The organism is Streptomyces sp. CB02959, assembly GCF_002803155.1.
Taxonomy (GTDB): Bacteria; Actinomycetota; Actinomycetes; order Streptomycetales; family Streptomycetaceae; genus Streptomyces.
Window position 1 is genome coordinate 84,618 of the sequence record NZ_NNBP01000014.1, and the last position, 56,069, is coordinate 140,686.

A 56,069-nucleotide genomic window follows, 5' to 3' on the forward strand; every position below is an offset into this window, starting at 1 on the left:
GGTGCGGGGAGGGCAGGGGCCGCGCCGCGCGGCCGCCGCCGGCGGGGATGGCGGCGCGGCCCCAACACAGGTGCGCGGACCGGGCGTCAGCGCACGGCGTCGATCGGGACGGGGTCGTGGTGGCGGCTGATGTTCCGCTCCAGCAGGGCCAGGCACTCGTTGACGCCCACGGCGTCCGGGGTGTGCTCAGGCAGGCGGCCGTCGGCCTGCTTCAGGTCGCCCAGCGCCCGGTCGATGGCGGTCTGGGCGGCGAAGAGGCAGGGCGTGCTGTAGATGGCGACGTCGACGCCGAGTTGCTGCAGTTCGGTCAGTGACAGCCGGGGTGACTTGCCGCCCGCGATCTGGTTGAAGAGCAGTGGCTTGCCGTCGATGACGCGGCGCACCTTGTGGATCCAGTCGACGCTGCGCACACCGTCCACCAGGATCACATCGGCGTCGGTCGCGGCCAGCGCCTTGGCGCGGCGCAGGATCTCCTCCTCCTCGGTGGCGTCGGTGCGGGCGACGACGACCAGGTCCCGGCGCGACCGGAGGACCAGGTCGAGTTTGGCGAGGTACTCCTCCAGTGGCAGGACCTGCTTGCCGTCGACGTGGCCGCAGCGCCGGGGGCGTTGCTGGTCCTCCAGGATGACGCCGGAGGCGCCGATGGACTCCAACTGCTGCACGACGTGGCACGCGGTCTCCGGGTCGACGTAGCCGTCGTCGATGTCGACCAGCAGGTGCTGCCGGGGGAAGGCCGTGCGGAGCCGCTGCACGAAGGCGACGATGTCGGGCCAGGCGATGAACCCGATGTCCGGGAGGCCGTAGTGGGACGCCGCGAAGCCGAAGCCGGAGACGAACATCCCGTCGTAGTGGCGCGCCGCCAGGGACGCGGAGAACATGTCGAAGACGCCGATCAGCGGGGTGGTGCCGGCCGCCTCTATCGCGGCTCTTAATCGGTCGGGGTGGTTCACGGTACCCTCCGATGCGTGGTCGCGTGGATCGCGCGTCGGGGCCGACCGGTTGCCCGCCAGAGCTGATGGTCGGCGCGACGCGTCACGGGCCAAGCAAACCGGGGGCACGCTTCAGTGGCGTGCCCCCGGTTTTGTCATGCGTGTGCTGACCCGTGCGGAGTGCGTTTGTCGCCCTCCGCAACAGCAGGTTAGGAAAAGGATTGGTCATGTGACAACCATGGGTTGGCAATGACAGCTGGTAGGCGTCGCTTTTGAGCCGTTCGCGGGCGATGGGTGCGGGCCTGTGAGGTGTGCGCGGCGAGTGCGTCGACGACCGCGCAACCAGTCCGGACACGCCCCGCCAACGCCTCGTCCAGGCACGGCCGGTGGACGACGAAGGTCACCGACCGCGCGTGAACTGGCTTGATGGGAAGGTGGCCCCACCCCTCAGCAGACCGACTCCGGATGCGGAAGGGCCGACGCGGGTCCGAGGTCGTGGCGGATGTACCACTCCGTCGACAGCAGCCGCTCGCGATCGGCCGGTGCCATGCGGGCGATCCGGCCCGGCAGGGCTCCCCGCTCCACCTCGCTGCGATGGGCCAGCACGGCGCGGATCTTCTGCGCGAGCCAGGGGCGGACGTCGACGGTTGCGCCGACCCACGAGTCCGGCACGCTGTACATGGGCCTGCCGTTCCGTACCAGGAGTGCGCCCAGCTCCCCGGCGGCGGAGTCGGGGTGGGTGGCCAGGTACAGGGCGCGCGGCCGCCAGGGGGCGCCGGCGTCCGGGTAGAGGTGCGCCAACCCGGCTGCCTGGACCGCGAGTGCGGTCACCCGGTGGGTGTGGAGGTGGTCCGGATGGCCGGTCAGCCCACCGTAGGCGTCATGGGTGACGACGACCTCCGGGCGAACCTCCCGGATGTGCCGGACCAGCCTCCGCACCGACTCGTCCAGCGGCGCGTCGCAGAGCCGGACGCCGCCGGGAGCCGACTGCGGGACCCGGGCATCGGCGTAGCCCAGCATCCGCGGCTCGCCGGCGCCGAGGATCCGCAGCGCCTCCGCCAACTCCGCGACCCGGTGCGTGCCCTCGGCCCAGGTCGCCGTGACGACCGCGGTCCGGGCTCCCGCGGCCGCGTGGCGGGCCAGTACGCCGCCCGCCGACAGGGACTCGTCGTCCGGGTGCGCGAAGACCGCCAGGAGGCTCGGAAGGGGCATCGCCGGGTCACACTCCAGTGCAGCACGGTCGGATCGTGGACCCCCGCAGGCTACTCGCCACCGCGGGCGCGGGCGGTCCCGTACCCGCGCCCGCGCCCGGTGGTGCCGGGCAGCACCGGCACCGTGCCCGCCCGCTCCAGGTCAGGGACGGGGCTGCTGCTGGGTGACGCAGTGGATGCCGCCGCCGCCCGCGCCGAGGCTGTCGATGTCGAGCTGTTCGACGACCCGGTCCGGGAACAGCTGCTGGAGGGTCGCCTTGGCCGCGGCGTCGGCGCGGGCGTCGCCGAACTGGGCGGAGATCACTGCGCCGTTGCATACGTAGTAGTTGGCGTACGCCGCGACGAAGCGGGGATCGGTGGAGCGGATGAGCCCGTAGTCGGGGCCCTGGAGGCGGGTGACCGCGAAGGGGTTGCCCCGGGAGTCGGTTGCCGTGGAGAGGATCTGGTACTGCCGGCGCGCGTCCTGCGCCCAGGCGTCGGTGTCCGTGGCGAGCGGCATCTGGACGAGACCGGCGGTGGCGGCGGTGAACCTGGAGGTGGCGTCGACGTGGTCGTCGGTGATGTCGCGGCCGGTCAGGCCGTCGAACCAGATCACCTGGGAGGCTCCGTAGACATCGCACATGGCGGTGCCGATCTGTGCCTGGGTCAGATCGGGGTTGCGGTTGGTGTTGACGAGGCTGCTCTTGGTGGCCATGAGCGTCCCGTTGCCGTCGGTCTCCACCGCACCGCCCTCGCCGACGAACCCGCCGGCGGTGAAGGGCACGCCGAGGTGGGCCGCGATCCGTTCGGCGACCAACGCGTCCCGGGCGTGCGGCTGTTTGTTGCCCCAGCCGTTGAAGTTCGTGCCGATGGTGTCGAGACCGCCGGCGCCGTCGGTGCGGAAGACGGGGCCGGTGTCCCGCATCCAGCAGTCGTCGACCGGGATCGAGTCGAGGACGGTCACGGAAGGGCCGCAGGCGCTCCGGGCCGCCGCGGCGCCGGCGGGGTTGGCGCACATCGTGACGGGTTCGTACGCCGCGATCGTGCGGGCTATGAGCGCGATGTTCGCCTGGACGCCCCGCAGTTTCGGGCCCCAGATGGCGGTGCTGTCGGGCCAGGCCATCCAGGTCCGGGTGTGGGCGACGGTGTCGATCGGTACGGCGAATCCCGATGCCGGCACAGGTGCCGCGTGGGCGGCCGACGCCTTGCCGAAGCCGGTCGCCGTCCAGGCGGCACCGGCCGCGGCGAGGCCCGTCGCGGCCAGGAAGCGCCTTCTGTCGAGGGGGTGGCGGGCGGGGACGTGGGGTGCGGTGTGGTCATTCATCTCTGATCTCCGAGCAGTCGTGTGTGCAGCGGACGTGTGCGGATCAGGGGCGGTCGGATCGGTGGCCCACGGGTCGGTGGAGCACGGCTCTCTCGCACGGGGCGGCGGAACTACCGGGAGCGCCGGGCCGTGGCGATGGCCTGCGGATCCCATCCCGGGCGGGGGACGGAGTCCAGCAGCAGCCGGGTGTAGGGGTGCCGGGGCGCGGTGAGGACCTCGGCGGTGCCGCCCGACTCGACGATCCGCCCCTGGCGCATGACGACGACGTCGTCCGTGACGCAGCGCACCACACCGAGGTCATGGGTGATGAACAGGTAGCCGATGCCGGTCTGCGCGCGGATGTCGGCGAGCAGGTTGAGGATCTGCGCCTGCACCGAGACGTCGAGTGCCGCGACGGCCTCGTCCAGGACGAGGACGGCAGGCTCCACCGCCAGGGCCCGGGCGATGGCGACCCGCTGGCGCTGGCCTCCCGAGAGCTGCCGGGGCAGTGCGCCCGCGGCACGGGTACCGAGACCGACCTGATCGAGGAGCTCGGCCAGCCGCCGGGACGGGTCGGCCCGCGGGAAGTGGAGCCGCAGGGTCTCCCGCAGCGCCGCGTCGACGCTGACTCTCGGGTCGAGCGAGACGTAGGGGTCCTGGAAGACCATCTGCACCTCGCGGGCGCGCGCCAGCCGGGCGGCCCGCCCCCGGGCCCGGCCGCCGCGCTCCCGGCCGCGCACCACGACCCGGCCGGCGTCCGCGTGTTCCAGTCCCACGACGATCCGGGCGGTGGTCGTCTTGCCCGAGCCGGACGCCCCGACAATGCCGAGCGATCCGCCGGTGGGAAGGGTGAACGACACGTCGTCCGCCGCGTGGACGGTGCCGTACGAGCGGCACAGGCCGGTGACCTCCAGCACGGGCTCAGCCATGGTCGGTGCTCCCTTCGAGCCGGTCGCTGTGGTGGCAGGCGGCGGAGTGGGCGGTTTCGCCCGGCACCGGGCGCTCGCCGGGTGCCTGCTCGGCGCAGATGCCGGTGGCAAACGCGCAGCGCGCCGCGAACGGACAGCCCGTCAATTCCATTTGCAGGTCCGGTGGTTGGCCTTCGATGGCGGCCAGTCGTCCGTTCGGTGCGTCGAGCCGAGGGGTGGCGGCGAGGAGCGCGCTCGTGTACGGGTGCCGCGGCCGGGCGAACAGGGCGTCGGCAGGCCCGGACTCGACGATCCGGCCGGCGTACATCACGCACACCCGGTCGCTGATGGCCGCCGCCAGGCCCAGGTCGTGGGTGACGAAGAGCAGCCCGGTGCCGAAGCGTGCGCGCAGCTCCGCCAGCAGGGCGACGACCTCGGCCTGGCTGATGACGTCGAGGGCGGTGGTGGCCTCGTCGGCCAGGAGCAGGGCGGGTTCGCCCATCAAAGCCGCCGCGATCATGACGCGTTGGAGCATGCCGCCGGAGACCTGGTTCGGGTAGCGGCGCAGCAGCGCGGGAGCGAGGCCGACGGCGTCGAGCATCTCGGCGGCGCGCCGGTCCGCCTCGGCTGCCGGCATTCCGGTGTTCAGGCGCAGGCTTTCGGTGAGGAAGTCGCCGATGCGGCGCAGGGGGTTGATGGCCGCCCGGGGGTCCTGGAAGATCATCGCCGCGGTGTAGGTGCGCAGCGCGCGAAGCTGCCGGGACGTCATGGTGAGGACGTCCGCGCCGGCGACCTCGACGCGGCCTTCGGCGGTGGCGCCGGTCGGCAGCAGCCGCAGGACGCTGCGCGAGGTGAGGGTCTTGCCGGAGCCGGACTCGCCGACCAGGGCCACGGTCTCGCCGGCCGCGACCGTGAGGTCCACACCGTCCAGCACCGGTCGGACGGTACGGGGCAGCCGCAGTCGCAGACCCCGGATGTCGAGGACGGGAGCGACGTCGGGGACGCCGGAGTCGTCGAGTACGGGAGCGACGTCGGGGGTGCTCATCAGCGGTCCCTCCTGGAAACCCGGTCGGCCCAGCGCTCACCGACGACGTTGAAGGCGACGACGGTCAGCACGATCGCGGCGCACGGCAGGATCGCCGACAGGGGGTAGCCCTGTTGGACGGCGGTCTGGCCGTCGAAGACCATCCGGCCCCAGTCGGGGGTGAGCGCCGGGACGCCCAGACCGAGGAAGGAGAGGCCGGCCAGGTCGATGAGGGCGTAGCCGAAGTTGATGGTGGACTGGGCGAGGACGACGGGCGCGATGTTCGGCAGGACGTGCCGCAGGCAGACCTGGATGCCCGAGTGCCCCTGCACCAAGTAGGCGTTGACGTACGGGCGTTCGCGTTCGGCGAGGACCAGGGACCGGGTGAGCCTGCTGACGTACGGGAGGTAGGCGACGGCGAGGGCGACGACCGGTGCCATGAGCCCTTCGCCGTACACGGAGACGATCAGGATCGCGAGCAGCATCCCGGGGAAGGCGAAGACCAGTTCCGTACTGCGGGAGAGGACCGAGTCCAGCCAGCCGCCCCGCCAGGCCGCGGTCGCGCCGCCGACGACTCCCGTCAGGGTCGAGAAGGCGACCACCCCGAGCGGGCCCAGCAGTGAGGTGCGGGCGCCGATCAGCAGGCGGGAGAGGGTGTCGCGGCCGGAGGCGTCGATGCCGAACGGGTGGGCGGCCGACGGTCCGGCGAGCGCGTTCCCGAGGTCGACCGCGTTGGGGTCGGCCGGGACGAGCCAGGGGGCGAGCAGCGCCGCCAGTACCAGCAGGGCGACGCATCCGAGGCAGAGCAGGTACAGCGGGGCGCCCGCGGTGCGGATCCGGGCGAAGCCGGGCCTGCGCAGGGGGAGTACGGCGGTCATCCGGCCGACCTCCCGGGGCCGAGGGCGACGCGGGGGTCGACCAGCGGATGGAGCAGGTCGACCACGAGGTTCACCGCCATGAACAGCCCGACCATGATCAGGGAGATGGCCTGCACCGTGGGGAAGTCCTTCGTGGTGATGGACAGTTCGAGGAGCTGCCCGATGCCGCCGACACCGAACGCCGACTCGACCAGGACGGTGCACACCAGCAGGGTGGAGACGATCAGGCCGCCGGTGGTGAGCACCGTGCCCAGCGCGTTGCGGAACACATGGCGGCCGATCACCTTGCGGTGCGGCACGCCGCGGCTGAGCGCCACCGTGACGTGTTCCTGGCCGAGGACGTCGAGCATGGCGCTGCGGCTGACGCGGGCCAGCATGCCGATCAGGTACAGCGCGAGGGCGACCGCGGGCAGCGTCAGGTGCCAGAGCATCTGCCCGAGGCCCTCTCCGGTGCCGCCGGCCGGGAACCAGTGCAGCCGCAGCGCGAACAGGCCCTGGAGCAGGACCGCCGCGACGAAGGACGGGGTGCCCACCGCGAGCGTGGTGGTGACCAGGATCGTGGAGTCCACGGCGCCGCCGCGGACCGCGCCGATCCGGCCCAGTGCGAGGCCCAGGACCAGCACCAGGAGCAGCGCCATGGTGACCAGGAGCAGGGTGGCGGGCAGACGGTCCGCGAGCAGCCGGGACACGTCGGTGCGGTAGGTGATCGAACGGCCGAAGTCGCCGTGCAGCAACTGGCCGAGCCAGCGGACGTACCGGACGGCGAAGGGCGCGTCGAGGTGGTACTGCGCGTTGATGGCCTGGAGGGCCGCCGGGGAGGCGGACCGTCCCGACAGGAGGAAGCTCGCCGGGTTGCCGGGCGCCAGATACATCGCGCCGAAGATCACGAACGAGGCGCCGAGCAGGGTGACGGCCATCTCCACCAGCCGCCGCAGGGCGAATCTCAGAAGGCTCATCGCGCGGCCCCGACGTCGGCGGCCCAGGGGTAGTACAGGTAGGAGATGGTGGTGGGCGCCCCGGTGATCCGCTTGTTGAGGAACACGGCGGTGGGCCACTCGGCGACGGGGATCCACAGGACCTGCGCGGCCGCCTTCTGCTGGAGCTTGGCCTCGATGCCCAGCCGCCGGGCCGCGTCGTCGGTGGCGCGGGCCTGGTCGACCAGGGTGTCGTAGGCGCGGTCGTGGTAGCCGGCGTAGTTCTGGTAGGCGCCGGTCCGGAAGTTGCTCAGCAGGTCCAGCGGATCGGTGATGGAGTCGTAGTACGTCTCGGGGAACATGTCGATCCCCTCGCGCGCCGTGGGGTCGGTGAACAGCGCGCTGAAGGCGTTGGGCGCGATGGTCTTCAGCCGGACGTGCAGTCCGATCTGGGTGCCGGCCGCCTGTACGGCGGTGGCCAGCAGCGATACGTCCTGGCCGATGGAGCTGGTGGCGATGGTGACCGTCTTGCCGGATGCCCCCGCCTCGTCGATGAGCTTCCTGGCCTCGTCCAGGTTCCGTGCGGTGGGCGGCAGTCCGGTGAAGGCGGCGCGGCGGACCGCTTCGGGGGCGGCGGACCAGGCGGCCTTGGTGGTGAGCGATCCGGTGGCGGCGCCCGCCCCGCTCAGCCCGGTCTTGACGAAGCCCCGACGGTCCAGGGCCACGGACAGCGCGCGGCGGACCCGGACGTCGCCGAGCGGACCGTGCATGTTCGTGATGTTGACGTTGACGGTGCTCAGCCCCTCGCCGAAGGAGAGGGTCCCGACGCCGCTGGAACGCAGCGCGGCGTAGCTCTCGGTGGGGATGAGGTACCCGCCGTCCACCTCGCCGCCGAGCATCGCCTTGGTACGCGCGGAGGAGTCGGGGAGGAAGCGGAACACCGCTTTCGCCGACTTGGCCCTGGTGCCCCAGTAGCCGTCGAAGCGGCGCAGTTCGAGGGACTGGCCCTTGCTCCAGGCCCCGAGCCGGAAGGGGCCGGTGCAGTCCAGGCTGCCCGAGGTCCCGTAGTCCCGCCCCGCCGCCTGTACGCCGGACCGGCTCGCCACCACCCCGGCCGCGGTCGCCATGTACTGGGGGAACTGCGAGTCGGGCCGCTTGAGCTTCACGGTCACCTGGAGCGGGCCGGTCTTGGTGAGGGCGGCGACGTTGTTGAAGACCGATGCCCATGCCGACCCGTTGGCCGGGTTCATCTGACGGCCCAGGCTGAACACCACGTCATCGGCGCTCAGCACGCCGCCGTCGTGGAAGCGCACACCCGGCCGCAGGTCGTAGACCCAGGTCAGCGGGTCGGGATGGGTGGCCTTCCGGGCCAGGCCCGGGGCCAGGGTCAGCCGGGGCGTCCACCGCATCAGGCTCTCGCAGACATTGGAGAGGATCATGTTCTGCGGGTAGTCGAAGGCGGCGAGGTAGTCGAGCGTGGACGGTTCCGCGTAGAGCGCCCAGCTGAACGAGTCGATCTCGCCTTTGGCGGCCGGGGTGCTCGCGGACAGGCGGAAGTCCGCTCGCGCGCCGGACGCCCCGGCAGCGGGCGGGCCCGCACAGGCGGACGTCACCAGAAGGGCGGACAGGCCGCCGGCCGCGAGGGCACGCCGACGGGCGCGGCGCCTCCTCGGCCGGGGTGGTGGTGTGGGCATCGCTGCGGTTCCTCTCCGTACACGGCAGGGCTGACAGGCGGGCGACCCGGGGCCGTCCATGCGACGGACGGCCCGGGGCCGGCGCGGGCGGAGAGGGCTCAGACCACCGGAACCACGGCGGGAACCTGCTGGGTGATGCAGTGGACCCCGCCCCCACCGTGGGCGATCACCGGGGTCGGCACGCCCACCACCTTGCGGTCGGGGCAGGCCGCGGCGATGACGGCCAGCACCTCCGCGTCCTGCGGCAGACCGGCGATCGGGACGACGACGCCCCCGTTGGCCAGATAGAAGTTGAGATACCCGACCTCGACCGGTGCACCGGCGACCTCGACGAACGCGCTCTGCGGCAGGTCGACGATCTCCAGCCGCCGCCCGCTGGCGTCCGTACTGGCCTCCAGCACCGCACGGTTGGCCCGCATCCGCGCGTAGTCGGGGTGCGTGGGGTCGTCGGGCAGCTGCACCACGACTTTGCCTGGGGCGACGAACGCGCAGACGCCGTCCACGTGCCCGTCGGTCTCGGTGTCCAGCAGGCCGCCGTACGGCAGCCAGATGACCTTGGTGACACCGAGTCGGGCCGTCAACTCGGCCTCGATCTCCACCCGGCTCATCCCCGGATTGCGGTTCGGATGGAGCAGGCACTGCTCGGTGGTGATGAGCGTGCCCTCGCCGTCCACGGTGATCGCACCACCCTCCAGAATCATTTCCGAGCGCACGGTCCGCTCGCCGAGCCGGTCGAGCAGCAGGCCGCTGATCCGGTCGTCGGAGTCGAACGGGTGGTGCTTGCCGCCCCAGGCGTTGAACCGGAAGTCCACTCCGGCCCGCCGGCCGTCGGGGCCGACCACGAAGACCGGCCCGGAGTCGCGGAACCACGAGTCGTCCAGGGGCAGTTCGATCACCTCGACGCCCTCGCCGCACCGTGCGCGGGCCTCGCCACCGTGGCCGGGCGGCGCGACCATGGTCACCGGCTCGAACTCCGCGACGGCACGCGCCACGTCCGCGTACTCCTGCTTGACCGCCTCCAGGACGGTGCCCCACAGGTCGTGCCGCGTGGGCCAGGCCATCAGGCAGCGCTCGTGCTCGGTCCATTCAGCGGGCATGCGGAAGCTCATGGGAACTCTCTTTTCCGGGGATTGGGGGAGGGGGAGGCCACGTGCGGGACGTGGCGGATGCCGAGAAGGCAGAGGCGAGGGGACGGCCGGAGACCGGCCGGTATGCGGAGGTCCAGCAGATGCCGGAGCGTCGATGTGCCGGAATCCTGCCCCGAACTGAAAATTCAGTCAAGAAGCTGGGCGAGAAGAATCCGGCGGGTTTCCACCAGTGGCGGAACCGGCGCGCGCACCGGCGCCCGGGGGGAATCCGGGCATGCCGGATCGGCCCCAGGGGGCGAGCGCGTCGCGGCCGCGGGACCTCTCCCGAGGCACCGCTGCACTGGGTCTCCGGCCTGGCCGCTTACAGGAAGTACAGGCGGCTGAGCGACACTTCCTGGAGCGGCTCGGAGCGGATCGGCTCCCCGTCCAGCGTCACCAGTCCGCTGTCCGCGTCGACCTGCACCTCACCCAGGCGCGCGTTGTTCACCAGATCGGCGGGGCCGATGCCCCGGGTGCCACGGACGGCCACCCTGCGGCGCCGGGTGGCCATCGCGTCGTACGGCCTGCCGAACGTACCGGACTCGGCGGCGGCCCGGCTGACGAACGCCACCGATAGATCGGCCGGGGTGGCGCCGTGCGCCCCGAACAGCGGGCCCAGCACCAGGGGTTCGCAGCGGTCATTGGCGGCGTTGGGGTCGCCGGTGACGCCGTAGGCGGGGAAGCCGGACTTGAGCACCAGTTGGGGTTTGGCGCCGAAGAACTGCGGCTTCCACAGCACGATGTCCGCCATCTTGCCGACCTCGATCGATCCGATCTCGTGCGAGAGGCCGTGGGCGATGGCGGGGTTGATGGTGAGTTTGGCGATGTAGCGCAGTACGCGGGCGTTGTCGTCGTGGGTGCCGTCGCCGTCCATCGGGCCGAGTTCGGCCTTCATCTTGCCGGCCATGGCGAAGGTGCGGCGGACGGTCTCGCCGGCCCGGCCCATGCCCTGGGCGTCGGAGGAGGTGATGCCGATCGCCCCGAGGTCGTGCAGTACGTCCTCGGCGCCCATCGTGCCGGCCCGGATGCGGTCGCGGGCCATCGCGGCGTCGCCGGGCAGGTCCGTCTTGAGGTCGTGGACCGAGACGATCATGCCGTAGTGCTCGGCGACCGCGTCCCGCCCGAACGGCAGGGTGGGGTTGGTCGAGGAGCCGATGACGTTGGGGACACCGGCCATCTTCAGCACGTTGGGGACGTGCCCGCCGCCGCAGCCCTCGATGTGGAAGGCGTGGATCGTCCGGCCGTCCAGGACCCGCAGGGTGTCCTCGACGGTGAGGCACTCGTTGAGGCCGTCGCTGTGCAGCGCGACCTGGACGTCGTACTCCTCGGCGACCCGCAGGGCGGTGTCCAGCGCGCGGGCGTGCGCGCCCATGTCCTCGTGCACCTTGAAGCCCAGGGCGCCGCCCTCGGCCAGCGCCTCGACCAGCGGCGCCTCGCCGGAGGACGAACCGCGGCCCAGGAAGCCGATGTTGACCGGCCAGGCGTCGAAGGCGTTGAACGCGTGGCGCAGCGCCCAGGGGGAGTTGACGCCGACGCCCCAGACCGGACCGAACTCCTGCCCGATGATCGTGGTCACCCCCGAAGCGAGCGACGCCTCCATGATGCGCGGCGACAGCAGGTGGACGTGGGTGTCGATGGCGCCGGCGGTGGCGATCATGCCCTCACCGGAGACGATGGAGGTGCCGGTGCCGACGACGACGTCGACGCCGTCGAGGGTGTCGGGGTTGCCGGCCCGCCCGATGGCGTGGATGCGCCCCTCGCGGAGGCCGATGGAGGTCTTGCGGATGCCCTGGACCGCGTCGATGACCAGGACGTTGCTGATCACCACGTCGCAGGTCTCGCGCAGCGACGCGGCCTTGAGGTGCATCCCGTCGCGGGCGGTCTTGCCGAAGCCGGCCAGGAACTCCTCGCCCGACTTCTGCGAGTCGGACTCCACCCGGACCACCAGGCCGGAGTCGCCGAGGACCACCCGGTCACCGGCCCGCGGGCCGTGCACGGCGGCGTACTCCTGCGGATCGATGGTGCTGCTCACGGCGAGTCCTCCTGGTCGTCATCGGTCCTGGCCCCGAGGTAGCCGCAGGCAGCCGCCCGGCGCAGGGCCTCGCGGCGTGCGCCCGGTGCGTCGAGCGGGCTGTCGACCAGCCCGGCGAAGCCGATCGCGATCCGGTCTCCGCCCATGGGCACGAGCCCGATGTCACGGACCGCCCCCGGGTCGAACCGGGTGGACGAACCGGTCGGTGCGGCGGGCCGCATCCCGTAGGCGGCGGCCCGATCGAAGTCCAGGCGCGGGTTGCTCTCGAAGAAGTGGAAGTGCGAGGTGACGCTGATCGGCACGGTCGCGGTGTTGCGCACCGCGATCACCACGGCGGGCTCGGGCTCGGGGTCGGCCGGGCCGGGCAGCACCGCACCCGGGGCGTGGGGGCCGAGGCCGCCTCCCTGGAACGGGTCGCTGACCACGGCCAGCCTGGTTCCGTCGTCGAAGACCGCCTCCACATGGATCTCGGTGACGACGTCGGGCACGCCGGGCAGTACGTCACCGGGCCCGAGCGCGGCGCGGGCGGCCGCGAGGGCTTCGGCGAGCCGGGCGCCGTCGCGGGCCGCCTCGCAGACCGTGTCGGCGATCAGGGCCGTCGCTTCGGGCACGTTCAGCCGGCAGCCGCGCGCACGTCGTGAGCGGGCCAGTTCGGCGGCGCTGAACAGCAGCAGCCGGTCGCGTTCCGTGGGGGTCAGTTGCATGGCCGTGGCTCCTGGGAGCGGGTCGGAGCGGGGATTCCGGCCGGAGTGTCATGGGGCATGAGCGGGTGGCTTTCTCTGACGGGTCGGCAGTGGGATCTTGTCCCGACCTTGCCACTGACTAAAAATTCAGTCAATACAGTGGACATGACTTCTGCCGGGACCGGCGCCCCTTGCCGACCAGCGGCGGAGCACCGGGCCGGAGGGGTCAGGAGTCCTTGCCGTAGCGACTGAGGGAGACCGTCACCGCGCCGCCGTCGGGCACGGCTTCGACCAGCCGCACGATCACGACGTCCCGGCCGTTCGCACTCCGGACGCAGAACGGGTGCTGGTCTTCGAGCTCGCTGAACTTCAGCGAGGTGACCGGGCTGCGATCGATCCCCTTGAGGCAGTCGTCGGGCGTGAGGCTGCCGCCGGGGGCGATGAAGGCGTCACTGTCGTCGGGGACCGCGAATTCGGTGGCCGAGCGCGACAGGTACCAGTCGGCGCTGGACTCCGGAACGACCTTGCCGTTCCGCAGGTCGAACTCGTAGCCCGCATCCGGGGAGGTCAGCTGCACGCCCGCGTACCCCGGCCGGAATCCGCCTCCGGACGCGTCCTGCGACTGCCCTTCCTCGGCAGGCGGCGCCGGATCCTCCGGGGGGTAGTCGAAGTAGTAGACCGCGCCGCCGCCCAGCAGCAGCGCGGCGACCGCCGTGGCCACGATCCAGCGAACGGGCCTTCCGGCGCGCCGGGCCGGGGCCGGCGGCGCGGCGGGGCCGGGCGCCTCGGCCCGCGGGAGGGGCACCGGTGTGGCGGTGACGGTGGGTTGCGCGTGCGGCGGTGCGGGCGGTGCGGGCAGGTCGCCGTGGCGGGAGAGCTCCGTACGGACGGCGGTCGGCAGCCAGCCGTCGGCGAACCGCACCTGCGGGCCCACGGCGGGGTGGCGGCGCACGGCCTCGATCACGGCGCCGGTGGTGGGTCGTTCGGCGGGGTCCTTCGCCAGGCACTGCCCCAACAGCGCGTGCAGTTCGGTCGGTACGCGGCCGAGGTCGGGCTGTTCGTGGACCGCCCGGTACAGGGCCACGGATTCCGGGCAGTCGCCGAAGGGGGGTGCCCCGCCGGCGGCGTACACGGCCAGCGCGCCGAGTGCGAAGACGTCGGTCGCCGATGTGGCGGGCTGCCCCAGGGCCTGCTCGGGCGCCATGAAGGCGGGCGTGCCGATCCGCAGGCCGGCACTGGTGAGCGCGACCGCGTCGGCGGCCCGCGCGATGCCGAAGTCGATCACCCTGGGGCCGTCGGTGGCGACCAGCACGTTGGCCGGCTTGAGGTCGCGGTGGACCACTCCGGCGCCGTGGATCGACTGGAGGGCCTCCGCGATGCCGGCCATGAGGAGGAGCACGGTCCCCACGGGCAGCGGACCGTGCCGACGCAGCACCTCGTGCAGCGAGGGGGCGGGCACGTAGGCCGTCGCGAGCCACGGCGTCACCGCGTCGGCACCGGCGTCGATGACCTGGGCGGTGTAAAGGCCGTGGATGCGCCGGGCGTTGGCCACCTCCTGCGCGAACCGGTGACGGAACTCGGGGTCCCCGGCGAGCTCCGGCCGTACCGTCTTGAGGGCCACCGGCCGACCGCCCGGCGTGTACGCCAGGTAGACGTGCCCCATTCCGCCCGAGCCGAGCCGGGCGTGCAGCCGGTACCCGCCGATCTCCGCCGGATCGTCAGCGGTCAGCGCCGCGAAGGAGGGTGACGCGCCGGGGTGCTCGGTGGTCATGCGGTGGCTCTTTCAGATGGGGGCGGCAAGCGCGGGCCGGCAGGGAGGCGGGGCGGCTGGCATGGCTCCGCGGCCCAGACTCTAACTGAAGTTTCAGTCATGCCCGCCCCGCGGGGAGAGGGCGCACGAGGGCTGGTTAAGCTGGGCAATCGTGAGCGACCGTAGAACAGCGATCATGGAGGCGGCGGCGCGGGTCATCGCCCGGCGCGGGGTCCGCGGGCTGCGGGTGGAGGAGCTGGCCGCCGAGGCCGGAGTCTCCACCGCGCTCATCTACTACCACTTCAAGGACCGGGCAGGCATCCTGCGCCGGACCCTGGAGTTCATCAACGACCGCGCCGGGAGCTACACCACGGAGCGCGGCCCGGACGCCGCCCCCCTCGAACCGCGGCAGGAGCTGGAACAGACCCTCCTGTTGGAGCTCCAGGACGACGACGCCGTCCGGGAGAACAGCACCGCATGGGGAGAACTGCGCGCCAGCGCCATCTTCGAGCCCCATCTGCGGGAGGACCTCGCACGGGCCACGCTCGTCTGGGTCCAGGAAATCGCCGATCTGCTCGGCCGGGTCCACCCCATGGCGACCGCCGCAAGCCTGGCCATCGCCGCCGAGCGGCTGACGGCACTGGTGGAAGGGCTCAGCATGCGCTGGCTCAGCGGCATCCTGCCGCTGGAGCACGCCCGTGAGTTGATGCGGGACGCCATCGACGCGGAACTGGAGCGGCTGGCGCGCCGATAGGGCCCGCCGCCCGGCGCCGGCTCGCGCGGCAACCCCGCCGCACGCAAGTGGCTACTGTACGAACGTGACTACCCGACGAGCCAAACTGCTGGAAGCGACCTGCCGAGTGATAGCCCTGCGGGGGGTCCGGGGGTTGCGCGTGGAGGACGTCGCCGCCGAGGCGGGCGTGTCCAAGACGCTGATCTACTACCACTTCCGTGATCGCGCGGGCCTGGTCACCAGCGCCCTGGAGTACGTCAACGACCGGGCCGAGGGCTACGTGGGCGGCGCGGACGAGGACGAGATCCTCGTCCGCGACCTGCTGCTCGCCCTCCTGGCGGCGGAGTTCCAGGACGACACCGCCGTGCGGGAGAACTCCGCGGTGTGGGGCGAGGTGCGGGCGGCCGCGACCTTCGACGAAGGTCTGCGGCCGACCCTCGCGTCACTGACCGAACGCTGGCTCGTCGACATCGCCGAGCTGATCGCGGACGGGCAGGACGAGGGGAGCATCCCCGAGTCGGTCGACTCGCGCGCCGCCGCGGTCCGGCTGACCTCCCTGGTGGAAGGGCTGAGCGGGCGCTGGCTGGCCGGCCTGCTCACCACTGCCGAGGCCAGGGCGCACGTGGCCGCCGCGCTGCAGCGTGAGCTGGCCGGGGGCCCGCGGGGCTGACCAGGTGGTGACGCGTGAAGGAACGGGGACGCGCCCGCCCATCGGCTTGACTGAAAATCCAGTCAGTGCCACAGTGTGAGACATGGCGGCGCCGTGCCCCTGACCCACACCGGGCTCACGCACAGCGCCCCGCCCCGACTGCGTGGCGGGGCGCAGGCGGCATGGCCGCCCCCGATCCCGCCGCACGCGTCGTCGGTGTGCACGCCGCTGGGTGACGGCGCGGGGCAGTGTCGCCCCTGGTTCCCCCCAGGCCCTGGCGGCCGACGACCGCCCGAAGCAACGGATTCGATGTGGAGCCCCCCATGAACGACCTCCCCGCGGGCAGGTGGCTGCTCGATGCGTTCCTCGGCCCGCGCCCGGCCCGAGCGCCTTCGTCCGACGGCGCGGGAGGTCTCGGGTGGCGCGTGCCGGCCGACGACGTTCCGCACACCCGGACCTGGATGTCCTGGCCGTCGCGGAGGTCCATCTGGGGCCGCGGGCTGGCAGGTGTCCAGCAGGACATCGCCCTCATCGCCCGCACGGTCGCGGCCTATGAGCCCGTCCTCATGTGCGCGCCGGACGAAACCGCCGCAGCCGCCGCCCGGGCTGCCTGCGGACCGGGGGTCACCGTCATCGGCTCGATCCCCACGGACGATCTCTGGATGCGCGATACCTGCGCCGTCTTCCGGCGCGACGGCCGGGGGAACCTCGACGCCGTGACCCTCAACTTCAACGGCTGGGGCGGCAAGCAGACGCACCGCGACGACGCCGAAGTGGCCTGGTGCGTCGCCGAATTCAACGGAATTCCCGTCAGCGAGGCGAATTTCGTCGGAGAAGGCGGATCGATCGAGACCGACGGCGACGGCACGGTGATGGCCACCGAGAGCAGTCTGGTCAACAAGAACCGCAATCGCGGCATGAGCCGGGACGAGATCGAAGAAGAAGTCCTGGCGGCGTACGGTGCCGAGAAGATGATCTGGGTTCCCGGCGTCCGCGGCCGGGACATCACCGACAACCACATCGACGTCACCTCCCGCTTCGTCGCTCCCGGCGTGGTCATGGTGCAGGTTCCCCCGGACGACCGGAACGACGTCTGGGCTCGGGACGCGCGTGAGCAGTACGCCGTCCTGTCGGCCGCGACCGACGCGAAGGGCCGGCGCCTCCGGGTGATCCGCGTGGACGGACCGGACACCGTGCGGTCGCGGAGCTCGGCGTTCGTGGATTCGTACCTCAACTTCCATCTCGTCAACGGCGCGCTCATCACGGCGCAGTTCGGTGACCACGAGAAGGACGCCGCGGCCCGCCGGACCCTGGCCGAGGCGTTTCCCGGGCGCGAGGTCGTCCAGCTCGACGTCGACCGCCTCATGGGCGGCGGCGGTGGAATCCACTGCTCCACCATGCACGAACCCGTCCCGTAATCCCCGGAACCCGCACACCGCGCCCGCTGCGCACCCTTCCTCACACGTCGTATCCGTCGGATGCTCTCACCCCCCTCAGGGCTCGATTTTCAGGACGCCCGACGTCCCCTGGAATCAGGCTCGTCAGCCGAATGCCGGAGTTCTCTGTGTCACCTCTCCCCATGTCCCGCCGCAACGTCCTGCGCTCCTTCGCCGGCATCGGTGCCCTCGCCCTCGGAGCCGCGGCCTGCGGTCCGGGCGACACCCCGGCCGCCCCCGCCCCCTCGTCGCCTTCCGAGAAGAAGGCGGGCCGCCGGTTCGGTGCCGAGTGGGAGAGCCACACCCGCACGTTCATGTCCTGGCCTGCCCTGGAGGAGGTCTGGGGTGACCAACTGCCGTCCGTGCGGGACGACATCGCGCGGGTGGCCCGTGCCGTCGCGGAGTACGAACCCGTGGTCCTGATGGCCCGCCCGGAGCAGCAGAACGAGGCCCAGCGGGCCTGCGGCTCCCAGGTCGAGGTGATCCCGCTGGCGGTGGACGACCTGTGGGCGCGCGACACCGTCCCCCTGTTCGTCGAGGACGCCGAGGGCCTCCTCGGCGTCGACCTCAACTTCAGCGGCTGGGGCAACAAGCAGACGCACCGCAACGACGCCCAGGTCGGCCGGCTCCTGCTGGAGAAGTACGACATCCGCCGCGCCAAGGCCCCGCTGGTCGCCGAGGGCGGCTCCTTCGAGACGGACGGCGAGGGCACCCTGTTGATCACCGAGAGCTCGGTGGTCAACAAGAACCGCAACCCGGGCAAGAGCCGCGACCGGATCGAGGGCGAGATCAAGAGCAGCCTGGGCATCGAGAAGGTGCTCTGGCTGGCCGGAGTGCGCGGCCAGGACATCACCGACGCGCACGTCGACAGCATCGCCCGGTTCACCGCGCCGGGTGTCGTCCTGGTGGACCGTGCCTTCCCCGACAGCCCCCCGGACGTCTGGTCCCGCGCGGCCGACCAGGCCCGCTCGGTGCTCAAGGACGCCACCGACGCTCGCGGCAAGTCCCTTGAGGTCATCGACCTGCCGCAGCCCGACCTGGACAAGATCACCGGCCGGGGTGACGCCTTCGTCTCCACCTACGCGAACTTCTACGTGGCCAACGGCGCGCTGTTCATGCCCCGCTTCGGCGACGCCAAGGCCGACGACCGGGCGAAGGGCATCCTGCAGGACCAGTTCCCGCGGCGCGACATCGTGCAGGTGAAGATCGACACCATCGCCTCGGGCGGCGGCGGCATCCACTGCTCGACCCACGACCAACCCGGCAAGCCGGCCAAGTAACGGCCGCGAGGACACCGCCGCACGCGGGCGCTCAGCCCACCGACAGTTCCTCGCGCGCCCAGCTCGCCAGGAGTCGCAACGCGGTCTCCGAGGGGGTGCCCTCCTCCACCGTGTGGGCGATCAGTGCCTGATCCGGATCGTCGGGCAGCCGCAGCGTCTCGAAACCCAGGTCGAGTTCCCCCACGACGGGATGGCGGTAGACGTAGCGCCCGTGTGTCTTGTCCTTGAGCCGGTGTTCCGCCCACGCCTCGCGGAACTCCGGGCTGGCGGTGGAGAGTTCGTCCAGCAGGGCCGTGGAGCGCGGGTCGTCCGGATGGCGCCCGATGTCCAGGCGGAGGTAGGCCGCCACGTCGGCGGCCTTGCCGCGCCAGTCGGCGTACAGGCCGCGCATCCCCTCGTCGAGGAACACCAGGCGGGCCAGGTTCCGCTGCCGGGGCGGCAGCGCCGCGAAGTCGGTGATCAGTGCGGCGGCGAGGTGGTTCCAGGCGAGGACCTCGGTGTTCCGGCCGACGATGTACGCCGGGACGTCGGGCGTCGAGTCCAGCAGCCGGCGCAACCCCGGCCGTACCCGCTGCGGCCGGGGTTGCGGCTCCGCACCGTCCGCACCCTCGGTCTCCGGCCAGGGGCGCGCCAGGCGGTAGAGATGCGCGCGCTCCACCGGGTCCAGGCGCAGGGCCCGGGCGACGGCGTCCAGCACCGCCTCCGAGAAGTGCAGGGTGCACCCGCACCGGGTTCGGCTCGTGGGCGGTGTCCGGCACCGGCTGGCACTTCGGCTGGGGCGCCACCGACGACGGCGAGTCGATCGCCGCCATCCGGCACGCCGTCGCCGCCGGCGTCAACTGGATCGACACTGCGGCCGTCTACGGCCTGGGGCACTCCGAGGAGCTGGTCGGCAGGGCCCTCGCCGGTCTGCCCGAGTCCGAGCGTCCGTACGTGTTCACCAAGGTCGGACTGGTCTGGGACCCGACCGATCCGCAGGCACCGCCCCGCCGCACCATGAAGCCCACCAGCGTGCGACGCGAGATCGAGGACTCGCTGCGGCGGTTGGGCGTGGAGCGCATCGACCTCTACCAGGTGCACTGGCCGGACACCGGTGAATCGCTGGAATACGCCGGCGACGGCTCCGGCGCCGTCTCGCCCGACGCCACCCCGCTGGAGGAGTACTGGCAGGTCATGGCCGACCTCAAGGCCGAGGGCAAGGTCCGCGCGATCGGCCTGTCCAACCATTCCCCCGAGCAGTTGGATGCCGCCGAGCGGATCGCCCATGTCGACGTCGTCCAGCCGCCGTTCTCCGCCATCAACAGGTCGGCCGCCCCCGAGATCGCCTGGGCCCGGGCCCACGGCACCGGCGTGATCGTCTACTCACCCCTCCAGTCGGGCCTGCTCACCGGCGCCTTCTCCGCCGAACGGGCAGCCGGTCTGCCCGCGGACGACTGGCGCTCCGCCCACCACGACTTCACCTCCGGACTCGCCGCCAACCTCCGCCTGGCCGACGCGCTGCGGCCCGTCGCCGAGCGCCACGGTGCCACCGTCGCCGAGACCGCCATTGCCTGGGCCCTGGCCTGGCCGGGCGTCACCGGCGCGATCGTCGGCGCCCGCAGGACCGCTCAGGTGGACGGCTGGATGGGTGCCGGTTCGGTGCGGCTGACGCCGGCGGACCTGGACGAGATCGCCGTGGCCATCACCACCTCCGGCGCCGGCACTGGCCCCGCCCGCCCCTGACCCCGACCCCGCTCCCGCTCCCGCGAAGGAGGACCCACCCGCCATGTCCCTCACCGTCATCGCCGAATGCCTGGCCGCCCCCGGCTACGAGGACCGGCTCCGCACCGCCCTTGAGGCCATGATCGAACCCTCGCTGGAAGAACCCGGCTGCCTGGCCTACCGTCCCTACGCCGACCCTAACGACCCGGCCCGCATGGTGGTCGTCGAGCAGTGGTCGGACGCCCAGGCACTCGCCGCGCACTTCGCCACCGCCCACTTCCACCACGTCCGCCAGGTCCTGGATCTCGTCCTCGCCGAACCGATGACGGTGCGGAAACTGGTGGCCGCGCCCGGTGCCTGAGGCCGGGCACCGGCCTCGGGAGCGCGACGGCGTTCCGCCGTGCGAACGAGGCGATGGGCGCCGCCCGTCGAAGCGCACCGGACCGGGGCGAGGCCCGGGCGTCCCGGACCGGGACGCCCGGCCGGACCGGTTCAACTCAGGACGGAGGCGCAGGTGGTGGGGGTGGCGTGTGCCGGGTCGAGCGCGTTGGCCGTCTCGTGGAAGGCGATCCGGTCGAGGAGGCCGAGGCTCGCGTGCATGGAGATATCCGCCGGGCACAGTTCCTGGATCAGCACGTTGTGGACATGGCGGCCGTGGAGGAACTCCGAGCCGAGGGGCGATACGACCTCGTCGTACTTGGTGGCGATGACGGTGTAGCGGATACCGGGGAGGGTGTCGCCGCCGGCATTGAGGCGCCGCAGCAGGGCGGAGCCGGTCTTCTGCTCGATCAGCCCCGGCGTGAGCGCGTGGAGCGTCTGCTTGATCGGGGCGATGTCCACCAGTTCGGCCAGGCCGTGCAGGTCGGTGCCGTGGTTGTCGGGGGCCAGCCCGACCAACGTGTGCACCTTGTGGCGGCCGCCGTGGAACTTCAGGTACACCCGCGGCATCATGCCGCCCTGCGAGTGTCCGACCATATCGACCTTCCTGGCGCCCGTTGCGGCCAGCACCCGGTCGACGTACCCGGCGAGTTCCCTGGCCGAGGTGTCGATCGGGCCGAGCCCTCCGACGAGGGGGAGGCCCAGGAACTGGCCGTAGGTCAGGGAGAAGACGCAGTAGCCGCGGGCCACCAAGTACGGCGCGAGGCCCAGCCAGTTGTCGACGGCGTTGCCGAAGGTGCCGTGGACGAGGACGACCGGACGGGGGTGCCGGGCGGAGGGCTCGCAGGAGAAGTTGTTCCAGCCACGGTCGACGGTGTCCGCCCAGGGGGCGTGATGCGCGGTGCCTGCGGCGGACGGCTTCAGGAGGGGCGGACCCAAGGGCCCCCGGGGAGTGATGGTGGGGGACGTGTGGAGGGGCGACCCGAGAGGCTTGCCGGGAAGCACGGTGGCCGACGGGCGGGCGGCAGCGGCGGGCGAAGTGGTGAGACCCGCGGCCAAGGCGACCGCCGGGAGGGCGGTCAACAGTCTCGACCAAGCAGGCTTCATACGGTGCTCCTTGCGGGGGAAGGGGACTCCGAAATGATCCGTGAGCCGTGCGCCTGAGCCCCGGATCGCAAGGGCCAACGGGGTGACTGGCAGGTAAGTTACGGTTGGTAATCATTCCGTACCAGTGAGATGACGGCGGCGGAAACCGTCCCCGAGCGGAGTGGCGCGTGATGCCCAGCGCCTGGGTGACGGCCGGTGCGGGTGGGTTTCCGGCGTCACGTCAGTTCGTCACGGCCGCAGGTCCGCCGGGGTGGCATCGGCGCGTGTCCGCCCCAGGAACAGGCTCGTGACCACCTTCACGTGGGCGCGTCCGCCGTGTTCGTCCATGAGGTGGGCCATCTCGGTGAAGGCCCGCTCGCGGGGCCCGGGCGGGAGCGCGCGGTAGCCGCCGTAGGAGGCGAACAGGCCGATGAGGGCGGAGGTGGACCGTTCGTGTACGGAGGCGTAGAGGCGGTGCTCCGGGTCGACGAAGCCGGCCGCCGTCATCTCGCGCCACTGGCGCGCCTCGGGTCCCCGGCGGGCGGGACGGGGGCGGGGGTCGAGAAGGGTGTCCGGCGGTATCGCGACGCCGTGCCGTGTGTGGGCGGCGGTCAGCCGGTCCGTCAGGTCGCCGCACTGGAGGAACCAGTGGTTCCAGAAGAGGGCAATCGCCCCGCCGGGCGCGAGCGCCGCCTGTGCTCTGGCCCAGCGTACGGCGGGGTCGACCCAGTGCCATGCCTGTGCGCAGTACAGCAGCCCGTAGCGTCGCGCGGGATGCCAGGTTTCGAAGTCGGCGACCTCGATGCCGACCTCGCCGCCGGACAGTTGCGCGCAGCGGTGGCGCAGCACCCGGGCCATGCGGACGTCCGGTTCGACGCACGTCATCGGTAGGCCGGACCGGGCGAAGGCGAGTGTGGCCTTGCCGGTTCCGGCGCCCACCTCCAGCGCCGGCTCGCCCGCTGCCAGGGCGGAGAAGTCCAGTACGTCCGCGACGAGTTGGCGGGGATAGCCGGGCCTGGCCGTGTCGTACTGCTCGGCGTCGTCGCCGAAGATGCGGCGACGTGACTCCACTGACACCGGGTCATTGCCGGGAATCCCGTATGACATGGCAGTCACGGTAGGCGCCCCGCGCCGTGCCGGGGAGGGCGCCCGCCGTGAGTCGGCCATTCTCCGATTTCCCCGTACCGGTCCTTGCGGGGACCCCGATCGGGGTTCCGGAGCGAGCGGCCCCGGAACCCCGAGTCCGGAGTCCGGGGCCGCTCTTGGTGGGGATCAGGGCGGCCCCGGCTCCGGGTCGGGAACTGCCGGTTATCCGAACTGCCCCGGCTGGTAGTCGCCGGCGGGCTGCCGGGTGATGACGTTCAGCCGGTTGAAGGTGCCCATGAGGGCGATCAGGGAGACCAGGGCGATGAGCTGCTCCTCGTCGTAGTGCTCGGTGGCCCGGGCCCAGACCTCGTCCGTGACCCCACCGGCACCATCCGCGATGCGGGTCCCCTCTTCCGCCAGTTCCAGCGCGGCGCGCTCGGCCTCGGTGAAGACCGTGGCCTCCCGCCACGCCGCGACCAGGTTGAGCCGCACCGATGTCTCACCGGCGGCCGCGGCGTCCTTGGTGTGCATGTCGACGCAGAAGCCGCAGCCGTTGATCTGGCTCGCGCGGAGCGCCACCAGCTGCTGGGTCGCGGCCGGCAGCGGTGAGTCCACGATCACCTTGCTCGCCGAGACGATGTGCTTCAGGAACTTGCCTGCGATCGGACTCTCGAAGACGTTCAAACGGGCATCCACAATGAGCTCCTCATGCCGTTGTCGGTGGCTGCACTCCTCTGACGGATGAGGCCGGCGGGATGTGACACGCACGCATGTGACGTGCGTCGCCCCGGTCGACGCTGCGGTGGCGGCCACCGGCGACGAGGTTCAGGATCGCTGCCGTGCCGCCGCTCCCGGCAACCTCCGGCCCGCCCGGTGGTCCGAACGCGACGCCTTGGCCCGTCGGACGAGGTCAGCGGCCGCCCCCTCCCATTCAGGATGTGCGAAGCCGAACCCGGCCGCACCCAGCCGACCCGGTACCACCCGGCGGCTCTTGAGCAGCAGCTCCGTGTCCGTGCGCAGCGCGAACGCCCCCAGCTCCGCCATCCACCGCGGCGCCGGCAGCCCCACCGGGACGCCCTGGGCCGTGCGCAGTGCCCGCATGAACTCCCGGTGCGGGAGGGGGCCCGGCGACGCGAGGTTCACCGGCCCTTCGAGGTCGTCCCGGGCGATCAGGAACTCCACCGCCCGCACGAAGTCCTCGTCGTGGATCCAGGAGACGTACTGCGCACCGCCGGCCACCGGCCCGCCCAGCCCCAGCCGTGCCATCCGCAGCAGTACGTCGAAGACCCCGCCCCGATCCGGGCTCATGACCATCGCCGAGCGCAGCGCCACCTTCCGCGTCGCCGGTGTCGGCGCGTCGGCCTGCGCCCGCTCCCAGTTCTTCGCGATGTCGATGCTGTACGCCCAGTAGTCCGGTACCCCGGCCTCCGAGCCGCCGATCACCCCCGCCGCCTCGCCGTGTGCCGCGTCGAAGCGATGGGCGTAGATCGTCGCGGTACTCATCTGCAGCCAGACACGTGGTGGTCGCGCGGCGGCGGCGATCGCCTCGCCGACCACCCGCGCCGAGTCGACCCGGGAATCCATCATGGCGCGCAGGTTCTCGGCGGTGTAGCGGCAGGAGACGCTGCGTCCGGCCAGGTTGATCACGACATCGCAGCCGTCGACCGCCTCCGCCCAGGCACCGAGCGTGGCCCCGTCCCAGCCGATGTCACGCTGCCGCCTCGGGCGCCTGGTCAACACCGTGACCTCGTGACCGGCCGCCGTCAGCGCACGGTCGAGGATCGCGCCCACCTGTCCGGTTCCTCCGGGCAGCACTATCTTCATCGAGCCCCCTCAACTTCGGTGCACACCACCCTAGCCTGCAGAATTGAACGCGTTCAAAACGGTGCTGTGGGTGGGGCACGAGGTGGTGACGCCGGCCCGTCACGGAAAGCCGCCGCGGCCGGCGCACCGCTACAAACCGGGCGCTCCTACGCCTCCGCGACGGCCCGCAGCGGGCTCAGGGAAGCCGCTCGGCGGGCCGGAACGACCGCCGCCACCGCGCCGATCACAAGGGACAGCAGACAGATCAGCAGCAGCGTCCCCCAGGGGAGTACCAGCGAGTACTGCGTCAGCGCGCCGTTGGCCAGCGCACCGACCGCCCACGCGCCGAACACCCCGCCGACCAGGCCCAACAGCGTGCCGAACGCGGCGACGGTCAGGGACTCCAGCCGGACCATGCGCCGGATCCCGGCGCGGTCCATGCCGATGGCGCGCAGCACACCGATCTCCCGAGTCCGCTCCGACACCGACATGGCCAGGGTGTTCACGATGCCCAGCGAGGTGATCACGAGACCGATGGCGAGCAGCCCGTACATCAGGACCAGCAGATTGCCCATGGTGCCGGCGGCCTCGTGGACGAGCTCCGACCGGTCCTGGACCTTCAGCAGCGGGTTGTTGCCCACCGCGGTGCGCAGGCCGTTCGCGAGGGTCTGCGAGGTGGCGCCGCTGTCGGTGCGGACGAGGATCCGCTGAGCGGAGCCGGGCAGGAAGCCGGTCTTCTGCACTTCGGCGCGGGCGCCCAAAGCGTCGCGGGCGACCGGGTTGTCCTGGTAGACGCCGACGACGGTGTACTGCTGGAACGCCTGGCCGAGCCCCATGCGCGCGGTCAACCGGCCGCCCGTGCTCAGTCCGTGCTCCCGGGCGAGCGTGCCGGAGATCGCGATCCGGCCCGGCCCGAGGTCCTTCGCGGAGCCGTTGAGGAAGTGCAGCCTCATGACCGCGTCCACGGCGGCCGGGTCGATGCCGGAGATCTGCTGGACCTTGCCGCCGGTGAACAGGGTGGAGTCCGCGATGGCGGCCGCGGTCCGCACTCCGGGGGTGCCGCTCACCCGCGTCACGGCGGCCGGGTCGATGCCGGTCGTCGGGGTGCGGGTGCTGATCACGTAGTCGGCGCCGAGGCCGGCGGCGGCCTGACGGTCCAGCGCCTGCCCGGTGGAGTTGCCGATGACGGCGAGTCCGGCGACCAGCGCGGTGCTGATCATCAAGGCGGAGGCGGTGGCCGCGGTGCGCCGCGGGTCGCGCAGCGCGTTCTCCCGCGCGAGCCGGCCGGTGACGCCGAAACGGCCGGTCAGTCGGCCGGTGAGCCGGATCACCGGGCCGGCGAGCAGCGGCGCCAGCACGATCATGGAGACGGCGAGGATGCCGCAGCCGAGCATCGCGCCCTGCAGGTTCTCGACCGAGGCGTCCTTCGCCCCGGTCAGCGACACCAACAGCCCGGCGGCGAGGACGAGAAGGACCAGCCCCACCACGCCGCGCAGGCGGGACCGGCCGGGGGAGGGGGCCTGGTCGGCCGAGCGCATCGCCTCGACGGGCGCGATGCCCGCCGCCCTGCGGGAGGGCAGCCACGCGGCGAGCACCGTGACGCCCACGCCGACACCGAGCGCGGCCATCACCGGGCGCGGGCCGATCACCAGCGGCCCGTTGGGCAGCGTGTCCTGTGCGGTGCTCAGGATGTCGGGCAGCACGGAGGCGATGCCGAGTCCGAGCAGGAAGCCGGCGACCGAGGCGGCGAGGCCGAGCAGGGCCGCCTCGGCGAGGACGGAGCGGACCACCTGGCGACGTGAAGCGCCGATCGCCCGCAGCAGCGCGATCTCGCGGGTGCGCCGGGTGACGAGCATCGTGAAGGTGTTGACGATGAGGAACGAGCCGATGAACAGCGAAACCCCGGCGAAGACCAGCGGCAGTTTGGTGTAGCCCCGGGTCAACGTGTCGAGGTAGCCGGCCTGTTGGGCGGCCTGGGCGGCGCCGCTGGTGGCCTCGGCCCGGTCGGCCGGGAGTACGGCACCCACGCGGTCGGAGAGCGCGAACTGGTCGGTGCCGGGAGCGGCGGACAGGTCGATCCCGGTGTAGTGGCCCGGGGACGCGAACAACTGCTGGGCGGTGGCCTTGTCGAACAGGGCGAGGGTGCCGCCCGCGACCACCCGGCTGTCCTCGGTGGTGACGAGGCCCACCAGACGCTTCGTCAGGACCGGGCCGTCGGTGGCCAGGGTGACCGTGTCACCGATGCGGAACCCGCCCGCGGCGGCGGTCCCGCTGTCCACGGCCAGTTCGCCGCCGTTCCGGGGGGCGTGGCCCTCGACCAGCGGGTACCGGCTGTCCTTGCCGTCCTTGCCGGGTACGTAGGCGGCGGCCAGGTTCGCCCAGGACTTGCCGGCCCGGAGCGGAGCGCCGTCCGCGGCGGACAGGACGGCCGAGCCGTCGACCGACGGCCGCACGGCGGCGACCCCGGGCACATCGGTGAGCTTCCGCACGAGCGCGTCGTCGAGCACCGAGGTGCGCTGGTGCGCGGCGGATCCGGGCGGCGGGTCCTTCGGGGTCACGGTGACCGCGACGTCCGCGAAGTTCTTCGACGCGGCGGCACGGTAGGCGGCGGCGGAGGAGTCCGCGAAGACGAGGGTGCCGGAGACGAACGCGACACCGAGACAGACCGCCAGGGCGGTCATGACCAGACGGGCCTTGTGCGCGAGGACGTTGCGCAGGGTTGTTCGCAGCATGGGGAGCTTTCGGGAGCAGGGAGATGGGGGAGGGGTGCGGTGGTGGGCCGAGGTGCGGGGAGGTTTCGGGACGGACGGTGTCAGCGCGTCCGGTTCTGGTCCCGCTCCCGCTCTCGGCCTCGTTCCCGTTCCGGTTCCCGCTCCTGGTCCCGGGCCTCGAACTGGAGCATCCGGTCGAGTACGGCGCCCGAGGTCGGCTCGTGCAGTTCGTCGACGACGCGCCCATCGGCGAGGAACACCACCCGGTCCGCGTGCGCGGCGGCCACCGGGTCGTGAGTGACCATCACCACCGTCTGCCCCAACTCCCTTACCGAGTCGCGCAGGAAGCCGAGGATCTCGGCGCCGGATCGTGAGTCGAGGTTTCCGGTCGGCTCGTCGGCGAAGACGATCTCGGGCCGGGAAACCAGCGCACGGGCCACGGCGACCCGCTGCTGCTGGCCGCCGGAGAGCTCGACGGGCCGGTGGTCCAGCCGGTCGGCCAGCCCGACGGTGGCGACGACGGTCTCCAACCAGGCCGGGTCGGGCTGCCGTCCGGCGATCCGCAGCGGCAGCGTGATGTTCTCCAGCGCGCTGAGGGTGGGCAGCAGGTTGAAGCCCTGGAAGACGAAACCCACCTTGTCCCGCCGGAGCGCGGTGAGTTGACGTTCCGTCAGTCGAGCGAGCTCGGTGTCGCCGACGCAGGCCGAACCCGACGTCACCTTGTCCAGACCGGCCAGGCAGTGCATCAGGGTGGACTTGCCGGACCCGGAGGGGCCCATGACGGCGGTGAAGCGGCTCCGGGCGAACTCCACGGACACCGCGTCGAGGGCCGTGACCCGGGTCTCACCCTTCCCGTACACCTTGGTCAGGTCGGTGGCGCGGGCGGCCGGTTCTGCGACGGGGGAGCGGGGGAACGAAGCGACGGGGGAACGAGGGGAAGAAGACAGCTGCGACATGTGTACTCCGCCTGGGTGCGACGGTCCGCAGCCACTGCGGCGGACCGGGGGAACACATCCATCCTCACCGCTCCCACCTGCGGAAACATCGTTCTGGCGGCTGGAGTTGGCCTCTGCCCAAGGCAGGGTTCTGCCGGGTCCTTCTCTGCTCTTCGACCCAGCTCCGGCGGCCGGGTCTCTGCCTTTGGGAAGAGACAGCAGGGATCGGAATCAAGATCGGGGTCGGGGTCGGGATCGGCAAGGACCGTTCCCTCGGGAGCCGGGAGCCGGGAGCCGGGAGCCGGGAGCCGGGAGCTCGGGAGTCCTGGGCCTCAGGACGTCAGGACGTCAGGCCCGTCCGGTGGGCCAGTAGGGCGGCCTGCACCCGGCTCGTCGAACCGGTCTTGTCCAGGATCGCGCCGACGTGCGTCTTCACCGTGCCGATCCCGATGCCGAGCCGCCCGGCGATGTCCTGGTTCGACAGTCCCTCTCCGAGCATCGCGAGGACCTCCCGCTCCCGGGCGGTGAGCCGGGCGGTCCGCTCGTCCGCGAGCGCGCGGTCCGCGGCTTCCGGATCGCCACCGCGCAACATCCGGGCGATCACCGCCCCGGTGACGCCCGGCGAGAGCACGGCATCGCCGGCGGCGGCCGCCCGCACCGCGCTGATCAGCTCCTGCGGGCCTTCGTCCTTGAGGAGGAAGCCGGAGGCGCCCTCCCGCAGTGCCCGGATCACGTTGGCCTCGTCCCCGAAGGTCGTCAGCATCACCACCCGCGGCGCGGGGTCGAGGGCGAGCAGCGGTGCGATCGCGGCCAGGCCGTCGCACACCGGCATCCGGATGTCCACCAGTGCAACGTCGGGATGGTGGGCGGCGGCCATGTCGACGGCCTGCCGTCCGTCCGGCGCCTCGGCGACGACGTCGATGCCGTCGGCATGCCGGAGGATCAGGCGGACACCGTGCCGGATCATCGTCTCGTCGTCGGCGAGCAGGACACGGATGGGCGGGGTGGGCTCGGTCACGGGGTCTCCCAGGGTGCGGCGTCCCGGACCGACGGGACGGCGAAGTGGTCGATGGCGATCAGACGCTGCGCGGCGTCGAAGCAGTAGCGGGCGACGATCAGGCTGCCGGGGCGGCTCTCGGTGGCGCCGTTGAACGGGTAGATGCAGCCGGCCGAGCCGCCGGGGCGCGGCGGTTCGTGGCCGGTGGCGGCGGCCCGTACCGCCGCGTTGTCCAGGACGCCGAGCCCCGCCACTTCCTCGTAGGTCATGCCGACGCGGGGCAGCGGACGCGGCCCCGCGGCGTGCGGCCGGGTGGCGTAGACGAAGGTGACTCCGAGGACCATCAGCACGCACAGTCCCACCAGGCCGACGGCGAGCATCAGCGCCTCGGTGGTCGGGCGCTCGGCCGGAACGGGCTCCTCGTCACCGGGCTGCCGGCCACCGCTCCGCTCGTCCGCACCGGCCCGGACGTCCGCGCCTGGTCGGTCCCGCGCTTCCCGCGTTTCCTCCGTTTCGTCGGCGTTACCGGGCTCGGCAGGGGCGGCCGGATCTGCCGGCACCGTCGCGTCCACCTCGAACCCGCCGGACGGCAGCCCGGCGGCGTCGAACGACCCACCGAGCAGCTCCACCCGCTCCCTGAGGCCGGTGAGTCCGCGGCCGGTGCCCATGTCCCTGGCGGCGGCCGGCTGCTTCGGCGGTGCACCGTTGCGGACGGTGACCCGCACCTTCTCGTCGTCGTGCACGACCGTGACGGTCACGTGCGACGCGGTCGCGTACCGGTGCACATTGGTCAGGGCCTCCCGTACGACCCGGTGCACCGCCCGACGCACCGGCGCCGGGCGGGCAACGAGATCCGGCCCCGTCCAGTCGAGCCGGACGGCGATCCCGCCGTCGCGGGACTCCGCCACCAGCGTCTCGATGTCGGCGCGGGTGCCGGTAGCGTCGGTGAGCGCATCCGGCCCGGTGTCCCGGCCGAGCGGACCGAGGACCCCGAGCGCCTGCCGCAGTTCACGCATCGCGTCCCGGGTGGTCCGCCGCACCAGGACGGCCTCCTCGCGCAGTTCGGGTGCCGCCCGGTCCAAGGCCAGCTCCAGCCCCCCGGCGTGCAGTGAGATCAGACTGAGCCGGTGCCCCACCAGATCGTGCATCTCCGCGGCGATCCGGGACCGCTCGTGGATCCGGGCCTCGCTGTCCGCGAACCGGCGGGCCCGTTCGGCCGCGTCACCGCGCTCGCGCAGCGCCCGCAGCAAGCGGCCCTGCTGCCCGTGCGCCGTGCCGACCAGGCCAGGCACGACCACGGCGGTCGACGCCAGCACCAGACCGAGCGCCAACCCGTACGGCACCGGCCCCGGACCGAGCCACGGTGCGACCGCCGCCGCGGACCCCACGGCAAGGCCACCGGCCGTGGCGAGCAGCCGGGCACGCCAACGTGTCCGGACCGTCCGGCGCGCAATCGCGTACGCGGCCGCCGCCGTGATCGGCCCGACTCCGGGCGAGAGGCCGCTCAGCACGGCGAGCGTCAGCAGCACGGCCACGGGGAACCGGCGGCACAGCGGGAAGAGCGCGGCACCGGCGGCGAGTGCCGACAACTGGAACCACGGGTGCGGCAGGAACCCGAGGTGCCCGACCATCACGTACACGCCCAGGCCGGCGATCGCCACACCGGCGGTCACCGCCATGGCGTGCGCGGACCCGCCCGAGGCCGTTCCGACAGGCGGGCGACAGCGGGCGAATCGACGGAGAGGGTTGGTGCGCGCCACGCTGACCAGTATCGACGTCCAACTGCGTGTCGGCATGAACCCTGCGGGCGATGTGTCCCTCTGCCGAAAGACAGAGAGACACGGGCACGTCGGCGCGCATCAGGCCGGGCACGGCTACGGGAGGAAACGGCGCCCCCCCCGAACCCGCGTCGCCGACGACCCCGACCCCGTAGGGCCCCGTGCCGGCGGACGGGCTCAAGCCGCGGCGTCCCCCGGTGCTCCGGACGCGAAGGCCAGGATGTGCGGGACCGCCTCGCGCAGGCTGTTGAAGTGGCGGTGCACGCCCTCCACGGCGACCGAGGTGTTCACGCCCCACACCGTCATGCCGGCCCGCAGTCCGGACTGGACTCCGGACGCGGCGTCCTCGACGACCAGGCAGTGGCTCGGCTCGGCACCCAGTTGGGCGGCGGCCCGCAGGTACGGAACGGGGGAGGGCTTGCCCTCCTCGACCGCCGCCGCGTCCACGATCACGCTCGGCAGCGGCAGGCCCGCCCGCAGGAAGCGGCCGCGCACCCGTGTTCGTAGTTCGAGGTCACCAGTGCCCAGGACCCTGAGGGCCGACCGTGCAGCAGCTCCGGTGCGCCGTCGAAGGCACCGTAGACGCCGGACCGCACGTCCTCGTCCTCCAACTTGTGCAGCGTGCCCAGGCAGGCGTGCGGATCGCGGTCCGCGGCGACCCGCGCGAACGTCTCCATCGGGCGGGTGCGCAAGGCCACTTCGTACACCTCGTCCGCGTCCAGCCCGTACCGCTCCGCCCACGCTCGCCACACCCGGCGCTGGTTGCTCACCGCGTCGATCAACGTGCCGTCGACGTCGAACAGGACGTGTCCCGGACTGCCGAGCCGTACGGAATCTCTGGTCACCCGTCGATCATGCCAGGGGTACGCCACCGCCCCACCCCAAGCACGCCAGGTGCACGGTGGCAGTCGCACCGGTGAGCGCTACGAGGTGCCGGTGTCCTGGGCCGTCATCGCCAGCAGTACCAGCGCGTCGTGTTCGGCGGTGCCGGGTGCGGCTCCTCGGTGCGTGGCTCGTAGGCAGACACGCGGTCGGGCGGGTGACCGGGTCGATCACTTACACCTCGGGAATCAACGCGTACCGACCGAACGGATCGAACACCATCGTGGCCGCGGCCAACGGCGCGCTCGCGTCCCTGGCATACGGCCTGGCGATCGAGTTGGCGCCGGTGCGGGTGAACGTGATCTCTCCCGGCTGGGTGGACACCTCCCTCTGGGACCAGCTCGGCATGGACAAGGAGGCGGCCTTCGCCGAGCTGGCCGAGCGACTCCCCGCCCGACGCATCGGCACCCCCGACGACATCGCCCAGGCGTTCCTCTCGGTGATGCGCAACGGATTCATCACCGGCACGGTGCTGGACGTGGACGGCGGCCACCGCCTCCTCACCTGACAGGACGTGTGGTCGCGGCCGTGGTCGTCGGTTCGGCGGGGAGCGTGACGACGGCTGCCAGGTCGGCGCCGGCTCGGAGCAGTGCCACGGTCCGGGTCGCGATCTGGTCGAGGCGTTGCTGCAGGATGTGCCCGGTCGCTCCCAGGCCGTCGAGCCGGTGCAGGGAGCCGACGATCTCGCGCACTGCCGGAACGCCGTAGCCGGTGCCGCGGAGGGCCGCGACGATGCGGGCCGCCCTGATCGCGGAGAGATCGTAACGACGGGCTCGCAGTGACGTCACGCGCTCGGGCGTGACGAGTCCTTCCTGCTCCCAGAACCGCAGGGTCGAGGTGCGCACATGGAGCGCTCCGGCGAGCTCCGTGATCGTCATCGCGTCGCCGTCCTGCTCGAACTCGGGCGTGCCCGCCTCGGCCTGGATCGCGCGCAACGCCTGTTGGGCGCGCAGGGCTTCGTCCCGTTCCCGCGCGAGCCGCACATGGACCTCGTTGATCGCCGCGGCCGCTTCCGCGAGTGTGCCGGTCCGGAGTTCCGCGAGCAGCCGCCGGGCCGCGACCGGACCCACGGCACCCGCGAGTCCTCGGTAGGCGCGCAGTGCGTGCACGTGAACCGCCGTATAGGCGCGGTACCCGTTGCCCGAGCGAGCGGCCGGGGGAAGGACCCCGAGCCGCTCCAGGTCGCGCACCTGCTGCACGGAGTACCCCGACTCCCTGGCGACATCGACCGTGCGGAGCGCTGCCCGTTCCGCACCGCTCACCGGCTCACCCATTGGCCAACCCCACAGAAGCACTTGAAGGAGATGCTTTAAGCATGAGTATGGAACAGGAACAGATCATCGCGGCGGTGCGCGGCTTCGACGGGGCGCTGGTGGTCCTCCCGGAGGCCGGCGGCGACCTGCCGGAGCTGGTGTGGGGGGACGCGTTCTTCTACTACGCGCCCGACGGCCAGATGCCTCGGAACACCCAGCCCTACGGGACCATCGTCACCAAGAACTACCCCGACGACACCGCATCCGACCTCGACCCTTCGGGGCGCTGGCGGGTGAACATCCACATCGACCGGGCGACGTTCTGTGAGCTGACGGAGGAGGAGCCGCGGAGCCTCAGCCGGCCTCGGGACCACTCGGCCGTCGATGTGGTGTTGCCCCACCCGGTCTACGGGGCACTCGGCTGGATCTCGGTGGTCAATCCCGGTGAGCGGACGGGGGAGCTGGTCGTGCGGTTGCTGCGCGGTGCCCACGATGCCGCGCGCGCCCGGTCCGCGCGGCGCAACGAGCCGGGAGAGTGAGCGGAGGCCCGGGAAGGCGGCGCTGAGCGGCGTGCGGCGCCCGTTCGCCTGGGTGTGACGCGGCGCCCGGGGAGCGGGCGCCGCGGTCCCTGGTCAAGGCTTGGCGGGGCCTTCGTCGTACGGGACGCCGGCCCGGGCTGCCAGGCCGGCGATCAGCAGTTCCAGTCCGTAGTGGAACTCGGCGTCGTGGTTGCCGGCGGTCAGGTAAGGGGCGGTGGCGATCAGGACCGGGTCGCCGGTGGCCGCAATGTCGTCGCGCTGCTGCTGGATCTGCTGGTCGTCCAGGGAGCCCAGGTAGATGGCGTGGCCCAGTTCCCGCATGATCGAGCCGATCATGAAGGCGGTGTAGCTGCGGAGGACGTGGACCCTCTCCTCCGGGGCGAGGTCGAGGTCGGTGAGGGTGGCCAAGGTGGAGTGGAGAGCCTGCAGCGCCGCGGGGGACCGCGTGGGGCGGGTGAGTACGAGAGGGAACGCTTTCGGATGGCGCTGGGCCTCGGCGCGGAAGGCCGCGGCGTGGGCGCGGATGCGGTCCTGCCAGCTGTCGGTGTCGTTCTGCGGGAAGTCGACCTCGGCGAGGAGCGTTTCGGCCACGCCGTCCAGGAGGGCGTCCTTGTTGGGCACGTGGCTGTAGAGGGACATGTTCTCGACGTCGAGTTCGACGGCGAGTTTCCGCAGGGAGAAGGCGTCGGCGCCGTCGCGGTCGATCATCGCCACGGCTGCGGCGATCACCTTCTGTCGCGTCAGGCCGAGTCTTCTGCCGCGGCCGGTGCCTCGAACCGTCACGTCACCCTCCCGGCCGCGGCCTGTCCGGCTGCGGCGTCGCCCGATCCTTGACATCACTTGCACTGCAAGTCTAGCGTCCTTGCACCAGTGACTTGCAGTGCAAGTCTGTGCGGCGCGGCAACCGTGCCGGCCCCGCCGGACCGGCCCTGCGCAAGGAGCCCGACGACCCCACCTTTCCGCGCCCCCGTAAGCGACCGGCCGTGCCCCGCCCGAGCGCGTACGGGCCGGCGCACCACGGAAGGAAGCGACCCACGTCATGAGTAGCCTCCCCCTCCCGCAACGGCTGTTCGCCCGCCACGTCCGGTGGGCCCTCGGGCACGCCCTGCCCCGGCTGGCCATGGACCGCGCGGCGCGCCGGGGCGACCTGCACGGCCAGTTGGTGGCGCTCTCCCGGAACCCGCGCTCCCAGGGCGAGGCGGCCGCGATCGAGCGCCACCTGATGGACCGCATCCGCGCGGACGGGCCCGTGCACCGCAGCCGCTACGGCTTCGTCACGGCCTCCCACCCCGTCGTCCACGAGGTGCTCACCAGCAACGACTTCCGTACCGGCGTCGCACCCGCCACAGGGGGAACGCTCGCGCAACTGGCCTCCTGGGCCCGCGAGTCCGCGCCCGTCGGACCGTTGAAGCCCCCGTCCTTGCTTGTCACCGAGCCGCCCGAGCACACCAGATACCGCAGGCTCGTCACCCGCGTCTTCTCCGTGCGCGCCGTGCAGCAACTCCGCACCCGCACCGCGGAGATCGCCGAGGAACTCCTCGACGACCTGCAACGCCGCACGCCCGGCGCCGCCGACGTCGATCTGATCACCACGTACTGCGGCCTGCTGCCGGTCACCGTGATCGCCGAAATCCTCGGCGTCCCCCACGCCGAGCGGCACCGTGTGCTCCGCTTCGGTACGGGCGCGGCACCCAGTCTCGACTTCGGCTTGCCCTGGCGGCGGTTCCTGACCGTCGAACGCAGCCTGACCGACTTCGACACCTGGCTGGCGCAGCACATCGAACGGATCCGACGGCAGCCCGGCGCCAACCTCCTCAGCCAGCTGGTCACCGCCCGTGACGAAGACGGCCGGGGCCTGACCGGGACCGAGCTGCGCGCCACGGCCGGCCTCGTGCTCGCCGCCGGATTCGAAACCACCGTGAACCTGCTCGGCAACGGCATCGCCCTGCTCGACCGTCACCCCGACCAGCGCGACGCCCTCCGCGACGACCCGTCCCTGTGGCCGAACGCCGTCGACGAGATGCTCCGCTTCGACCCGCCGGTGTTCCTCACGGGGCGAACCGCCGCCCGTGACACCACGGTTGGCGGCCAAAAGGTGCCACGCGGAGCGATCGTCACCCTGCTGCTCGCCGGCGCCAACCGCGACGCCGCGCTGTTCGCCGCACCGCACCGGTTCGACATCACCCGGCCCAACGCCAAAGAACACCTCTCCTTCTCCGGCGGACGGCACTACTGCCTGGGCGCCGCCCTCGCCCGGATGGAAGCCGAGGTCGGCCTGCAAGCCCTCTACGGCCGCTTCCCGCACCTCACCCTCCATCCCGGAGCCCGTCGCCGCGGCACCCGGATCCTGCGCGGCTACGCCCACCTGCCCGCCCGACTCGGCACCACCGGACCGGCCTTGGTTTCCTGAGGGCACCGGGCGCGGCGGGGCGACCGGCCAGTCACGGCCACGTGGAGAACGGCACTGTCAGTGGCCGCCCGTAAGGTCGTGCCATGAGTTCCTCCCTGAGTGTCTACCTGCTCGACGTCGCCGCGACCCGGGCCCTGGTCGGGTCCCGCGACGACGAGCTCCTGGACGTGATCCGCACCCGGTTCGCGGACGACCTGGCCCGCGACGACGACTACTTCAGCCACGCGATCGAGCAGGGCGCCCCCACCGCCTACGAAGCGCTCCGCGCGGTCGTCCACGGCGGTCCCTTCAGCGACGACTCCCACCACGCCTTCCAGTACGGCTACGCCTACAAGAGGCTGTGCGCGTTGACCGGTTCGTTCCTGGCCAACGACTGCTTCACTCCGCACCGCGGCGGTTGGCTGGAGACGGTCGACCAGGGGCTGAAGGACCTGCGCATCACCTCCGTGTCCGTGAGCGCGTTCGGCTACGGCGCTCCGCCCGCGCCCGTTCCGTACGCGGACACACCGGGGTGCGGCGAGTGGACACCCAAGCAGATAGCGCGGGCGCTGGAGGAGTTCGAGGCCACCAAGCGGGCGGAGCACGCGCCGCCGCTGGAGCCCGAGGTGGTGGAGGCCGTCATGCAGTGCCTGGAGTGGATGCGGCATGCGGAGGCGCGGCCCGGCTTCGGCGTCATCGGCTTCCGCTCCTGACGCCCGTCCCGCGGCGACTGCTCGCGCGGGGCCCGGGCCGCGGTCCGACGCCGGGCCGACCGGGCTCCGGCCGGTGCCGCAGCACCGGCGCACCGTTCACGGGGCGTCGGTGTGCGTCAGGGTCTCCCAGCCGATGAAGTAGTCGGCCCCGAACGGGCTGTGCGCGGCCACGTACCGCTCGGTGTGCGGCATCGCGATGCCCTCCCGCACGTGGTACTCGTTGTAGGCGAGCTGGACCGCGGGGCCGAGGCCGGCCTTGACCGTTCCGCCGCACAGCCAGTCCGGTGCGCCGGCGCCGTTGTCGTACGCGGTGTGGAACTCCAGGGCCTTGACCAGGCGCTCCCGACCCTCGGCCCACAGGTCCAGCCCTTGGAGCCGGGCGGTCTCGGCGGTCTGCGCGGCCGCCTCCAGACCCCAACCGGTGTGCCCGAAGTCGCGGCAGGTCTCCTGTGCGAGCCCGTCCCTGAAGTCCGACTGGCCCTGCCAGTACTTGACGAGCGCGTCCCTCCCGTTGATGCCGGCGTGCGGCGGGGGCACCGGCAGTGCTCCGTCCGACGCCAGGTAGACGTACGCGGGCAGGCGGTTCCGCCACATCGTCACGGCCCGGTCGAAGGCATCGCGGTCGTCGAGGAAGACCGCGATGCCCATGAGCGCGTCGGTCTCGATCAGTTCCCAGTTGCCGTTCTTGCGCGGGCTGCCCGGCGTCAGTTCGGGCAGGTAGACGGTGCGCAGCATCGTGGCGAAGCGGTCGACGGAGGCGGCCGGCCAGCCGGCCCCCGTGTGCCGGACCAACTCGGCGGCCCGGGCCCAGTTGTTGCCCGACCAGCCGGTCTGCAGCTGGGCGTTGGAGTTGGTGTGTTCCTGGATGACGGCCGACCAGGCATCCATGATCGTGATCGCCTTGTGCGCGTAGCGCCGGTCGTGGGTGAGAGCCCACTGGAGCGCGTCCGTGTACGCGGCCATCGAGTCGTTGCGTTCGTCGGAGCAGCCGTTGTCGGGGTGGGAAGCGGAGCCGCATTCGACGGTGGCGCGCGGTTTGGGCTGCCAGTCGAGGGAGGCGTACCGGCTGGCCCGCAGTGCCGCGAAGGCGGACTTCCACGGTTCGGCACCGGCGCCCAACCGGTCCTTGACGAAGGCGAGTTGTCGCCCGCCGACCAGGACGCCCGGGTGGCGGAACGGCTGCGCCGGGCGCCGGTCCGGGCCCTGGTCGGCGGCCCGGGGCACCGGGTTCGCGGCGGCGGTGCGCGCCGGACCGGCCCCGGTGGGCGAGAGGGGGGTGAGGGCGAGGAGGGCGGTGAGCACCGCGCCGGCCATCAGGGACGTCGTGGTCTTGCGGCCCATCGGGGAACCGTCCTCTCGGAAGTGGAGGTGGAGACCCGTGTCCAGAGTTGTTAGGAAACCTTCCTAACGTGCGCAGTGAAGCAGCAAATCATGCCCATGCCAAGGGGATCGGCGCGAGTGAGGTGCGGGCGGACGCCGGCCCCACCGCCGAGCGAGGCGGGGCCGGCCGCGTTCGGTCCGCCAAACCGTCACGGGACCAGGACGACGACGCCCAGCCCGCGTGAGCGCGCGGCCGCGGCCAGCGCCGCGGCGGGGTCGTCGAGCCCGACGACCGTGATGTCGAGCACCGAGAGGTCGAGGACGCCACCGCGGACCATCGACCACAGCTCGCAGAGGGTCGTCTCGCGGCACATCCACGATCCGCGCAGCGTCAGCCGACGGTGCATGAAGTCGCCGTACGGGATCGGCAGATCCTGCCGTACCCCGCCGACGAGGACCCAGGACCCGTCCGGACGCAGCGCGTCGTACCCGGCCATCGTCGGGTCGGGGCTCGGCACCGCGCCGAGCGTGTCGACGACCACGTCGACCGGCCCGGCAGCCGTCGCGATCGCCCGCCCGTCGGCGGCGCGGTCACCGCTGAGCGGCACGGGCACCACGCGCGGGTCCAGGCCCGCGAGGGCGTCGAGCGAGCCACGATGACGCCCGACCGCGACGACCGCCGCGGCACCGCGGGCGAGCGCGACGAGCACGGCCGCCGCCCCGAGTTGCCCGGTCGTGCCGACCACGGCGACGACGTGTCCCGCGCGTACCCCCGCGCGGTCGATCGCCTCCGCCGCGACGCCGAGCCACGGCAGGAACGCGAGCCGCTCCGGAGCCGGGTACGCGTCCGCGCCGGGCAGCGCGACCAGTGTCCGCTCCGGCTGTACCGCCCGCTCGGCGTACAGGCCGTCGCGCCACACCTCGCGGATGCGCTCGGTGGTCGGGGTGGCCCGGCCGTCACCGCCGATACCGGTCCACGCCAGCAGCGCCTCCTCCGGACGGGACACCCGACCGGACCGGAAGAGGCCGCACGCGACGACGACATCGCCCGGCCGCACCCCGAACACGTCGTCAGCCGTGGCCGTCACCCGGCCGATCCCGCAGGGCCCCAGTACGATCGGCGTCGGGAATCCGCCGCGCCCGCCGGCCACGAGGGCGCCGGTGTACGCGGGGACCTGCGCGGCGAGGACATCGAGTGTCGCGCCGCCGCCGCGCAGCAGGGGGTCGGGCAACTCCGCGCGGTGCAGGCCGCTTTGGGGTGTGGTCATGTGCCATGCCTTCATGACGACGTAGTCCACACGCCGCGAGAGGCGGTATCCAGACGTGCTTGATGGTGGAACCGGGAGTACCAGGATGGGCGGCGAGCGGAAGGCCGCGGTGGCGGCCGCCCGGCGGCGCGAGCTCGGCGCGTTCCTGCGGGCGCGGCGCGAGCGGACCAGCCCGGCCGAGGTGGGACTTCCGGGATCGGCCCGCCGCCGCACGCCCGGCCTGCGGCGGGAGGAACTCGCGGTCCTGGCGGGGGTGAGCACGACCTGGTACGCGTACCTGGAGCAGGGGCGGGACGTGCGCCCCTCCGACCAGGTCCTCGCGGCGATCGCGGACACCCTGCGGCTCGCCGGGGACGAGCGGGCCCACCTCCGCGCCCTGGCCGACGGGGCCGCCGGCCGGCAGCACGCCGTCACCCGCGAGGCCCCGCCCCCGTCCCCGGTCGAGACCGTCGCTCCCGAGGTGGCCGCGGTCCTTGCACTCGTCGCTCCCGCCCCGGCCTACGTCACCGGCGCCACCACCGACGTGCTCGTCTGGAACGACCCGGCGGCCGAGCTCTTCCCCGGGCTCGCCCTCCGGCGGGACACCGAGCGACCGAACCTCGCACGCTGGGTGTTCCTCGACCCCGACGCCAGGCACGTACTCGTCGACTGGGAGGCGGTGGCGCAGTCGGTCCTCGCCCGGCTCCGGACGAACGCCGGACGGCACCCGGGCGACGAGCGGTTCGCCCGGCTCGCGGAGGAACTGCGTGCGGGCAGCGTCGAGGCGGACGCCTGGTGGCCCCGGTACGACATCGCCACCCACCGCACCGGCACCAAACGCGTCCGGCACCCTTCCCGCGGCGAGCTGACCCTCGGCCACGCGGCGTTCACCGTCGCCGACGCCCCGGAGCAGGTCCTCGTCGTCTACTCACGGAATTAGGGCATCCCCCGCACCGGGCCCCGACCTGCTCGGGTCCGGCGCGAGCATCGCCCGCTCACCCGCGAGGAGGCGGCCGCGAGCGCCCGCGTCTCCTGCAAGCCGGCCGCCTTCGCCCTCGATGGCCGCCCGCTCGCCTCACCGGGGCAGGGACTGGGTGACGCGCCACAGGCGGCGCGGAAGCCCGCCCTCCTCGAAGCCGTGGACCTCGGTCAGCTGCCAGCCCGCGGCGAGGGTGTCCACCAGGTCGCGGTCGAAGAAGTGGACCGCGAAACCACCGTGTTCGTAGATGTCGTCACCGTGCGCGACACCGGCGCCGTAGTGGGCGTCGCCGGTGTGCCGGACCGTGTAGACGAAGACGCCTCCGGGGCGCAGCACGCGACGGACCTCGGCGACCACGCCCCGGATCTGCCGCGTCGACAGGGCCATGCACAACAGCATGTGCGCGAAGACCGCGTCCACCGAGTCGTCCGGCAGCGGCAGGGGGTCGCGGACGTCGTGGACGGCGGTCGTGATCCGGTCGCCGAGGCCCTGGTCCCGGGCGACGCCGCGCAGCTGGTCGAGGGCGGTGGCGCTGAAGTCGGCGGCGTGGACCGCGAATCCCGCACGGGCGAAGTGGAGGGTGTCGCGGCCATGACCGGCGCCCAGCTCCAGCACCCGTTCGGCACCGGCGGTGCGGAACACCTCGGCGGCGTACCGGGCCGGGGCGGAGGGGTCGCCCCCGTACATACCGGGGTGCGCGGCGTAGGTCTCCTGCCAGTGGCGCCGTTGTGCGGCCGCCAGCTCCTGCTCGCCCTCAGCCATCGGTCCTCGCTCGTGCGTACCGCTCCGGACCAGCTTAGTGCCGGCGTGCGACCGGCCGGCGTTCCCGGTACCGACCGTGAGGTCTGATCCACGGGCCGGGCGCGGGACCGCTCCGCGGTGCGCGGCGCGTGAGAGCCTCGAAGGGCTGTCCGAGGACAAGGAGTGCGCCCGGTGAGTGGTGAGGAACGACCGGAACGCCATGGCCAGGCCGCCGGTGGGACCGCCCGCAGCGTCTGGACGGAATCGATGTACGCCGTCGCGCGGTCGTGGCCCGGGACGAGGGTGCTGGTCGACCGGAGTCTGCCGCTGGGACGCCCGTCCGGGATCACGTACCCGGACGTGTGGCTGGCGGCCGTCGCACCGTCGGCCGCGTTGTGGCGATGGTACGGAGTGCGGGAGGCGAGGTATCCGGCCTTCGCCGACCGGTACGAGTGTGAACTCGGGGATCCGGTGCGCGCCGCGGGGCTCCGGCGCCTCCACGGGCTGGCGCGGGGCGGGCCGTTGGTCCTGCAGACCGCCGTGATGCCGATACACCTCAGTCATGCCCGGGTCCTGGCGCGGCACCTGCGGAGCGATGCGATGGGCGGTCCGCCGGAGCAGGGCGGCGACGACGCCTGCTGGCTGGGTCGGGTGTGCCCCGACTGTGGCCGCCATTCCGCGGTCCGGGGAGCCACCGCCTGCCCTTACTGCCAGGCGCCGATGGCGGGTTGACGGGCGGGCGGGGCCGACCGGTCCGGCTCCGGGTGGCCCGGTGGTGCCGTGTGTGCGGGGCGGGGGTCGCTGGAATGGGCCACGGGAGAGTGGGTTACATGAGTAAAACAACGCGAAAGAGGGAATTGTCAGCGGTTGCCCTAATGGTCGCGATCTGAGTGCCGAAGGGAAGAACGGAGCGGCAGTGGGTCGCTTGGAATGATCGAAAGGTTCGGAATGTCACGGATCACTCGGATTACCGCCATGGCTGCTCTCGCGGCCGGGACCGCACTGGGCGGGAGTTCGGCTGCCTTCGCCGACAGCCACGCGGCCGGCTCCGCCGTCCGCTCGCCCGGCGTGCTTTCGGGCAACCTCATCCAGATGCCGGTGCACGTTCCCATCAACCTGTGCGGCAACACCGTGAACTTCATTGCGGCGTTGAACCCGGCGTTCGGCAACGTGTGCGTCAACAGCAGCTTCAAGGTTGTGAAGCACCACCGCCACCACGGCAAGCGCTGAGGCGACCGTCGTTGACCCGGTAACTCAGGGTTTTTAGGCAATGGGCCCGTCCCGTCCCTTCCGGCCACTCCGGCCTGGGGGCGGGGCGGGCCCCGTCGTTGCTCGTGCGGTCCGCTCTGGTGGGTCACGGTGCCGGCCGGTCCGGGAGCCGGGTCGCGGGGTTGCGCAGAGCCGCGGTCGCGTCCGAGACCCGTTGCAGCAACTCCAGGAAAGCGGCCTGCTCCTGGGGATCCAGGGGGGCCAGGAAGATCTGGTTCATCCGGGCGGTCCGCCCGGAGAGCTTGTGGTGCAGACGGGAGCCCCGCTCGGTGAGGTGCAGGACGGAGCGCCGGGCGTCCTTGGTGTCGCGCACCTTGCCGACCAACTCGCGGGCGACCAGGCGGCGGACCGCCTCGGCGATGGTGGGGCGGTCGAGGCCGACCCGCTCGCCCACGGTCCGTTGGTCGAGACCGTCTGCGCCGACCAGTGTGTTGAGCACGGCGAACTGCGGGGACGTGACGTCCTCCGACACGATCGTGGTCCACAGCAGGGTGTGTGCCTGCTGGAGCCGCCGGGCCAGATGGCCGGGGTGGGTGCTGAGGTCGAGCGCGGGCACGGTGCCTTCCTGCTCCTCTCCCGACCTCATCAACGCCGGCAAGGAGACCGTCACGGTCCGCCCGGCGCCTCCTACTTCGACTCCGCCCTGTCCTTCGGGATGATCCGGGGAGGCCACATCGACGTCGTCGTGCTCGGCGCCATGCAGGTGTCCCGCCACGGCGACCTCGCCAACTGGGCCGTCCCCGGCAAGATGATCACCGGGATCGGCGGGGCGATGGACCTCGTGCACGGCGCCCGGACCGTCCTCGTCGCCATGACCCACACGGCCAAGGACGGTTCGGCCAAGCTCGTCGCGGACTGCACGCTGCCGCTGACCGGCCGGGGGTGCGTCGACCGGATCATCACCGACCTCGGCGTGCTCGACATCGACGAGGACGGGTTCGTCCTCGTCGAGCGGGCACCGGGCGTCACCGCCGAGGAGATCGCCGAGAAGACCGCCGCACCGGTTCGCAGCGAGATCAACAAGACACGTGGAAAGGGGAGTTGAGGGACTATGGCAGTGACACAAGCCGAGATCGACCGGGAGGTCGCGCGGGCGCAGGAGGCGTACGAGACGGCCGTTGCCGAGGGCGCCGCGCGCACCGCACACCCGACCCGGGACTACCCGCCGTACCGGTCCAGCGCGCTCCGGCACCCCAAGCGGCCGCTGGTCGCCGTGGCCCTGCAGCAGGATCCCGAGGCCGTCGAGCTGGGCTCGCCCGCGTTCGGCAGGACCGACGTCACCGAACTCGACCACGACCTCACCCGCCAGCACCAGGGCGCGCCGCTCGGTGAACGCATCACCGTCAGCGGCCGGCTGCTCGACCGGTCCGGCCGCCCCGTGCGCGGCCAACTGATTGAGATCTGGCAGGCCAACGCCGCCGGCCGCTACGCCCACCAGCGCGACCAGCATCGCGCGCCGCTCGACCCGAACTTCACGGGCGTCGGCCGGACGCTGACCGGCGACGACGGCGGCTACACCTTCACCACGATCAAGCCCGGGGCCTATCCATGGCGGAACCACAGCGGCGCCTGGCGCCCCGCCCACCTCCACTTCTCGCTCTTCGGGACCGCGTTCACCCAACGGCTCGTCACCCAGATGTACTTCCCCGGCGATCCGCTCTTCCGCCACGACCCCATCCTGCAGTCGGTCACCGACGACGCCGCCCGGCAGCGGCTGATCGCCCGCTACGACCACGACCGGTCGGAGCCGGAGTGGTCCCTGGGCTACCACTGGGACATCGTCCTCGACGGCCCCACCGCCACCTGGATCGAGGAGGGCCGCTGACATGACGACCCCGCACCTCGCGGTCTGTGCCTCCGCCCGCGGTCGCACCCGGCACCTGCCCACCCGGGTGTACCCGCCGACGCCGGACCGGGCGCCGACCACGGATCCGCGGCCGGCCGCACTGCCACCCGAACGGCGCGCGCCGCGGTTGGCCGCCGCGGAACCGCAGGGCAGCCATCGTTTCGACATCCGGTTGCAGGGTCCGGCGGAGACGGTGTTCCTGGAGTTCGCATGAGCCACGACCACGACGAGCACGACGGTCACCACGTCAGCGATGTACACGACGGTCACGACGGGGCGGACGGCGGGCGTGACACCGGGCTGCTCGACCCGGTGCGGGTGGGCTCGGCGGCCGAGGCCGCCACCGGCGACACCGCCTTCCTACAGGCGATGCTGGACGCCGAGGCCGCGCTCACCCGGGCCCAGGCGGCCCTCGGCCTGGCGCCCGTGGAGGCGGCCCGCGCCGTCACCGAGGCCGCCCGCGCCGCCCGCTTCGACACCCGCGACCTCGCGCTGCGCGGGCGCGGCGGCGGCAACCCGGTCATCCCGCTGGTCGCCGCACTGACCGCGGCGGTACCCGACGCCCATGCGCCGTACGTGCACCGCGGGGCCACCAGCCAGGACATCCTCGACACGGCGTTGATGCTGGTCGCCCACCGGACGACGGGGCTCGTCGCGGCCGACCTGGAGGCCGCCGCCGGCACCCTGGCGCGCCTGGCCGCCGAGCACCGCGACACTCCGCTACCGGGCCGCACCCTCACCCAGCACGCCGTCCCGACGACCTTCGGACTGAAGGCCGCGGGCTGGCGCAGCCTGGTGCTGGACGCCAGGGACCGCCTCACCGTCGTACGCCGCTCCCTCCCGGCCCAACTCGGCGGCGCCGCCGGCACCCTGGCGGCCTTCCACGCCTACGCGCAGGCCGAGGGCGTGGTGCCGCCGGAGTCCGCGGTGCGGCTGCTCGCCGGCTACGCCCGGGAAGTCGCCCTGGCCGAGCCCGCGTTGCCCTGGCACGCCCTGCGCACCCCGGTGGCCGATCTGTCCAGTGCCCTGGCCTTCACCGCCGGGGCGCTGGGCAAGCTCGCCGCCGACGTACTGGTCCTCTCCCGCACCGAGGTCGGCGAGGTGAGCGAGGGCGCCGGCGGCGGTTCGTCGGCCATGCCGCACAAGGCGAATCCGGTGCGGGCCACGCTCATCGCCGCGGCCGCGCGCCGGGCGCCGGCGATGGCCGCCGTGCTGTACGGGTGCGTCGCCGCGGAGGACGAGCGGCCCGCCGGCGCCTGGCACGCGGAGGGCGAAACCCTGCGGTACCTGCTGCGCCTGGTCGGGGGAGCGGCCCGGGACGCCGCGGAACTCGTCGCCGGGCTGCACGTCCACCCCGCGCGGATGCGCGCGAACCTGGACCTGACCGACGGGATGGTGGTGTCGGAGCGGCTGACCGCCGTCCTCGCCGCCCGACTTGGCCGGTCCGCTGCCCGCCGTCTGCTGGCCGAGGCCGCGCACACCGTCCGTACGGGAGGCGGAAGCCTGGCCGACGCGCTGTCGGCCGAGCCCGCCCTCAAGGGCCTCGACCTGGCCGCCCTCACCGACCCCACCCACTACACCGGAGCGGCGGCGGCCCTCACCGACCGTGCGCTCGCCCGGCCGTGAGCCGGCGCCGCGCCGACCCCGCCGCCCGTATCACTCGATGTGTCCGCAGGCGGAGCAGACGAACTGGCTCTCCTGCGTCGGTTTCCCGTCCTGGTCCGTCTCGACGGTGCGGTACATGGTGCCGCCGCACTTGCCGCAGCCTCGGGTCTCGATGAGCTGGCCCATGGGCAGATCCTCCATCGGGAGGCGCGTGCGGCACCCGCCGCGCAGCGCCATCGCGTAGTCGAGCAGGACGAACGCCTCTTGCCGGCCCCGCTCGCGGATGGTGATGTCGTCCGCGGTCTCACCCGTCGCCGCGACGCGACCGCACCGGTAACAGCAGTGCCGGTTGCTCTGCGGCCCCGGCTCCAGCATCGACAGGCGGCAGTCAGGACAGTCCACTGTCGGCCTCCTTGACGAATCCGCACCGTGCGCAGACCGCGATCGGCCGCCCGTCCCGGTCGCGCTGGCCCCACATGGTGTTGCGGCACTGCGGGCAGCCGCTGGTGTGGATGCCGCGCGGTCCGAGCGGCGGCGGTTCGGGCGTGGACTCCACATACGCGATGATCAGCGCCCGGTCCCGCTCGCTGTTCCCTGCCATGCGCAGCAGATTCGCCAGCCGCGACCGTGCTTCGTCGGCGAAGGTCCCCATGGCGCGGAGGTTATCTGTCCGGCGCCCCCGAGACGACGACCTCTCGCGGAGTGCACTCGATCAGTTGAGATGACCAGCGGCGTCGCCGCGACACGGGCCGGCGTAGGGAGCGGACCAGTTGTAAGTCAGTTGCTTGACTTAGGAATTCGGGCGGCGTTGACTGCTCACCGACCCCACGACGAAGGGAGACGGTGTGAGCTACGACAACGGCGCGCCCGTACGGGCCTATCCGCTGACGGCACCGAGTGCGCTGGAAGCCCCCGAGGACTGGCGGGAGTTGCGCGCCGGATGCCCGGTGGCCCCGGTGACCCTGCCCAGCGGTGACCGGGCCTCGCTGCTGACCCGCTACGACGACGTCAAGCAGGTGCTGTCCGACCCCCGTTGCACCCGCCAGTTGGACGCCGAGGGTGCTGCCCGCATCTCCGCCGACGCCTCGGGCGGCGTGTTCAACAGCTCGATGGCCGAGTCGCTCAACGGCGCCGGTCAGCAGCGCTGGCGCCGGATGCTGACCAAGTGGTTCACCGCCAAGCGGATGAACGCGCTGCGCCCGGCGATCGAGGCGATGGCCGAGCAACTGGTCGACGACATGGTCGAGCACGGCCACCCGGCCGACCTCAAGGCGAGCGTCGGCTTCCCGCTGCCGGTATGGGTGATCTGTGATCTGCTCGGCGTCCCGGAAACCGACCGGGACCGGTTCTCCCGATGGTCCGACATGCTGCTCAACCTCACCCGCTACGGACAGCGCGAGATCGACACCGCCCAGCGGGACTTCCACGCCTACCTGGCCGGCCACCTGGAACTCAAGCGCACGGACCCGGGGGAGGACCTGCTCAGCTCCCTGATCACCGCGACCGACGCCGACGGCGGGCGGCTGACCGACGACCAGCTCGCCGCCACCGGCCAGGCGCTGCTGATCGCCGGCCACGAGACCACCGCCAACATGATCGGCAAGATGATGGCGCTGCTGCTCGCCGACCGCCGCCGGTGGGAGCAACTGGTCGCCGACCGCTCGCTGGTGCGCACCGCCGTGGAGGAGGCGCTCCGGTTCGACGCCAACGCCGGCTTCGGCATGCCGCGTTACGTCAAGGAGGACATCGAGGTCGCCGGCACCGTCCTGGCCCGCGGTACGACCCTGGTGTGCAGTATGGCGGCGGCCAACCGCGACGACGAGGTGTTCGCCGGCGCCGAGGGGATGAGCCTGGACCGGAGCCCCAACCCCCACCTCGCCTTCGGTGCCGGACCGCACTCCTGCCTGGGCCAGGCACTCGCCCGTACCGAACTCCAGGTCGTGCTCGACGTCCTGATCCGCCGCCTGCCCACCCTCGAACTGGCGGTACCCGCAGGAGAGTTGCGCCGTATCGAAGGACTGGTCGTCGGCGGCCTGCACGACGTTCCGGTCCGGTGGTGACGATGTCCGTCAAAGCCGCCCGCTCGGCCGGGACCCGGGAGACCCTCCTCGCCGCGGCGGAGCGCCTGTTCGCCGAGCACGGCGTGTTCGCCGTCTCCAACCGCCAGATCAGCGAGGCCGCCGGCCAGGGCAACAACGCCGCCGTCGGCTACCACTTCGGCACCAAGACCGACCTGATCCGGGCCGTCGTCCGCCGGCACGCCGAACCCGTCGACGCACTGCGGCGCCGCATGCTGGCCCGCACCGGCGACTCCCACGACGTGCGGGACTGGGTGGCGTGCCTGGTGCGGCCCGGTGCCCAGCACCTGGCGCAGTTGGGCAGCCCCACCTGGTACGCGCGGTTCGCCGCCCAGCTGATGACCGACCCGGTGCTCCGCGAGCTGATGATCGACGAGGCGTTCGGCCCGTCCATCGAGCGGAACCTCGACGGGCTCAACCGGTGCCTGCCCGACCTGCCCCTGCCCGTACGGATCGAACGCGGCGCAATGGCACGCCACTTGATGGTGCACACGCTCGCCGAGCGCGAACGGTCCCTCGCCGACGGCACCCCCACCGTGCACCCCGACTGGGAGACCTACGCGGACGGACTCGTCGACGCGATCACCGGCCTGTGGCTCGCCCCGGTGACGCCCGCGGTATGACCGCGCCCCACCGGAACAGCCCGTACCCCCCAACGGCGCCCGGACCACTGCGAGCGAAAGGCGGCCCCCCATGTCCGACGCAACCACCTCCGATTCGACCCGCTCGACCGAACGGCAACTTCCGTCCTCCCCACCCGAGTTCCCCATGCCCCGCGCGGCGGGCTGCCCGTTCGACCCGCCGCCGGCGCTGCGGGAAACCCAGGCACAGGGACCACTCACCAAGGTGCGGCTCTGGGACGGCAGCACACCGTGGTTGGTGACCCGCTACGCCGACCAGCGGGCCCTGCTGATCGACCCGCGCGTCAGCGCCGACGTCACCCGCCCCGGCTACCCCAGCGCGGCCCCCGTCAGCGGCAACACCATCGGCTTCATCCTCATGGACGACCCGGAACACGCCCGCCAACGCCGCATGGTCACCGCCCCGTTCGCCGTGAAACGCGTCGAGGCGCTGCGGCCGAGGGTGCAGCAGATCGTCGACGAACGCATCGAGGCGCTGCTCGCCGGTCCACGACCGGTGGACCTGGTCGAGGCGTTCGCCCTGCCGGTGCCCTCCCTCGTCATCTGCGAACTGCTCGGCGTGCCCTACGACGACCACGACTTCTTCCAGGAGAACAGCCGGATCCTGATCAACCGCAACGTCACGCCCGAACAGCGCACCACCGCCCACGGACGGCTGAGCGACTACCTGGACGGCCTGATCGGCGAGAAGCTCGCCCGCCCGGCGGACGACCTGCTCTCCGGCCTCGCCCAGCGGGTCGAGGCGGGTGAACTGACCCGGCTCGACGCGGCCCGCATGGGCGTCCTCCTGCTGATCGCCGGCCACGAGACGACCGCGAACATGATCGCGCTCGGCACCCTCGCGCTGCTGGAACACCCCGAACAACTCACCGCACTGCGCGCATCCGACGACCCCAAGCTCGTCGCGAAGGCGGTCGAGGAGCTGCTGCGGTACCTCCACATCACCCACAGCGGGCGCCGTCGGGTGGCGCTGGCCGACATCGAGATCGCCGGCCGGACCATCCGGGCCGGTGACGGGCTGGTGTTCCCGAACGACATCGCCAACCGCGACCCGGACGCCTTCCCCGACCCCGACCGCCTGGACCTGCACCGCGACGCCCGGCACCATGTGGCCTTCGGCTTCGGCGTCCACCAGTGCCTGGGCCAGTCCCTGGCCCGTGTCGAGCTCCAGGTCGTCTACGGCACCCTGTACCGCCGCATCCCCACCCTGCGACTGGCCGCCCCGCTGGCGGACATCCCCTTCAAGCACGACGGCTCCGTCTACGGCGTGTACGAACTGCCGGTGACCTGGTAACCCTCCCCGCCTCGCGCGCCGAGGTGTTCGACCGGCGCGCGGAGGACGGTTCCGCCGCGCTCACGGCCCGGCGCCGCCGCACCGGAAGTCCGGCCCCGTCCGGCGCGGCGGCGCAACGGAGTGAATACACCCGTTGGGACGCAGTGGAATCGCCGGGACATTCGGAGATGGCGACCATTACGTAACCGGGGGGACATTCAGACAACTCTCCATCATGAGGTCCCGTAATGGATCAGCAGATCGTCCAGGTCAAGATTCACCCGGCCATCGGCATAGCCCGGGTCGGCAACAGCGAGCAGACACCCTTCATCGGGCCGGAGTCGCCCGACCAGCCGGCACTGCCGGTGGGCTCGTACAAGGACCGCGAGGGCAAGGTCGTCAAGCAGGCCGCCCGCTTCCGGATCTACGGCTACAACAAGGCCGGGCAGGTCGTCCGGGAACTGAAGCTCGGCAAAGACGGCGTCACCGAGATCAAGTGGTCGGTCCACGTGGCCAACAAGAAGGCCGCCTGGTACCAGTTCCACATGCCGCTCGACATCCCGGAAGCCGCCGGCCTGGCCCCGGACCAGCGCGGCCGCCGCAACGCCAAAATCACGGGCGACACACGCAAGAAGCTCGTCATCGACGCCGGCCGCCAGACCCTCAAGGCGACCCAGCAGGAGACCGCCGTCTTCGACGGCCGGATCATGGACCGGTCGGTGCGCCTGGGCTCGGCCGCCACCCAGGCCGACGGCCGGCTGGTCGTGGTCGGCGGCGACGGCGCGTCGGCCTCCTTCACCGACCCTCCCGGAGAGATCACCGGCGTCGCCAACAACGACACCTGGTACGACAACGTCTCCGACGGCCCGATCACGGCCGAGGTCACCATCGACGGCGCCACCAGGACCGCCAGCCCCGCCTGGGTCGTGGTCGGGCCGCCCCACTACGCGCCGGGCGTGAAGACCGTCCGCACCCTCTACGACCTGCTGTTCGACGTGTTCGTCGCCGAGAAGACGCTGGTCTTGGAGGAACCGCCCTCCTATCCGAAGCACATCGAACCCCTGCTGAGCCGGTTCTGCGAGCTGCAGTGGGTCAACCATGGCTTCGCCACCCAGTTCGGCTGGAAGGGCCCGCACTTCTTCGTCGACCCGGCGCTGCGCAAGCGGCTCAACGACCCGAGCGAGACCAGTCACGACCTGCGCCGCCAGGTCTACCACCAGATGCGCGACTACGACCGTGACGGCACCTCGCCCGTGCCCTGGCCGTGGATCTACGGCGACGCCATGACCAGCGGCAAGGCCACCTCCGTCCGGCAGCACCTGTCCCTGTCGCCCACGCAGGACCGGCAGTTGGCCGCCTGGGCCGAGGGCAACTTCGTCCCCGGCGAGCCCCTCACCGGCCACCCGGACGTGGACCAGGCGCCCGTCGGGGAGCAACCGGACCTGCTGGACCGGGCCGCGCTGGACAACTGCGCCGCGGACGCCTTCCACCCGGGCAGCGAGATCACCTGGCCGATCCGCCACAAGACCATGTTCTCGGAGCCCTTCCGCATCCTGCACCGCGGCGCGGACAACCCGGAGCGCGACTACGGCGACGTGCTCACCTTCGAGGACCTGGTCAGCAAGAACGGCCCGCTGTACGCACAGGGCCCCGGCGACCTCACCCGCTGGATGGCCGCCCCCTGGCAGTGCGACACGGCCAGCTGCCGCTTCGGCTACCAGGTCCGGTCCGGGCTCGGCCCCCGCTACAGCCCCTACCTCCCCACCTTCTGGCCGGCCCAGATGCCCAACCAGGTCCTGAAGAAGGCGGACTTCGACATCGTCAACGCCAAGCCGTCCGGTGCGGACGACACCGCCCGGGAGAAGGCCTTCGAGAACCGGGCCGTCTGGCTGCGCGGCCTCCAGGGCACCGACTTCAACAAGCAGCGCAAGCAGATGATCGGCGACTGGTACAAGTTCGGCATCGTCGAACCACACGAATACACCGTGGGCGACGGCAAGTTCCCCCGGTACATCCAGGTCGAATCCGAACCCGGCTACCCGCCCGCCCCCGACCACGCCAACCTCATCAACATCCAGGTGCCCGAGGCGGGCGCACCCCAGCTCGCCGCGGCGGCCGGTACCTGGCGCGGCGCCATCGCGGCCGCGGACGTGGAATCCGCCCTCGTCCAACAGGCGGTCGAAGAAGTGAAGGAGCTGACCGGCTACGACGAGTCGGCGATCGCCGCCGGCTACCTGGAGAAGCTCGACCCGCTCCACGACAGCCTGTGAGTCCGGCACCCGCCTACGACGTGGTGGTCGCGGGCGGCGGCCCGGCCGGCTGCGCCGCCGCGCTCACCCTCGTCCGGGCGGGGCGCCGGGTGTTGCTGGCCGACGCCGGCACCGGCCCGCCCAAGGTCGGCGAGGCGCTGGTCCCGGTGGGACGGCTGCTGCTGGCCGACCTCGGCGTCGACCGCCAGGTCCTGGGCACCGGCCACCTGCCCTGCCACGGCAACCTGTCCGCCTGGGGCTCGTCCGCACTCCACGAGGTGGACTTCCTCCGCGACCCGCACGGCCACGGCTGGCACCTCGACCGCCCGCTCTTCGACCGCAGGCTGCGGGCCGCCGCCCGTACCGCCGGCGCGGAGGTCGCCGAACGAACCGCCGTCCGGCGCCCCGACCGGCAGCCGGACGGCACCTGGCGGGTCCCGCTGCGCCACCGTACGGACCGGGACGGTGAACGCACCGTCCGCTGCCGCTGGTTGGTCGACGCCACCGGACGGGGCGCGGCGCTGGCGGTCCGCGCCGGCGCCCGCCGCCGGACCGGTGACCGGCTGACCGCCCGCCACCTCCTCCTCGACCCGGCGCCGGACGGCACCGCCGACGGTCGTTCGCTGGTCGAGTCCGACCGGGACGGCTGGTGGTACACCGCCCTGCTGCCCTCCCGGCAGCGCCTGGTCGCCTACTTCACCGACCCCGACCTGCCCCTCGCCGCCGACCGCGGCGCCGAGGGGTTCCGTGACCGGCTGCTGGCCACCCGGCACGTCTCCCACCGGGCCCGTCCGCACGGGCTCACCGCCCTGCGGCCGCCCCGCCGCGCCCCCGCGCACACCGCCCATCTGGACCGGGTGCACGGGGACGGCTGGACGGCCGTAGGGGACGCGGCCGCCGCCTTCGACCCGCTCAGTTCCCAGGGCATCCTGACCGCCCTCTACACGGGGCTGAGCGCGGGCGAGGCGGTCGACGCCCAACTGCACGGCGACCGGCTGGCGTTGGCCGGCTATGCGGAGAAGGTCGCCACCGCCCGTTCCGCCTACCGGGACGGCCACCGCGCCGTCCACGCCCAGGAATCCCGATGGGCCGACCGCCCCTTCTGGGCCCGGCGGCACGGCACCCACCACGCGAAGAAAGGCACCGACGCACCATGAGCAACGCATCCGAGTCCACCCGGCACGACGACCACCAGCACTTCCACCGCTTCCTCATCCTGGGGAAGGAGAAGCTCTTCTTCTACCACCTGGCCCTGTACAACCCGGCCTCCGGCCACAACTACCAGGCCGTCTTCACCTTCGAGATCAAGGACGACGGCAGCCTGCGCAAGATGTACCTGGACGACCTCAAGGAGAACGAGAACAACTGGGTCTTCTACTCCCTGTACTGTCCGGACCACTTCGAACTGCCGCAGCTCAAGGAAGGCCGGGAGTTCAACGTCCACCTGGAGCGCGTCGTCGTCTCGGAGGGCGGCGCCAAGCGCAAGTTCGAGCAGATGACCACGGAGGTGACCAAGGTGGTCTGCAAGCCCACGGACGTCCGGCACTTCCGTGAGCTCGGGGGCCTGGAATACCCCGACTACCTCACCTACCTGATGTTCGGCGAGGGCCAGGAGATCCACCTCGCCCACCAGCTGGCGAAGCAGCCGAACTGGGACGAGGTGGTCACCGTCACTCCCCAGCAGACCATCGACCCGGGCACGCTGGCGAAGGTCCCGACCCTCGTCTTCGAGTCGATCAAGGACCCCAAGGACGTGATCAAGGAAAGCAGGCTCAAGAAGGGCCAGCGGTACCAGGGCAAGATCAACGGGAGCAGCCCGGTGATCGACTTCACCGTCGGCCGCCAGGGCTGGTGGAACCACACCAGTCTCAACAGCGCCTGACGGACACCGGCGCCGGCCGTGGCGCCACTCCGGCCCGGACCGCGACACCAGCGCGGCCCGGGCCGGGTCCGATCTGTCGAACCGTCAGGAGAGGTTCTGCTCGATGGCCGCGATGTAACGCTTGATCGAGTGGTCCCGGACGCCGTCCGTGGCCGGCGCGAAGGCGTCCGCGGTCAGCCCCTTGGCCCGGTCGGCCAGATTGCCCAGCAGGCCCACGGAGTCGTGCAACCTGCCGTCGGCGTCGATGTACTTCAACGCCTCGACGTGGGTGAAGACGGGCTCCGGCGGGAGCTGCGGCACGATGTCGTTGTTGTTGACGAAGCGGTACATGCGGTTCTTGAAGCCCTTGTTGTACGCGGTCGCCAGGAGGCGGTCGCAGGTCCGGGGCTGCCCGTAGGTGTAGACGCCGTCCGCCTGGAGCCGCGGCTCCTCCAGGTACATCCGCGCACCGGCGAGCATGGCGAGCGCGCCGCCCAGGCTGTGGCCCGTGAACCACACCGTCTGGTTGCCGGTGCGCAACTCGGCCAGGGTGTCCTTGACGTCCGGGAAGACCGACTGGAGGGCCTCGGCGAAGCCGTAGTGAACGTAACCGGTCGTGGCCGGACCGGGCCGCGGGGGAGTTTCGGCGTCCGAAAGCCAGTCGCGGATCTGCGCCGGTTCCGTGCCACGGAAGGCGGTGATGATCATGTGGTCGCTGGCGGCGGTGTACGCCTGGGTGTCCTCCAGCGGGAACGGCGGAGTGAACCGCGTCTGATGGTGACGCACCTCGTCGAAGCCCCAGGAGCGGGCCTCGGACTCGATCGTGGCCTCGTCCTTGTACGCCAGGTCGGATGCCTGGGCCAGCCAGTAGGCCAGCGGAAGGCTGTATCCGGTGGTCGCATGGTGATCGATCGCGGTCGGTGCGGACATGCGGGCTCCTTTCGCTCTGCGCTGTGCTCGCGCGGCGCACGGGCGGATCGCCCGGCGCGAGGTCGGTCCCTTCGTAGCGGCAGGCGACCGGTCGGCAGCCCGCGCCGCGCCCGTAGTCCCTCGAACGGCGGGGCCGGGCGGCGGGGAGACAGCGGGGTGCCGCACGGCAGTCCCGGACGGGCGAACAGCGGGTGCCGCACCGCCGGTGCCGTCACACACTGGTGTTCGGGGACCGTCTGAGGTCGGAGGGCGCAGTGGTGTCGCATTCCCGGCTGGTCGTGGGGCTCACCTACAACCTGCGCGGAGAGTCCATGGAGCCCTTCGGCACCGCCCCTCCCCGGGAGGGGCACGACGCCGAATTCGACGAGTGGGAGACGGTGCAGCACCTCGCCGCCGTCCTGGAAGACCTCGGCTACCGCTGTGTACTGATCGGCCCGCTACCGGCGTTGATGGAACGACTGCTGCGCGGCGAGCGGTGGGACATCGTCTTCAACCTGGCCGAGGGGCACCACGGATACGGGCGCGAGGCCCAGGTCCCCGCACTGCTGGAGGAGTGGCGGATTCCCTTCACGTTCTCGGACCCGCTGTGCCTGTCCCTGTGTCTGCACAAGCCCACGACCCAACTGCTGCTGCGGCAGGCAGGGGTGGCGACGGCTCCGTTCGCCGTCGTCCGGCAGCCGCACGACATCGACGAGATCGATCTGCCGTACCCCCTGTTCGCCAAGCCGGTTGCCGAGGGCACCAGCAAGGGCATCGCCGACGACTCCCGCGTGGACGACGCGCGACAGTTGCGGCTGACCTGCACGCGGCTGTGGGAGCGCCACGGCCAGCCGGCGATGGTCGAACGCTATCTGCCGGGCCCGGAGTACACCGTCGGCATCCTCGGCGCGGGCGCCGACGCCCGGGCCGTCGGCGTGTCGCAAGCGCTCCACGACCAGCGGGCGACACCCTTCCTGACCGGCCGGAGCAAGCGCGACGCGCCCGGCCGGCCGGGCCCCGTGCGCCTGCTCCAGGACACCGGCGTGGCGCGCCGCGTCGCCGGCATCGCGGTCCGGGCGTGGCGCGCGCTCGGCTGCCGGGACGCCGGGCGCGTCGACCTGCGGTGCGACGACGCCGGCGAGCCGCACGTCCTGGACGTCAACCCGCTGCCCGGCCTCAGCCCCACCTCCGCACTGCTGCCCCTCCAATGGGAGAGCACCGGCCGGCCCTACCGCCAACTCATCGCGCGCATCATGGCCTCCGCGGAGCA

At 72.2% G+C, this 56,069-nt stretch carries 53 protein-coding genes and 2 pseudogenes (1 of these 55 only partly in view); 24 read left to right on the plus strand and 31 right to left on the minus strand.

The window, feature by feature from the left end:
• Positions 1-86 precede the first annotated feature (86 nt).
• The 12 genes from CG747_RS22910 to CG747_RS22965 all read right to left on the minus strand — a co-directional run bounded on the left by CG747_RS22910 (position 87) and on the right by CG747_RS22965 (position 14,453).
• Positions 87-950, minus strand: a complete 864-nt coding sequence (locus tag CG747_RS22910; protein ID WP_100603676.1) for an oxaloacetate decarboxylase — start codon at positions 948-950, stop codon at positions 87-89.
• Positions 951-1,376: 426 nt separating this feature from the next.
• Positions 1,377-2,141 carry a PIG-L deacetylase family protein gene (locus tag CG747_RS22915; protein ID WP_100603677.1) on the minus strand — a complete coding sequence of 255 codons (765 nt, stop codon included), beginning with the start codon at positions 2,139-2,141 and terminating at the stop codon, positions 1,377-1,379.
• 141 nt (positions 2,142-2,282) lie between these two features.
• Positions 2,283-3,443 carry an agmatine/peptidylarginine deiminase gene (locus tag CG747_RS22920; protein ID WP_100603678.1) on the minus strand — a complete coding sequence of 387 codons (1,161 nt, stop codon included), beginning with the start codon at positions 3,441-3,443 and terminating at the stop codon, positions 2,283-2,285.
• Positions 3,444-3,553: 110 nt separating this feature from the next.
• The gene (locus CG747_RS22925) at positions 3,554-4,351 is read right to left on the minus strand and encodes an ABC transporter ATP-binding protein (protein WP_100603679.1); all 798 of its coding nucleotides are present in this window, start codon (positions 4,349-4,351) and stop codon (positions 3,554-3,556) included.
• Positions 4,344-5,375 (minus strand): ABC transporter ATP-binding protein, encoded by a 1,032-nt coding sequence (locus CG747_RS22930; protein ID WP_100603680.1) that lies wholly within the window; start codon positions 5,373-5,375, stop codon positions 4,344-4,346. Before CG747_RS22930 ends, CG747_RS22925 begins: the two co-directional genes overlap by 8 nt.
• A complete protein-coding gene (locus CG747_RS22935) occupies positions 5,375-6,232 on the minus strand; it encodes an ABC transporter permease (RefSeq protein ID WP_100603681.1) in 858 nt (285 codons plus the stop codon). The genes CG747_RS22930 and CG747_RS22935 overlap by 1 nt, the downstream gene beginning before the upstream one ends.
• Positions 6,229-7,188, minus strand: coding sequence for an ABC transporter permease (locus CG747_RS22940; protein WP_100603682.1), 960 nt, complete (start codon positions 7,186-7,188; stop codon positions 6,229-6,231). The genes CG747_RS22935 and CG747_RS22940 overlap by 4 nt, the downstream gene beginning before the upstream one ends.
• Positions 7,185-8,840 (minus strand): ABC transporter substrate-binding protein, encoded by a 1,656-nt coding sequence (locus CG747_RS22945; RefSeq protein ID WP_100603683.1) that lies wholly within the window; start codon positions 8,838-8,840, stop codon positions 7,185-7,187. Before CG747_RS22945 ends, CG747_RS22940 begins: the two co-directional genes overlap by 4 nt.
• Before the next feature lie 98 nt (positions 8,841-8,938).
• The gene (locus CG747_RS22950; protein ID WP_100603684.1) at positions 8,939-9,949 is read right to left on the minus strand and encodes an agmatine/peptidylarginine deiminase; all 1,011 of its coding nucleotides are present in this window, start codon (positions 9,947-9,949) and stop codon (positions 8,939-8,941) included.
• A 340-nt stretch (positions 9,950-10,289) separates the two neighbouring features.
• Positions 10,290-11,999 carry an urease subunit alpha gene (locus CG747_RS22955; RefSeq protein WP_100603685.1) on the minus strand — a complete coding sequence of 570 codons (1,710 nt, stop codon included), beginning with the start codon at positions 11,997-11,999 and terminating at the stop codon, positions 10,290-10,292.
• On the minus strand, positions 11,996-12,703 hold the full coding sequence (gene ureA, locus CG747_RS22960; protein WP_100603686.1) for an urease subunit gamma: 708 nt from the start codon (positions 12,701-12,703) through the stop codon (positions 11,996-11,998). The genes CG747_RS22955 and ureA overlap by 4 nt, the downstream gene beginning before the upstream one ends.
• Before the next feature lie 205 nt (positions 12,704-12,908).
• Positions 12,909-14,453: a serine/threonine-protein kinase gene (locus CG747_RS22965; RefSeq protein ID WP_100603687.1), complete on the minus strand. Its 1,545-nt coding sequence runs from the start codon at positions 14,451-14,453 to the stop codon at positions 12,909-12,911.
• Positions 14,454-14,628: 175 nt separating this feature from the next.
• Between CG747_RS22965 and CG747_RS22970 the strand changes: the two genes are divergently transcribed.
• From CG747_RS22970 to CG747_RS22985, 4 genes are all read left to right on the plus strand, one after another.
• The gene (locus CG747_RS22970; protein WP_100603688.1) at positions 14,629-15,186 is read left to right on the plus strand and encodes a TetR/AcrR family transcriptional regulator; all 558 of its coding nucleotides are present in this window, start codon (positions 14,629-14,631) and stop codon (positions 15,184-15,186) included.
• 64 nt (positions 15,187-15,250) lie between these two features.
• A complete protein-coding gene (locus CG747_RS22975) occupies positions 15,251-15,835 on the plus strand; it encodes a TetR/AcrR family transcriptional regulator (protein WP_100603689.1) in 585 nt (194 codons plus the stop codon).
• Positions 15,836-16,137: 302 nt separating this feature from the next.
• Positions 16,138-17,232, plus strand: coding sequence for an agmatine/peptidylarginine deiminase (locus tag CG747_RS22980; protein WP_100603690.1), 1,095 nt, complete (start codon positions 16,138-16,140; stop codon positions 17,230-17,232).
• A gap of 161 nt (positions 17,233-17,393) precedes the next feature.
• Positions 17,394-18,530 carry an agmatine/peptidylarginine deiminase gene (locus tag CG747_RS22985; RefSeq protein WP_180985670.1) on the plus strand — a complete coding sequence of 379 codons (1,137 nt, stop codon included), beginning with the start codon at positions 17,394-17,396 and terminating at the stop codon, positions 18,528-18,530.
• A 31-nt stretch (positions 18,531-18,561) separates the two neighbouring features.
• Here the strand turns inward: CG747_RS22985 and CG747_RS22990 are convergent, their stop codons facing one another.
• The gene (locus CG747_RS22990; protein WP_257980644.1) at positions 18,562-19,227 is read right to left on the minus strand and encodes a transcriptional regulator; all 666 of its coding nucleotides are present in this window, start codon (positions 19,225-19,227) and stop codon (positions 18,562-18,564) included.
• A gap of 50 nt (positions 19,228-19,277) precedes the next feature.
• Here CG747_RS22990 and CG747_RS22995 point away from each other — a divergent pair, with 50 nt between their 5' ends.
• Both CG747_RS22995 and CG747_RS23000 read left to right on the plus strand, forming a co-directional pair.
• Positions 19,278-20,252: an aldo/keto reductase gene (locus tag CG747_RS22995; protein WP_100603692.1), complete on the plus strand. Its 975-nt coding sequence runs from the start codon at positions 19,278-19,280 to the stop codon at positions 20,250-20,252.
• Between the two features lie 43 nt (positions 20,253-20,295).
• Entirely contained in the window at positions 20,296-20,592 is a 297-nt protein-coding gene (locus CG747_RS23000) for a putative quinol monooxygenase (RefSeq protein ID WP_100603693.1), read from the plus strand.
• Positions 20,593-20,723: 131 nt separating this feature from the next.
• On the opposite strand, the gene CG747_RS23005 is transcribed toward CG747_RS23000, so the two are convergent.
• The 9 genes and pseudogenes from CG747_RS23005 to CG747_RS23045 form a co-directional block, all read right to left on the minus strand.
• Positions 20,724-21,716 carry a triacylglycerol lipase gene (locus CG747_RS23005; RefSeq protein ID WP_257980645.1) on the minus strand — a complete coding sequence of 331 codons (993 nt, stop codon included), beginning with the start codon at positions 21,714-21,716 and terminating at the stop codon, positions 20,724-20,726.
• 228 nt (positions 21,717-21,944) lie between these two features.
• Complete coding sequence (locus CG747_RS23010) at positions 21,945-22,802, minus strand: trans-aconitate 2-methyltransferase (RefSeq protein WP_180985671.1); 858 nt, start codon at positions 22,800-22,802, stop codon at positions 21,945-21,947.
• Positions 22,803-23,003: 201 nt separating this feature from the next.
• Complete coding sequence (locus tag CG747_RS23015) at positions 23,004-23,477, minus strand: carboxymuconolactone decarboxylase family protein (protein ID WP_100603695.1); 474 nt, start codon at positions 23,475-23,477, stop codon at positions 23,004-23,006.
• A 129-nt stretch (positions 23,478-23,606) separates the two neighbouring features.
• The gene (locus CG747_RS23020; RefSeq protein ID WP_100603696.1) at positions 23,607-24,605 is read right to left on the minus strand and encodes a TIGR01777 family oxidoreductase; all 999 of its coding nucleotides are present in this window, start codon (positions 24,603-24,605) and stop codon (positions 23,607-23,609) included.
• Positions 24,606-24,751: 146 nt separating this feature from the next.
• Positions 24,752-27,316, minus strand: a complete 2,565-nt coding sequence (locus CG747_RS23025) for an ABC transporter permease (RefSeq protein ID WP_100603697.1) — start codon at positions 27,314-27,316, stop codon at positions 24,752-24,754.
• Between the two features lie 80 nt (positions 27,317-27,396).
• Positions 27,397-28,251, minus strand: a complete 855-nt coding sequence (locus CG747_RS23030) for an ABC transporter ATP-binding protein (RefSeq protein WP_100603698.1) — start codon at positions 28,249-28,251, stop codon at positions 27,397-27,399.
• 319 nt (positions 28,252-28,570) lie between these two features.
• Entirely contained in the window at positions 28,571-29,248 is a 678-nt protein-coding gene (locus CG747_RS23035) for a response regulator transcription factor (RefSeq protein ID WP_100603699.1), read from the minus strand.
• Entirely contained in the window at positions 29,245-30,906 is a 1,662-nt protein-coding gene (locus tag CG747_RS23040; protein ID WP_100603700.1) for a histidine kinase, read from the minus strand. Before CG747_RS23040 ends, CG747_RS23035 begins: the two co-directional genes overlap by 4 nt.
• Positions 30,907-31,182: 276 nt before the next feature.
• Positions 31,183-31,850: pseudogene (locus tag CG747_RS23045) on the minus strand (HAD family hydrolase).
• Positions 31,851-32,044: 194 nt separating this feature from the next.
• On the opposite strand from CG747_RS23045, the gene CG747_RS23050 reads away from it, so the two are divergent.
• Entirely contained in the window at positions 32,045-32,395 is a 351-nt protein-coding gene (locus tag CG747_RS23050; protein ID WP_374701803.1) for an SDR family oxidoreductase, read from the plus strand.
• Here the strand turns inward: CG747_RS23050 and CG747_RS23055 are convergent.
• Complete coding sequence (locus CG747_RS23055) at positions 32,388-33,161, minus strand: MerR family transcriptional regulator (protein WP_100603701.1); 774 nt, start codon at positions 33,159-33,161, stop codon at positions 32,388-32,390. The genes CG747_RS23050 and CG747_RS23055 overlap by 8 nt on opposite strands.
• A gap of 47 nt (positions 33,162-33,208) precedes the next feature.
• Between CG747_RS23055 and CG747_RS23060 the strand changes: the two genes are divergently transcribed.
• Positions 33,209-33,679 carry a DUF6194 family protein gene (locus CG747_RS23060; RefSeq protein WP_100603702.1) on the plus strand — a complete coding sequence of 157 codons (471 nt, stop codon included), beginning with the start codon at positions 33,209-33,211 and terminating at the stop codon, positions 33,677-33,679.
• A 93-nt stretch (positions 33,680-33,772) separates the two neighbouring features.
• On the opposite strand, the gene CG747_RS47375 is transcribed toward CG747_RS23060, so the two are convergent.
• Positions 33,773-34,462, minus strand: a complete 690-nt coding sequence (locus CG747_RS47375) for a TetR/AcrR family transcriptional regulator C-terminal domain-containing protein (protein WP_180985672.1) — start codon at positions 34,460-34,462, stop codon at positions 33,773-33,775.
• A gap of 256 nt (positions 34,463-34,718) precedes the next feature.
• On the opposite strand from CG747_RS47375, the gene CG747_RS23070 reads away from it, so the two are divergent.
• Together CG747_RS23070 and CG747_RS23075 are read left to right on the plus strand one after the other, a co-directional pair.
• The gene (locus CG747_RS23070) at positions 34,719-36,089 is read left to right on the plus strand and encodes a cytochrome P450 (RefSeq protein WP_100603703.1); all 1,371 of its coding nucleotides are present in this window, start codon (positions 34,719-34,721) and stop codon (positions 36,087-36,089) included.
• An 83-nt stretch (positions 36,090-36,172) separates the two neighbouring features.
• The gene (locus CG747_RS23075; RefSeq protein ID WP_100603704.1) at positions 36,173-36,781 is read left to right on the plus strand and encodes a hypothetical protein; all 609 of its coding nucleotides are present in this window, start codon (positions 36,173-36,175) and stop codon (positions 36,779-36,781) included.
• A 96-nt stretch (positions 36,782-36,877) separates the two neighbouring features.
• Here the strand turns inward: CG747_RS23075 and CG747_RS23080 are convergent, their stop codons facing one another.
• Complete coding sequence (locus CG747_RS23080; RefSeq protein ID WP_100603705.1) at positions 36,878-38,122, minus strand: alginate lyase family protein; 1,245 nt, start codon at positions 38,120-38,122, stop codon at positions 36,878-36,880.
• Between the two features lie 188 nt (positions 38,123-38,310).
• Positions 38,311-39,369, minus strand: a complete 1,059-nt coding sequence (locus CG747_RS23085) for a zinc-binding dehydrogenase (protein WP_257980647.1) — start codon at positions 39,367-39,369, stop codon at positions 38,311-38,313.
• Between the two features lie 85 nt (positions 39,370-39,454).
• Here CG747_RS23085 and CG747_RS23090 point away from each other — a divergent pair, with 85 nt between their 5' ends.
• Positions 39,455-40,288 carry a helix-turn-helix transcriptional regulator gene (locus CG747_RS23090; protein WP_100603706.1) on the plus strand — a complete coding sequence of 278 codons (834 nt, stop codon included), beginning with the start codon at positions 39,455-39,457 and terminating at the stop codon, positions 40,286-40,288.
• A gap of 135 nt (positions 40,289-40,423) precedes the next feature.
• Here the strand turns inward: CG747_RS23090 and CG747_RS23100 are convergent, their stop codons facing one another.
• Complete coding sequence (locus CG747_RS23100; RefSeq protein ID WP_100603707.1) at positions 40,424-41,089, minus strand: class I SAM-dependent methyltransferase; 666 nt, start codon at positions 41,087-41,089, stop codon at positions 40,424-40,426.
• 171 nt (positions 41,090-41,260) lie between these two features.
• Here CG747_RS23100 and CG747_RS23105 point away from each other — a divergent pair, with 171 nt between their 5' ends.
• Positions 41,261-41,800 (plus strand): DUF488 domain-containing protein, encoded by a 540-nt coding sequence (locus tag CG747_RS23105; protein WP_100603708.1) that lies wholly within the window; start codon positions 41,261-41,263, stop codon positions 41,798-41,800.
• Positions 41,801-42,016: 216 nt separating this feature from the next.
• Positions 42,017-42,298 carry a chaplin gene (locus CG747_RS23110; RefSeq protein WP_100603709.1) on the plus strand — a complete coding sequence of 94 codons (282 nt, stop codon included), beginning with the start codon at positions 42,017-42,019 and terminating at the stop codon, positions 42,296-42,298.
• A 124-nt stretch (positions 42,299-42,422) separates the two neighbouring features.
• On the opposite strand, the gene CG747_RS23115 is transcribed toward CG747_RS23110, so the two are convergent.
• Positions 42,423-42,893: a MarR family winged helix-turn-helix transcriptional regulator gene (locus CG747_RS23115; RefSeq protein ID WP_100603710.1), complete on the minus strand. Its 471-nt coding sequence runs from the start codon at positions 42,891-42,893 to the stop codon at positions 42,423-42,425.
• Between the two features lie 19 nt (positions 42,894-42,912).
• Here CG747_RS23115 and CG747_RS23120 point away from each other — a divergent pair.
• The 4 genes and pseudogenes from CG747_RS23120 to pcaB form a co-directional block, all read left to right on the plus strand.
• Positions 42,913-43,382, plus strand: a pseudogene (locus tag CG747_RS23120) (CoA-transferase); the annotation flags it as partial.
• 6 nt (positions 43,383-43,388) lie between these two features.
• Positions 43,389-44,162: a protocatechuate 3,4-dioxygenase subunit beta gene (gene pcaH / locus CG747_RS23125; protein ID WP_100603711.1), complete on the plus strand. Its 774-nt coding sequence runs from the start codon at positions 43,389-43,391 to the stop codon at positions 44,160-44,162.
• Position 44,163: 1 nt separating this feature from the next.
• A complete protein-coding gene (locus CG747_RS23130; protein WP_100603712.1) occupies positions 44,164-44,397 on the plus strand; it encodes a hypothetical protein in 234 nt (77 codons plus the stop codon).
• Positions 44,394-45,809, plus strand: a complete 1,416-nt coding sequence (pcaB, locus tag CG747_RS23135; RefSeq protein ID WP_100603713.1) for a 3-carboxy-cis,cis-muconate cycloisomerase — start codon at positions 44,394-44,396, stop codon at positions 45,807-45,809. Before CG747_RS23130 ends, pcaB begins: the two co-directional genes overlap by 4 nt.
• Positions 45,810-45,839: 30 nt before the next feature.
• Here the strand turns inward: pcaB and CG747_RS23140 are convergent, their stop codons facing one another.
• Positions 45,840-46,190: a hypothetical protein gene (locus CG747_RS23140; RefSeq protein ID WP_146022136.1), complete on the minus strand. Its 351-nt coding sequence runs from the start codon at positions 46,188-46,190 to the stop codon at positions 45,840-45,842.
• On the minus strand, positions 46,177-46,440 hold the full coding sequence (locus CG747_RS23145) for a hypothetical protein (protein WP_100603715.1): 264 nt from the start codon (positions 46,438-46,440) through the stop codon (positions 46,177-46,179). The genes CG747_RS23140 and CG747_RS23145 overlap by 14 nt, the downstream gene beginning before the upstream one ends.
• 193 nt (positions 46,441-46,633) lie before the next feature.
• On the opposite strand from CG747_RS23145, the gene CG747_RS23150 reads away from it, so the two are divergent.
• The 6 genes from CG747_RS23150 to CG747_RS23175 all read left to right on the plus strand — a co-directional run bounded on the left by CG747_RS23150 (position 46,634) and on the right by CG747_RS23175 (position 53,911).
• Positions 46,634-47,848 (plus strand): cytochrome P450, encoded by a 1,215-nt coding sequence (locus CG747_RS23150; protein WP_100603716.1) that lies wholly within the window; start codon positions 46,634-46,636, stop codon positions 47,846-47,848.
• Positions 47,849-47,850: 2 nt separating this feature from the next.
• Entirely contained in the window at positions 47,851-48,489 is a 639-nt protein-coding gene (locus CG747_RS23155; protein ID WP_100603803.1) for a TetR/AcrR family transcriptional regulator, read from the plus strand.
• Between the two features lie 70 nt (positions 48,490-48,559).
• Complete coding sequence (locus CG747_RS23160) at positions 48,560-49,801, plus strand: cytochrome P450 (protein ID WP_100603717.1); 1,242 nt, start codon at positions 48,560-48,562, stop codon at positions 49,799-49,801.
• Positions 49,802-50,028: 227 nt separating this feature from the next.
• Positions 50,029-52,050: a LodA/GoxA family CTQ-dependent oxidase gene (locus tag CG747_RS23165; protein ID WP_100603718.1), complete on the plus strand. Its 2,022-nt coding sequence runs from the start codon at positions 50,029-50,031 to the stop codon at positions 52,048-52,050.
• Positions 52,047-53,186, plus strand: a complete 1,140-nt coding sequence (locus tag CG747_RS23170) for an NAD(P)/FAD-dependent oxidoreductase (RefSeq protein WP_100603719.1) — start codon at positions 52,047-52,049, stop codon at positions 53,184-53,186. The genes CG747_RS23165 and CG747_RS23170 overlap by 4 nt, the downstream gene beginning before the upstream one ends.
• Positions 53,183-53,911, plus strand: coding sequence for a hypothetical protein (locus CG747_RS23175; protein ID WP_100603720.1), 729 nt, complete (start codon positions 53,183-53,185; stop codon positions 53,909-53,911). The genes CG747_RS23170 and CG747_RS23175 overlap by 4 nt, the downstream gene beginning before the upstream one ends.
• A gap of 84 nt (positions 53,912-53,995) precedes the next feature.
• Here the strand turns inward: CG747_RS23175 and CG747_RS23180 are convergent, their stop codons facing one another.
• Positions 53,996-54,820 carry a lipase family protein gene (locus CG747_RS23180; RefSeq protein ID WP_180985673.1) on the minus strand — a complete coding sequence of 275 codons (825 nt, stop codon included), beginning with the start codon at positions 54,818-54,820 and terminating at the stop codon, positions 53,996-53,998.
• A 254-nt stretch (positions 54,821-55,074) separates the two neighbouring features.
• Between CG747_RS23180 and CG747_RS23185 the strand changes: the two genes are divergently transcribed.
• On the plus strand, positions 55,075-56,069 hold the 5' portion of the coding sequence (locus tag CG747_RS23185) for a hypothetical protein (RefSeq protein WP_100603721.1). 64 nt of this gene lie beyond the right edge of the window; only the first 995 of its 1,059 coding nucleotides appear in the window; its start codon is at positions 55,075-55,077; its stop codon lies off the right edge, out of view.

Bases quoted from the DNA above. Each gene is read 5' to 3' on its own strand.
- CG747_RS22965 (WP_100603687.1), bottom strand. From the start codon at position 14,453: ATGACCACCGAGCACCCCGGCGCGTCACCCTCCTTCGCGGCGCTGACC.
- CG747_RS23055 (WP_100603701.1), bottom strand. From the start codon at position 33,161: ATGGGTGAGCCGGTGAGCGGTGCGGAACGGGCAGCGCTCCGCACGGTC.
- CG747_RS23010 (WP_180985671.1), bottom strand. From the start codon at position 22,802: ATGTCATACGGGATTCCCGGCAATGACCCGGTGTCAGTGGAGTCACGT.
- CG747_RS22935 (WP_100603681.1), bottom strand. From the start codon at position 6,232: ATGACCGCCGTACTCCCCCTGCGCAGGCCCGGCTTCGCCCGGATCCGC.
- CG747_RS22925 (WP_100603679.1), bottom strand. From the start codon at position 4,351: ATGGCTGAGCCCGTGCTGGAGGTCACCGGCCTGTGCCGCTCGTACGGC.
- CG747_RS23100 (WP_100603707.1), bottom strand. From the start codon at position 41,089: ATGGCTGAGGGCGAGCAGGAGCTGGCGGCCGCACAACGGCGCCACTGG.
- pcaH (WP_100603711.1), top strand. From the start codon at position 43,389: ATGGCAGTGACACAAGCCGAGATCGACCGGGAGGTCGCGCGGGCGCAG.
- CG747_RS23025 (WP_100603697.1), bottom strand. From the start codon at position 27,316: ATGCTGCGAACAACCCTGCGCAACGTCCTCGCGCACAAGGCCCGTCTG.
- CG747_RS23085 (WP_257980647.1), bottom strand. From the start codon at position 39,369: ATGACCACACCCCAAAGCGGCCTGCACCGCGCGGAGTTGCCCGACCCC.
- CG747_RS22950 (WP_100603684.1), bottom strand. From the start codon at position 9,949: ATGAGCTTCCGCATGCCCGCTGAATGGACCGAGCACGAGCGCTGCCTG.
- CG747_RS23165 (WP_100603718.1), top strand. From the start codon at position 50,029: ATGGATCAGCAGATCGTCCAGGTCAAGATTCACCCGGCCATCGGCATA.
- CG747_RS22940 (WP_100603682.1), bottom strand. From the start codon at position 7,188: ATGAGCCTTCTGAGATTCGCCCTGCGGCGGCTGGTGGAGATGGCCGTC.
- CG747_RS23030 (WP_100603698.1), bottom strand. From the start codon at position 28,251: ATGTCGCAGCTGTCTTCTTCCCCTCGTTCCCCCGTCGCTTCGTTCCCC.
- CG747_RS22985 (WP_180985670.1), top strand. From the start codon at position 17,394: ATGTCCCGCCGCAACGTCCTGCGCTCCTTCGCCGGCATCGGTGCCCTC.
- CG747_RS23145 (WP_100603715.1), bottom strand. From the start codon at position 46,440: ATGGGGACCTTCGCCGACGAAGCACGGTCGCGGCTGGCGAATCTGCTG.
- CG747_RS23080 (WP_100603705.1), bottom strand. From the start codon at position 38,122: ATGGGCCGCAAGACCACGACGTCCCTGATGGCCGGCGCGGTGCTCACC.
- CG747_RS22930 (WP_100603680.1), bottom strand. From the start codon at position 5,375: ATGAGCACCCCCGACGTCGCTCCCGTACTCGACGACTCCGGCGTCCCC.
- CG747_RS23180 (WP_180985673.1), bottom strand. From the start codon at position 54,820: ATGTCCGCACCGACCGCGATCGATCACCATGCGACCACCGGATACAGC.
- CG747_RS22945 (WP_100603683.1), bottom strand. From the start codon at position 8,840: ATGCCCACACCACCACCCCGGCCGAGGAGGCGCCGCGCCCGTCGGCGT.
- CG747_RS23060 (WP_100603702.1), top strand. From the start codon at position 33,209: ATGGAACAGGAACAGATCATCGCGGCGGTGCGCGGCTTCGACGGGGCG.
- CG747_RS22980 (WP_100603690.1), top strand. From the start codon at position 16,138: ATGAACGACCTCCCCGCGGGCAGGTGGCTGCTCGATGCGTTCCTCGGC.
- CG747_RS23070 (WP_100603703.1), top strand. From the start codon at position 34,719: ATGAGTAGCCTCCCCCTCCCGCAACGGCTGTTCGCCCGCCACGTCCGG.
- pcaB (WP_100603713.1), top strand. From the start codon at position 44,394: ATGAGCCACGACCACGACGAGCACGACGGTCACCACGTCAGCGATGTA.
- ureA (WP_100603686.1), bottom strand. From the start codon at position 12,703: ATGCAACTGACCCCCACGGAACGCGACCGGCTGCTGCTGTTCAGCGCC.
- CG747_RS23075 (WP_100603704.1), top strand. From the start codon at position 36,173: ATGAGTTCCTCCCTGAGTGTCTACCTGCTCGACGTCGCCGCGACCCGG.
- CG747_RS22970 (WP_100603688.1), top strand. From the start codon at position 14,629: ATGGAGGCGGCGGCGCGGGTCATCGCCCGGCGCGGGGTCCGCGGGCTG.
- CG747_RS23110 (WP_100603709.1), top strand. From the start codon at position 42,017: ATGTCACGGATCACTCGGATTACCGCCATGGCTGCTCTCGCGGCCGGG.
- CG747_RS23040 (WP_100603700.1), bottom strand. From the start codon at position 30,906: ATGGCGGTGACCGCCGGTGTGGCGATCGCCGGCCTGGGCGTGTACGTG.
- CG747_RS22920 (WP_100603678.1), bottom strand. From the start codon at position 3,443: ATGAATGACCACACCGCACCCCACGTCCCCGCCCGCCACCCCCTCGAC.
- CG747_RS23130 (WP_100603712.1), top strand. From the start codon at position 44,164: ATGACGACCCCGCACCTCGCGGTCTGTGCCTCCGCCCGCGGTCGCACC.
- CG747_RS23090 (WP_100603706.1), top strand. From the start codon at position 39,455: ATGGGCGGCGAGCGGAAGGCCGCGGTGGCGGCCGCCCGGCGGCGCGAG.
- CG747_RS23020 (WP_100603696.1), bottom strand. From the start codon at position 24,605: ATGAAGATAGTGCTGCCCGGAGGAACCGGACAGGTGGGCGCGATCCTC.
- CG747_RS23155 (WP_100603803.1), top strand. From the start codon at position 47,851: ATGTCCGTCAAAGCCGCCCGCTCGGCCGGGACCCGGGAGACCCTCCTC.
- CG747_RS23005 (WP_257980645.1), bottom strand. From the start codon at position 21,716: ATGAAGCCTGCTTGGTCGAGACTGTTGACCGCCCTCCCGGCGGTCGCC.
- CG747_RS23175 (WP_100603720.1), top strand. From the start codon at position 53,183: ATGAGCAACGCATCCGAGTCCACCCGGCACGACGACCACCAGCACTTC.
- CG747_RS23000 (WP_100603693.1), top strand. From the start codon at position 20,296: ATGTCCCTCACCGTCATCGCCGAATGCCTGGCCGCCCCCGGCTACGAG.
- CG747_RS23160 (WP_100603717.1), top strand. From the start codon at position 48,560: ATGTCCGACGCAACCACCTCCGATTCGACCCGCTCGACCGAACGGCAA.
- CG747_RS22915 (WP_100603677.1), bottom strand. From the start codon at position 2,141: ATGCCCCTTCCGAGCCTCCTGGCGGTCTTCGCGCACCCGGACGACGAG.